At 69.6% G+C, this 57,283-nt stretch carries 50 protein-coding genes and 5 pseudogenes (2 of these 55 cut by a window edge); 23 read left to right on the plus strand and 32 right to left on the minus strand.

The genetic code is table 11. The features are described 5' to 3' along the window. Positions 1 to 753: pseudogene (locus GBA65_RS26930) on the plus strand (MFS transporter) (it extends 600 nt beyond the left edge of the window). 7 nt (positions 754 to 760) lie between these two features. On the opposite strand, the gene GBA65_RS20855 reads toward GBA65_RS26930, so the two are convergent. The 4 genes from GBA65_RS20855 to GBA65_RS20870 are packed head-to-tail and all read right to left on the minus strand — an operon-like array spanning position 761 to position 4,603. Then, the gene (locus GBA65_RS20855; RefSeq protein WP_166398176.1) at positions 761 to 2,554 is read right to left on the minus strand and encodes a glycoside hydrolase family 15 protein; all 1,794 of its coding nucleotides are present in this window, start codon (positions 2,552 to 2,554) and stop codon (positions 761 to 763) included. Between the two features lie 9 nt (positions 2,555 to 2,563). Then, positions 2,564 to 3,064, minus strand: coding sequence for a vitamin K epoxide reductase family protein (locus GBA65_RS20860; protein WP_207955998.1), 501 nt, complete (start codon positions 3,062 to 3,064; stop codon positions 2,564 to 2,566). Then, positions 3,061 to 4,050: an SDR family oxidoreductase gene (locus tag GBA65_RS20865; protein ID WP_207955999.1), complete on the minus strand. Its 990-nt coding sequence runs from the start codon at positions 4,048 to 4,050 to the stop codon at positions 3,061 to 3,063. The genes GBA65_RS20860 and GBA65_RS20865 overlap by 4 nt, the downstream gene beginning before the upstream one ends. Before the next feature lie 10 nt (positions 4,051 to 4,060). Further along, complete coding sequence (locus GBA65_RS20870; RefSeq protein WP_166398177.1) at positions 4,061 to 4,603, minus strand: DUF1360 domain-containing protein; 543 nt, start codon at positions 4,601 to 4,603, stop codon at positions 4,061 to 4,063. Between the two features lie 273 nt (positions 4,604 to 4,876). On the opposite strand from GBA65_RS20870, the pseudogene GBA65_RS20875 reads away from it, so the two are divergent. Further along, a pseudogene (locus GBA65_RS20875) lies at positions 4,877 to 5,772 on the plus strand (SDR family oxidoreductase). 162 nt (positions 5,773 to 5,934) lie between these two features. On the opposite strand, the gene ald reads toward GBA65_RS20875, so the two are convergent. The 8 genes from ald to GBA65_RS20910 form a co-directional block, all read right to left on the minus strand. Continuing rightward, a complete protein-coding gene (gene ald / locus GBA65_RS20880; protein ID WP_166398178.1) occupies positions 5,935 to 7,056 on the minus strand; it encodes an alanine dehydrogenase in 1,122 nt (373 codons plus the stop codon). 36 nt (positions 7,057 to 7,092) lie between these two features. Beyond that, positions 7,093 to 8,532: a gamma-aminobutyraldehyde dehydrogenase gene (locus tag GBA65_RS20885; protein WP_166398179.1), complete on the minus strand. Its 1,440-nt coding sequence runs from the start codon at positions 8,530 to 8,532 to the stop codon at positions 7,093 to 7,095. A 16-nt stretch (positions 8,533 to 8,548) separates the two neighbouring features. Then, positions 8,549 to 9,256: an MBL fold metallo-hydrolase gene (locus GBA65_RS20890; RefSeq protein WP_166398180.1), complete on the minus strand. Its 708-nt coding sequence runs from the start codon at positions 9,254 to 9,256 to the stop codon at positions 8,549 to 8,551. A gap of 1 nt (position 9,257) precedes the next feature. After that, complete coding sequence (locus GBA65_RS20895) at positions 9,258 to 10,706, minus strand: aldehyde dehydrogenase family protein (RefSeq protein ID WP_166398181.1); 1,449 nt, start codon at positions 10,704 to 10,706, stop codon at positions 9,258 to 9,260. A gap of 6 nt (positions 10,707 to 10,712) precedes the next feature. After that, on the minus strand, positions 10,713 to 11,591 hold the full coding sequence (locus GBA65_RS25645) for an APC family permease (protein ID WP_207956394.1): 879 nt from the start codon (positions 11,589 to 11,591) through the stop codon (positions 10,713 to 10,715). Between the two features lie 11 nt (positions 11,592 to 11,602). Further along, positions 11,603 to 12,238: an amino acid permease gene (locus GBA65_RS25650; protein WP_266096616.1), complete on the minus strand. Its 636-nt coding sequence runs from the start codon at positions 12,236 to 12,238 to the stop codon at positions 11,603 to 11,605. Positions 12,239 to 12,381: 143 nt separating this feature from the next. Then, complete coding sequence (locus GBA65_RS20905; protein WP_166398182.1) at positions 12,382 to 13,617, minus strand: flavin monoamine oxidase family protein; 1,236 nt, start codon at positions 13,615 to 13,617, stop codon at positions 12,382 to 12,384. Positions 13,618 to 13,621: 4 nt separating this feature from the next. Then, complete coding sequence (locus tag GBA65_RS20910) at positions 13,622 to 14,917, minus strand: aspartate aminotransferase family protein (RefSeq protein WP_407691029.1); 1,296 nt, start codon at positions 14,915 to 14,917, stop codon at positions 13,622 to 13,624. Positions 14,918 to 15,111: 194 nt separating this feature from the next. Between GBA65_RS20910 and GBA65_RS20915 the strand changes: the two genes are divergently transcribed. Then, the gene (locus tag GBA65_RS20915) at positions 15,112 to 15,870 is read left to right on the plus strand and encodes a GntR family transcriptional regulator (RefSeq protein ID WP_228282021.1); all 759 of its coding nucleotides are present in this window, start codon (positions 15,112 to 15,114) and stop codon (positions 15,868 to 15,870) included. Between the two features lie 116 nt (positions 15,871 to 15,986). Here the strand turns inward: GBA65_RS20915 and GBA65_RS20920 are convergent, their stop codons facing one another. Continuing rightward, positions 15,987 to 16,805 carry a hypothetical protein gene (locus tag GBA65_RS20920; RefSeq protein ID WP_166398185.1) on the minus strand — a complete coding sequence of 273 codons (819 nt, stop codon included), beginning with the start codon at positions 16,803 to 16,805 and terminating at the stop codon, positions 15,987 to 15,989. 281 nt (positions 16,806 to 17,086) lie between these two features. On the opposite strand from GBA65_RS20920, the gene GBA65_RS20925 reads away from it, so the two are divergent. The 6 genes and pseudogenes from GBA65_RS20925 to GBA65_RS20940 all read left to right on the plus strand — a co-directional run bounded on the left by GBA65_RS20925 (position 17,087) and on the right by GBA65_RS20940 (position 21,982). After that, complete coding sequence (locus GBA65_RS20925) at positions 17,087 to 18,325, plus strand: aspartate kinase (protein ID WP_166398186.1); 1,239 nt, start codon at positions 17,087 to 17,089, stop codon at positions 18,323 to 18,325. Next, positions 18,318 to 19,172: pseudogene (dapA, locus tag GBA65_RS20930) on the plus strand (4-hydroxy-tetrahydrodipicolinate synthase); the annotation flags it as partial. The gene GBA65_RS20925 and the pseudogene dapA, both read left to right, overlap by 8 nt. A 90-nt stretch (positions 19,173 to 19,262) precedes the next feature. Continuing rightward, positions 19,263 to 20,002: pseudogene (gene dapB, locus GBA65_RS20935) on the plus strand (4-hydroxy-tetrahydrodipicolinate reductase). A gap of 118 nt (positions 20,003 to 20,120) precedes the next feature. Further along, positions 20,121 to 20,243: a hypothetical protein gene (locus GBA65_RS25655; protein ID WP_266096529.1), complete on the plus strand. Its 123-nt coding sequence runs from the start codon at positions 20,121 to 20,123 to the stop codon at positions 20,241 to 20,243. Positions 20,244 to 20,307: 64 nt separating this feature from the next. Then, positions 20,308 to 20,451, plus strand: a complete 144-nt coding sequence (locus GBA65_RS23800) for a hypothetical protein (protein ID WP_207956002.1) — start codon at positions 20,308 to 20,310, stop codon at positions 20,449 to 20,451. A gap of 13 nt (positions 20,452 to 20,464) precedes the next feature. After that, entirely contained in the window at positions 20,465 to 21,982 is a 1,518-nt protein-coding gene (locus GBA65_RS20940; protein ID WP_207956003.1) for an alpha/beta hydrolase family protein, read from the plus strand. A gap of 35 nt (positions 21,983 to 22,017) precedes the next feature. Here GBA65_RS20940 and GBA65_RS20945 read toward each other — a convergent pair whose 3' ends face one another. Both GBA65_RS20945 and GBA65_RS25660 read right to left on the minus strand, forming a co-directional pair. Next, positions 22,018 to 22,299, minus strand: a complete 282-nt coding sequence (locus tag GBA65_RS20945) for a LysM peptidoglycan-binding domain-containing protein (RefSeq protein ID WP_166398187.1) — start codon at positions 22,297 to 22,299, stop codon at positions 22,018 to 22,020. Between the two features lie 107 nt (positions 22,300 to 22,406). After that, the gene (locus GBA65_RS25660) at positions 22,407 to 22,529 is read right to left on the minus strand and encodes a hypothetical protein (protein ID WP_266096530.1); all 123 of its coding nucleotides are present in this window, start codon (positions 22,527 to 22,529) and stop codon (positions 22,407 to 22,409) included. A 606-nt stretch (positions 22,530 to 23,135) separates the two neighbouring features. Here GBA65_RS25660 and dapF point away from each other — a divergent pair. Both dapF and GBA65_RS23810 read left to right on the plus strand, forming a co-directional pair. Next, positions 23,136 to 23,603: a diaminopimelate epimerase gene (dapF, locus tag GBA65_RS23805; RefSeq protein ID WP_207956004.1), complete on the plus strand. Its 468-nt coding sequence runs from the start codon at positions 23,136 to 23,138 to the stop codon at positions 23,601 to 23,603. Positions 23,604 to 23,699: 96 nt separating this feature from the next. Next, the gene (locus GBA65_RS23810) at positions 23,700 to 23,915 is read left to right on the plus strand and encodes a diaminopimelate epimerase (protein WP_407691030.1); all 216 of its coding nucleotides are present in this window, start codon (positions 23,700 to 23,702) and stop codon (positions 23,913 to 23,915) included. Here the strand turns inward: GBA65_RS23810 and GBA65_RS20955 are convergent. Further along, entirely contained in the window at positions 23,912 to 24,748 is an 837-nt protein-coding gene (locus GBA65_RS20955) for an ATP-binding protein (protein WP_166398188.1), read from the minus strand. The genes GBA65_RS23810 and GBA65_RS20955 overlap by 4 nt on opposite strands. A gap of 224 nt (positions 24,749 to 24,972) precedes the next feature. Here GBA65_RS20955 and GBA65_RS20960 point away from each other — a divergent pair, with 224 nt between their 5' ends. Continuing rightward, positions 24,973 to 25,173, plus strand: coding sequence for a hypothetical protein (locus GBA65_RS20960; RefSeq protein ID WP_166398189.1), 201 nt, complete (start codon positions 24,973 to 24,975; stop codon positions 25,171 to 25,173). 82 nt (positions 25,174 to 25,255) lie between these two features. Here the strand turns inward: GBA65_RS20960 and GBA65_RS20965 are convergent, their stop codons facing one another. Both GBA65_RS20965 and GBA65_RS20970 read right to left on the minus strand, forming a co-directional pair. Beyond that, positions 25,256 to 25,912, minus strand: coding sequence for a MerR family transcriptional regulator (locus GBA65_RS20965; RefSeq protein ID WP_166398190.1), 657 nt, complete (start codon positions 25,910 to 25,912; stop codon positions 25,256 to 25,258). Positions 25,913 to 26,050: 138 nt separating this feature from the next. Continuing rightward, positions 26,051 to 26,587, minus strand: a complete 537-nt coding sequence (locus GBA65_RS20970; RefSeq protein WP_207956005.1) for a QcrA and Rieske domain-containing protein — start codon at positions 26,585 to 26,587, stop codon at positions 26,051 to 26,053. Positions 26,588 to 26,764: 177 nt separating this feature from the next. Here GBA65_RS20970 and GBA65_RS20975 point away from each other — a divergent pair, with 177 nt between their 5' ends. Further along, positions 26,765 to 27,277 (plus strand): DoxX family membrane protein, encoded by a 513-nt coding sequence (locus GBA65_RS20975; RefSeq protein WP_228282022.1) that lies wholly within the window; start codon positions 26,765 to 26,767, stop codon positions 27,275 to 27,277. Between the two features lie 43 nt (positions 27,278 to 27,320). Here the strand turns inward: GBA65_RS20975 and GBA65_RS20980 are convergent, their stop codons facing one another. The 3 genes and pseudogenes from GBA65_RS20980 to GBA65_RS21015 form a co-directional block, all read right to left on the minus strand. Then, positions 27,321 to 28,640: a putative bifunctional diguanylate cyclase/phosphodiesterase gene (locus tag GBA65_RS20980; RefSeq protein WP_323127106.1), complete on the minus strand. Its 1,320-nt coding sequence runs from the start codon at positions 28,638 to 28,640 to the stop codon at positions 27,321 to 27,323. A gap of 70 nt (positions 28,641 to 28,710) precedes the next feature. Continuing rightward, positions 28,711 to 31,506: pseudogene (locus GBA65_RS26935) on the minus strand (PAS domain S-box protein); the annotation flags it as partial. A 1-nt stretch (position 31,507) separates the two neighbouring features. Continuing rightward, positions 31,508 to 32,872 carry an HD-GYP domain-containing protein gene (locus GBA65_RS21015; RefSeq protein WP_166398195.1) on the minus strand — a complete coding sequence of 455 codons (1,365 nt, stop codon included), beginning with the start codon at positions 32,870 to 32,872 and terminating at the stop codon, positions 31,508 to 31,510. Between the two features lie 225 nt (positions 32,873 to 33,097). Between GBA65_RS21015 and GBA65_RS21020 the strand changes: the two genes are divergently transcribed. Continuing rightward, the gene (locus tag GBA65_RS21020; RefSeq protein ID WP_166398196.1) at positions 33,098 to 33,370 is read left to right on the plus strand and encodes a hypothetical protein; all 273 of its coding nucleotides are present in this window, start codon (positions 33,098 to 33,100) and stop codon (positions 33,368 to 33,370) included. Positions 33,371 to 33,454: 84 nt separating this feature from the next. Here GBA65_RS21020 and lysA read toward each other — a convergent pair whose 3' ends face one another. Then, positions 33,455 to 34,708: a diaminopimelate decarboxylase gene (gene lysA / locus GBA65_RS21025; protein ID WP_166398197.1), complete on the minus strand. Its 1,254-nt coding sequence runs from the start codon at positions 34,706 to 34,708 to the stop codon at positions 33,455 to 33,457. A 360-nt stretch (positions 34,709 to 35,068) separates the two neighbouring features. Between lysA and dapC the strand changes: the two genes are divergently transcribed. From dapC to GBA65_RS21055, 6 genes are all read left to right on the plus strand, one after another. Continuing rightward, complete coding sequence (dapC, locus tag GBA65_RS21030; RefSeq protein WP_407691124.1) at positions 35,069 to 36,058, plus strand: succinyldiaminopimelate transaminase; 990 nt, start codon at positions 35,069 to 35,071, stop codon at positions 36,056 to 36,058. A 128-nt stretch (positions 36,059 to 36,186) separates the two neighbouring features. Further along, positions 36,187 to 37,140 carry a hypothetical protein gene (locus GBA65_RS21035; protein ID WP_166398198.1) on the plus strand — a complete coding sequence of 318 codons (954 nt, stop codon included), beginning with the start codon at positions 36,187 to 36,189 and terminating at the stop codon, positions 37,138 to 37,140. A 255-nt stretch (positions 37,141 to 37,395) separates the two neighbouring features. Continuing rightward, positions 37,396 to 38,166, plus strand: coding sequence for a sulfotransferase (locus GBA65_RS21040; RefSeq protein ID WP_166398199.1), 771 nt, complete (start codon positions 37,396 to 37,398; stop codon positions 38,164 to 38,166). Positions 38,167 to 38,238: 72 nt separating this feature from the next. Next, complete coding sequence (locus GBA65_RS21045; RefSeq protein WP_166398200.1) at positions 38,239 to 39,048, plus strand: 2,3,4,5-tetrahydropyridine-2,6-dicarboxylate N-succinyltransferase; 810 nt, start codon at positions 38,239 to 38,241, stop codon at positions 39,046 to 39,048. Continuing rightward, positions 39,045 to 40,145 (plus strand): succinyl-diaminopimelate desuccinylase, encoded by a 1,101-nt coding sequence (gene dapE, locus GBA65_RS21050; RefSeq protein ID WP_166398201.1) that lies wholly within the window; start codon positions 39,045 to 39,047, stop codon positions 40,143 to 40,145. The genes GBA65_RS21045 and dapE overlap by 4 nt, the downstream gene beginning before the upstream one ends. Before the next feature lie 47 nt (positions 40,146 to 40,192). Next, positions 40,193 to 41,539 (plus strand): ABC transporter substrate-binding protein, encoded by a 1,347-nt coding sequence (locus GBA65_RS21055; protein WP_166398647.1) that lies wholly within the window; start codon positions 40,193 to 40,195, stop codon positions 41,537 to 41,539. Between the two features lie 111 nt (positions 41,540 to 41,650). Here the strand turns inward: GBA65_RS21055 and GBA65_RS24805 are convergent, their stop codons facing one another. Next, the gene (locus tag GBA65_RS24805) at positions 41,651 to 42,667 is read right to left on the minus strand and encodes a hypothetical protein (RefSeq protein ID WP_228281542.1); all 1,017 of its coding nucleotides are present in this window, start codon (positions 42,665 to 42,667) and stop codon (positions 41,651 to 41,653) included. 438 nt (positions 42,668 to 43,105) lie between these two features. Here GBA65_RS24805 and GBA65_RS21070 point away from each other — a divergent pair, with 438 nt between their 5' ends. After that, the gene (locus GBA65_RS21070) at positions 43,106 to 43,687 is read left to right on the plus strand and encodes a LuxR family transcriptional regulator (protein ID WP_207956008.1); all 582 of its coding nucleotides are present in this window, start codon (positions 43,106 to 43,108) and stop codon (positions 43,685 to 43,687) included. A gap of 10 nt (positions 43,688 to 43,697) precedes the next feature. On the opposite strand, the gene GBA65_RS21075 is transcribed toward GBA65_RS21070, so the two are convergent. From GBA65_RS21075 to GBA65_RS21095, 5 genes are all read right to left on the minus strand, one after another. Beyond that, positions 43,698 to 45,083 carry a putative bifunctional diguanylate cyclase/phosphodiesterase gene (locus tag GBA65_RS21075; RefSeq protein WP_166398204.1) on the minus strand — a complete coding sequence of 462 codons (1,386 nt, stop codon included), beginning with the start codon at positions 45,081 to 45,083 and terminating at the stop codon, positions 43,698 to 43,700. Continuing rightward, positions 45,080 to 45,877: a PAS domain-containing protein gene (locus GBA65_RS21080; RefSeq protein ID WP_166398205.1), complete on the minus strand. Its 798-nt coding sequence runs from the start codon at positions 45,875 to 45,877 to the stop codon at positions 45,080 to 45,082. The genes GBA65_RS21075 and GBA65_RS21080 overlap by 4 nt, the downstream gene beginning before the upstream one ends. Before the next feature lie 208 nt (positions 45,878 to 46,085). Further along, positions 46,086 to 48,488, minus strand: coding sequence for a DUF2334 domain-containing protein (locus tag GBA65_RS21085; protein WP_166398206.1), 2,403 nt, complete (start codon positions 48,486 to 48,488; stop codon positions 46,086 to 46,088). Beyond that, complete coding sequence (wecB, locus tag GBA65_RS21090) at positions 48,485 to 49,687, minus strand: non-hydrolyzing UDP-N-acetylglucosamine 2-epimerase (RefSeq protein ID WP_166398207.1); 1,203 nt, start codon at positions 49,685 to 49,687, stop codon at positions 48,485 to 48,487. The genes GBA65_RS21085 and wecB overlap by 4 nt, the downstream gene beginning before the upstream one ends. Positions 49,688 to 49,692: 5 nt before the next feature. Continuing rightward, positions 49,693 to 50,961 carry a glycosyltransferase gene (locus GBA65_RS21095; protein WP_166398208.1) on the minus strand — a complete coding sequence of 423 codons (1,269 nt, stop codon included), beginning with the start codon at positions 50,959 to 50,961 and terminating at the stop codon, positions 49,693 to 49,695. A gap of 625 nt (positions 50,962 to 51,586) precedes the next feature. Here GBA65_RS21095 and GBA65_RS21100 point away from each other — a divergent pair. Together GBA65_RS21100 and GBA65_RS21105 are read left to right on the plus strand one after the other, a co-directional pair. Continuing rightward, positions 51,587 to 52,144 (plus strand): LuxR C-terminal-related transcriptional regulator, encoded by a 558-nt coding sequence (locus tag GBA65_RS21100; RefSeq protein ID WP_166398209.1) that lies wholly within the window; start codon positions 51,587 to 51,589, stop codon positions 52,142 to 52,144. Positions 52,145 to 52,245: 101 nt separating this feature from the next. Continuing rightward, the gene (locus tag GBA65_RS21105; protein WP_166398210.1) at positions 52,246 to 53,289 is read left to right on the plus strand and encodes an NAD-dependent epimerase/dehydratase family protein; all 1,044 of its coding nucleotides are present in this window, start codon (positions 52,246 to 52,248) and stop codon (positions 53,287 to 53,289) included. Between the two features lie 283 nt (positions 53,290 to 53,572). On the opposite strand, the gene GBA65_RS21110 is transcribed toward GBA65_RS21105, so the two are convergent. From GBA65_RS21110 to GBA65_RS21125, 4 genes are all read right to left on the minus strand, one after another. Further along, the gene (locus tag GBA65_RS21110; protein WP_166398211.1) at positions 53,573 to 54,841 is read right to left on the minus strand and encodes a zinc metalloprotease; all 1,269 of its coding nucleotides are present in this window, start codon (positions 54,839 to 54,841) and stop codon (positions 53,573 to 53,575) included. 211 nt (positions 54,842 to 55,052) lie between these two features. Then, positions 55,053 to 55,310, minus strand: coding sequence for a hypothetical protein (locus GBA65_RS21115; protein WP_166398212.1), 258 nt, complete (start codon positions 55,308 to 55,310; stop codon positions 55,053 to 55,055). Positions 55,311 to 55,557: 247 nt separating this feature from the next. After that, the gene (pgl, locus tag GBA65_RS21120; protein ID WP_166398213.1) at positions 55,558 to 56,280 is read right to left on the minus strand and encodes a 6-phosphogluconolactonase; all 723 of its coding nucleotides are present in this window, start codon (positions 56,278 to 56,280) and stop codon (positions 55,558 to 55,560) included. Beyond that, a protein-coding gene (locus GBA65_RS21125; RefSeq protein WP_166398214.1) for a glucose-6-phosphate dehydrogenase assembly protein OpcA crosses the window boundary here: on the minus strand, positions 56,277 to 57,283 show its 3' portion. 79 nt of this gene lie beyond the right edge of the window; 1,007 of the gene's 1,086 nt are visible here — the last part of the coding sequence; the start codon falls outside the window, past its right edge — the gene reads right to left on this strand; it ends in the stop codon at positions 56,277 to 56,279. Before GBA65_RS21125 ends, pgl begins: the two co-directional genes overlap by 4 nt.

Raw genomic sequence — 57,283 nt, forward strand, 5'->3', positions numbered from 1 at the left:
GCAAGGGCCGCCACGCCGAGGCGCGGGAGGCCGCGGCGTCCTTGGGCGTCGAGTACGACGGGACGGACGAGGACCGGCGCGACGTCGCGCCCTCCGGGGGCGGCACGGGGCTCGGGCTCCTGTGGTCGGCGCCTTACGCCCGGCGGACGGCGATGCTGTGGGTCTTGTGGTTCGGGATGGTCTTCTCGTACTACGGCATCTTCACCTGGCTGCCGCAGATTCTCGCCACCTCCGCCGGCTACGGGCTCGTGCGGTCCTTCGAGTTCGTGCTGCTCATAACGCTCGCCCAGATCCCCGGCTACTTTAGTGCCGCGTACTTCGTCGAGCGGTGGGGCCGCAAGGCCACGCTGGTTACCTACCTGCTCGGGAGCGCCGCGGCGGCCCTCGCCTTCGGCCTCCGGGGCCTCGGGGCGGACGCGGCGCCCGTCGAGCTCGTGCTGTGGGGCTCGCTCGTCTCGTTCTTCAACCTCGGGGCGTGGGGGTGCTCTACGGGTACACCCCGAGCTCTACCCTACGGCCGCGCGCGGCTCGGGGGCGGGCTGGGCGGCCGGGGTCGGCCGTATCGGCGGGATCGTAGGTCCGTACCTCGTCGGCCTCATGCTAGGCGGCGGGACGTTCGGGCCCGGGGCCGTCTTCGTCGTCTTCGCCGCCGTCCTGCTCGTCATCGCCCTCGACGTGCTGGTCCTCGGCGAGGAGACGATGGGGCGGACCCTCGACGAGATCTCCGGGGAGGCGAGAGCCGGGGCTTCTTAGGCGAGGGTCACTCGACCCCGGCCTGGGAGAGGCGCCAAGCGGCGTTTACGAGGCCGACGTGCGAGAAGGCCTGGGGGAAGTTGCCCCGCAGCTCTCCGGTCCGCGCGTCGGCCTGCTCGGCGAGGAGCCCGAGGTCGTTGGCGCGGGCGCCGGTCCTCTCGAAGAGCTCGACGGCGTCTTCGATCCTCCCGGAGCGGGCGAGGCACTCGACGAGCCAGTACGTGCAGAGGAGGAAGCCGTTCGGGTCCCCGGCCCAGCGGTGGACGAGGCCGTCGGGGGCGAGCTCGTCCTGTATCTTGCGGATCGTGGCCTCCATGCGCTCGTCCTCGGCGGGCAGGAAGCCGACCAGCGGCATCAGGAGGACGGAGGCGTCGAGCCGCTCGGAGCCGAAGGCGCCCGTGTAGGCGCCCGCCCCCTCGTTCCAGCCCTCCTCCAGGATGGCCCGGCGGACCTCCTCGCGGGCCCCCTTCCAGCGGCTCACATCCGCCTCTTCCCCGAGGCGCGGGGCGAGTTTTACGGCCCGGTCCAGGGCCACCCAGCACATGAGCTTCGAGGAGAGGTAGTGGCGCTGTGCGTCCCGCGCCTCCCACATCCCCGAGTCCGGCTCCCGCCAGCCCCCGGCGGCCCCGTCGGCGAGGACGCGGAGCAGGCGGGCCGTCGCGGGGTCGAACTCCTCGCCGAGCCCGTCCCGCAGGAGGTAGGCGGCGTCTAGTACCTCCCCGTAGACGTCGAGCTGGCTCTGGGACCAGGCATCGTTGCCGACCCGCACGGGCCCACTGCCCCGGAAGCCCTCCAGATGCCCGAGGAGGTGCTCGGTCAGGTCGCGCTCCCCCTCGACGCCGTACATGATCTGGAGCTGCCCGCTCGGGCAGCCGCCGCCGGCGCGGTCTATCCAGTAGAAGAACCACTCGGCCTCGTCAGGGCACGCCGCGACCCACAGCGCCCTCAGGACGAGGCTCAGGTCGCGCAGCCAGGCGTAGCGGTAGTCCCAGTTGTCCTCGCCGCCCTCCACCGCCGGCAGCGAGGTGGTCGGGGCGGCGACGATGCCCCCGCTCGGGACGTACGTCAGCGCCTGAAGGACGAGGGCGCTCCGGTGTACCTCGCTTTTGTACGGCCCCTCGTAGCCCTTGTGCATCCCGGACCACGAGGCCCATCCCTCCCGGGCGTTCTCGAGCGCGGCCCCGACGTCGGGCGCGGGCGGCTCCCCGATCCGTCCGGCCGCCCTCCCGTACGCGAGGGCGAAGTCCACGCTCTCCCCGGCCCGCACGACGAAGCGTCCCCCGGCCTCCGTCCCGGCGACGTCGAGCGGACGCCCGGCGAAGAGGTGCAGCTCCGTCGGTCCGGCGCGGGCTACGATCCTCGTACCCCCATCCGGAGCCCGCAGGAGCGGCCGCGTCAGGCCGTACTCCAGGCGCGGCACGAACTCGACCTCCACCTCGACCTCGCCCTCCAGGCCCTCGATCCGGCGCAGGAGGACGTGCGGGGAACGACGCCCGATCTCGTGCCCCCGCGCCCCCTCCTCCAGCGCCAGCGCGTCGGTGAGGGCGGCCCTCCCTCCCCCGGCGCTGAACTCGGTGCGCAGCACCATCCCGTCTTCGAGGTAGGCGCGCTCGGACTCGAAGGCCCCCGTGGGACGGATGGACCAGTGTCCGCCCCCCTCGTCGAGGAGGCGGGCGAAGACGGAGGGGGCGTCGAAGCGGGGCGGGCAGTACCAGTCCACCGAGCCGTCCCTGCCGACGAGCGCCGCCGTCTGGCAGTCGGAGAGGAGGCCGTAATCCCCTACGGAACGGTCGCGGTCCAACCGTCCCGCCTAGCCGCTTCTGAGGGCGCGGAGGGCGGCGCGGGCCTCGGGGAGGACGAGCGGGACCGTCGCGAAGGTCGCGCCTGCGGCGACCAGGCAGTAGGAGCAGAGGGCGCGGTGTTTGGTGATCTGGTCGACCGTCAGCTTGCCGGCCTGCAGCGCGTCGAAGGCGACCTTGGCGGCGAGGGCGAGCGGGATGAGGGGGTGCTCCTCCGCCCGGTCCCGGCCGCCCATCGCGGCGAGGCCTAGAGTTGCCGCGTAGCTGCCGAGCCCGATGGGGCCGTCGGGCGTCTGGAACAGGGCGTAGGCCTCCTCCGAGGCATCGACCTTGTCGGAGTCGAAGACGGAGAGGGGCGGGTCGGGCAGGTGCTTTATCACGCCGAGCTGGTACAGCGAGATCACGCCCATCGATCCCGCCGCCACGAGCGCGAGGCGCGCTATCTTCCGCCGGCGCTCCAGATATTCCCCGGAGCCCCTGCGCAACTGCTCGCTGAGCTCCTCCGGTCTCAAGCCTTCCTCCTCGCCGCGGCGAGCGCCGCGCCCGCGAGGCCGGCACCGGCAAGGGCCAGCCACCGGCGGTTCTTTGTGGCCCAGAGCTGCGGGCTGCTGCCGTACGCCTCGTCGTCGAAGACACCGTGTGCGCCGTGGTCGCCGGGGACCGGCTCGTAGAGGTTGTCGGGGCGGTCGGGGCCGACGGGGTCTCCGGTCTGCTGCCCGTCGTAGCCCGTGAGGGCGAGGTAGAGGTCCGCCGCCCACGGCGCCACCTTGTTGCCGAGGATCGTCATGACGGAGGACGCGCCCACGTAGACCTCGCGCCGGCGCTGGTGCGCGGCCCAGAAGATCGCCTCGGCGGCGACCTCGGGCTGGTAGATCGGGGGTACCGGCTGCGGATGGTAGGGGAGCTTCGTCCTCGACCACCCGAACTGCGGGGTGTTCAGCGCCGGAAGCTGCACCATGGTGACGTGCACCCCGCTCCCGTCGTGCTTGAGCTCGGCGCGCAGGGAGTCCGTGAAGCCCCTGATGGCGAACTTCGCCCCGCAGTACGAGGACTGCAGCGGGATGGCCCGGTACGAGAGGGCCGAGCCGACCTGGACGATCGTGCCGCGGTCGCGCGGCAGCATCCTCTTGAGGGCCGCCATCGTCCCGTATGCGTAGCCGAGGTACGTCACCTCCGTGGCCCTTCGGAACTCCTCGGCCGTGAGGTCCTTGAAGGGAGCGAAGACCACCGTCATCGCGTTGTTGACCCAGACGTCTATGGGCCCGAGCTCCTCCTCGACGCGCGCCGCCGCTCTCTCCACGGCCCCGGCGTCGGCGACGTCCACGGGCAGGACGAGGGCCCGTCCGCCCAGGGACTCCACCTCCTCCCTGGCGCCCTCCAGACCGTCCGTGCCGCGCGCGAGCAGGGCGACGCTCGCGCCGCGCTCGGCGAAGGCCCGCACGGTCGCGCGCCCGACCCCGGCCGAGGCCCCGGTGACGACGACTACCTCGCTGGGCACGGTCGGTCCCCTACGCCCTGTTCTTGAGGGCTTTGTACGACTGGTGGAGGTGATCCGAGAGGGTCACGACGGCGAAGATGCTCGCGATGAGGCGCGTAACGGCCGGGGAGAAGACCAGGCCGTAGGTGAAGAAGGAGGCGATCCACTGCCCCATGCAGAACTTGCAGGTGACGAGCTCGCCGATCGAGCGCCGGAAGCCCGTGCCCCGGGGCTCCTCGTCGACGCTCTTCGGGCTCTCCTTCTCCTGGAGCTCGGTGAACGGGGCGCGGATAAAGCTGGTCACGGCGTCGTTGGCGATCAGGTCGCTCAGCTTGTGCGTCGCGACCCCGAGCAGCACGATGTCTCTCGTCCCCACGCCCCGTTCCGGCAACCGCCGCCCCGTGCCCTTCGTAAGCAGCACGAAGACCGCGAAGATCAGGTTGAAGACGCCCGCGAGGACGGTGTAGGACTGCAGGGGCTGCTCCCCGTTGTCGTAGCCCTCGAAGACACCGTGCCGCGCCTGCCCGTCGCGCGTGCCGTCGGTGACCCCCTGCTGCGTCTGCTCGTCGCTCATCTAAGCACCTTCCTACCCATTACGAAGCGGGCTCGTGGGCCCGAACCGGATTCTTCAGGAAACAGCAAAATACCCTCAGCAGGCCATTCTAATCTCGCGGGCGTGGACGGAATGCTCTCGCCGAGTCCCGGCGCGCACGGGGCCACGCCGCGTGCATATTTCGGGCCAGTTTGCGGGCGTGGAGCACCGGGCAAGTGCTGCATACGCCGGGCAGCCCGACGAGAGAGGGCCCGCGAACACCGGTGGATCTTCGCAGACGAAAGGGAGAGGAAGATGTCAGACCAGTTTACGCAGCAGGACCCGAGGACGCAGTACCAGCAGCCGCAGTACCCCGAGCAGGACCAGATGGACAGGCACCCCGGCACCGAGGGGGAGATGCAGCCCAGGCCCGACCACGGCGAGGAGACCTACCGCGGCACCGGCAGGCTCACCGGCAAGAAGGCGATCATCACCGGCGGCGACTCCGGGATCGGCAAGGCCGTGGCGCTCGCGTTCGCCCGCGAGGGGGCGGACGTCCTGATCTCCTACCTCTCTGAGGAGGAGGTGGACGCCCAGGAGACGGTCGAGATCGTCGAGGCGGCGGGCAGAAAAGCCGTGAAGATGCCCGGCGACATCCAGGACGAGGCCCAGTGCCAGGCCATAATCCAGAAGGCCGTCGACGAGTTCGGGGGATCGACGTCCTCGTCAACAACGCCGCCCACCAGATGACCGTCAGCGGCATCTCCGACATCTCCACCGAGCTTCTGGACCGCACCTTCAAGACCAACATCTACGCCATGTTCTGGCTCACGAAGGCGGCGATTCCGCACATGAGGCCGGGCGGCAGCATAATCAACACGTGCTCCATCCAGGCCTACCAGCCCTCGCCGACCCTCCTCCCATACGCCTCGACGAAGGGCGCGATCATCTCGTTCACCAAGGGTCTGGCGATGGAGGTCGCGCAGTACGGGCTCAGGGCCAACTCCGTCGCCCCCGGCCCGGTGTGGACCCCGATCATCCCGGCCTCCATGCCCGGCGAGACGGTCTCCCAATTCGGCGGCACGAACCCCATGGGCCGCCCCGCACAGCCCGCCGAGCTCGCACCCCCCTTCGTCTTCCTCGCCTCCCAGGAGTCCAGCTACGTCAACGGCGAGACCCTGGGCGTCACGGGCGGTCAGCCGCTCCCGTAGAGCAACCTCGACCTGGATCAGCACGGACCGGGCCCCGCGTCGAAGTACGACGCGGGGCCCGGTCCGTACCGCCGCTTGCGGCGGAGATCGTGCGTGTTCCCTTCTGTGCAACGCGCGGCTAGGCCCACTCCACGAGCAAGCTTCGCCGCGCTCGTTCGTCGCTTAATTCAGGAGCGCGGCGGGGTCGGTGTAGGAGAAGCCAAAGGCTTCCGCGACCGGCCTGGAGACCAGGTCTCCGCGAAGGGTGGAGAGTCCCCTGGCCAGCGCCTCGTCGCTCCTCGCGGCCCCCTCGATCCCGTGGTCGGCGATCTTCAGGAGGTACGGCAGCGTCGCGCTCGTCAGGGCGAGCGTAGACGTCCTCGCCACCGCCCCGGGGATGTTCGCCACGCAGTAGTGCACCACCCCCTCCTCCACGTACGTGGGCTCCGAGTGCGTCGTCGGCCTGCTCGTCTCGATGCACCCTCCCTGGTCGATGGCGATGTCCGCCACCACGCTCCCCGGCTTCATGCTCGCCACCATCTCGCGCGAGACGAGCTTGGGGGCCTTCGCCCCGGCGACGAGGACGGCGCCGATCACGACGTCGGACTCTGCGACGTAGGAGGCCGTCCTCGCCCTGTTGGGGATCACCAGGTCCACGCGGCCTTCGAAGATGTCCGAGAGGTACGCCAGCCTCTTCGGGTTTATGTCCAGGACGCGCACGATCGCCCTCATCCCCACCGCGATCTTCGCCGCCTCGGTACCCGAGATCCCGCCGCCGATGATGGTGACCTTCGCCGCGGGCGTCCCCGGCACCCCGCCCAGGAGCAGCCCCGCCCCGCCCTGAGGGCTCTCGAGGTGATGGGCTGCGGCCTGCACCGCCATCCTGCCGGCGACCTCGCTCATGGGGGTCAGGAGCGGCAGCGAGCCGTCGGGCGTCTCGACCGTCTCGTAGGCTATGGAGTTCACCCCACGCTCCAGGAGGAACTCGGTGAGCCCCTTGTCGGCGGCGAGGTGCAGGTACGTGAAGAGCTCCTGCCCCTCGCGGAAGCGGTCGTACTCCTCGGGGACGGGTTCCTTGACCTTGACTATGAGGTCGGCCGAGGAGAAGACCTCGTCGGGGCCGTCGACGAGGCGCGCCCCGGCGGCCTCGTACTCCTCGTCGGGGAAGCCGGCGTTTCGGCCCGCGCCCCGCTCGACGAGGACCTCGTGGCCGTGGTGGACGAGCTCGGCCGCGCCGTCGGGCTGCATCGAGACGCGTCCCTCCATGTTCTTGATCTCTTTCGGTACGCCTACCACTCTGCTCATTTCGGTTCCTCCTCCGTACCGGTGACCGGTACCTTCTCAGGCCTCCAGGTTGGTCATGATGTGCTTGATGCGAGTGTAGTCCTCCAGGCCGTACATCGAGAGGTCCTTGCCGTGGCCGGAGTGCTTGAAGCCGCCGTGGGGCATCTCGGCGACGAGGGGGATGTGCGTGTTGATCCAGACGCACCCGAAGTCGAGGCGGCGGCTGACGCGCATCGCGCGGCCGTGGTCGCGGGTGAAGACCGATGAGGCGAGACCGTACTGCACGCCGTTCGCCCACCTCACCGCCTCGTCCTCGTCGGAGAAGCGCTGGACGGTAATGACGGGGCCGAAGATCTCGTTCTGCGACGCCTCGTCGTCCTGCTCCAGGCCCGAGACGATGGTCGGCTCGTAGAAGTAGCCACGTTCCCCGACCCTGTGCCCGCCGGCGACCACCTCGGCGTGGTCCGGGAGCCGCTCGACCATGCCGGAGACGTGGCGCATCTGGTTGGCGTTGTTCAGGGGGCCGTAGAGGGCGTCCTCGTCGTCGGGAGCGCCAGTCTTCGTCCCCCTCGCCTGCTCGGCGAGCGCGGCGACGAAGTCGTCGTGCAGGCGCGGCGCCACGAGCACGCGGGTGGCGGCGGTGCAGTCCTGACCGGCGTTGAAGAACCCGCCGACGGAGATCGCCTCGGCCGCAAGCTCCAGGTCGGCGTCGTCGAAGACGATCACCGGCGCCTTGCCGCCGAGCTCGAGGTGGGTCCTCTTGAGGTCCCTGGCGGCGGCGCTCGCGACCTCCATCCCGGCGCGGACGGAGCCCGTGATCGAGACCATCTGCGGCGTCGGGTGCTCGACGAGGGCGCGCCCGGTCTCCCGGTCGCCGCAGACCACGTTGAAGACCCCGGCCGGCAGGAACTCCGAGGCGATCTCCGCGAGCATCACGGTCGAGACCGGCGTGGTGTCCGAGGGCTTGAGGACCACGGTGTTGCCGGCGGCGATGGCGGGGGCGAACTTCCAGACGGCCATCATCATCGGGTAGTTCCACGGCGTCACCTGGGCGCACACCCCGACGGGCTCGCGGCGGATAAACGAGGTCATCCCGGCCATGTACTCCGCGGCGGAGCGGCCCTCGAGGACGCGGGCGGCCCCGGCGAAGAACCGGATCTGGTCGACCATCGCCGGGATTTCTTCTTCCATCGTCAGCCCGATGGGCTTGCCGGTGTTCTCGGACTCCAGCTTCACGAGCTCCTCGCCCCGCTCCTCGATCGCGTCGGCGATCCGGAGCAGCGCGAGCTGCCTCTCGGCCGGCGTCGAGTCGCGCCACCCCTCGAACGCCTCCTCGGCCGCCTCGAACGCCCGATCCACGTCGGCCTTGCCGGAGGCCGGCGCCTCGGCGAACCTCTCGCCCGTCGACGGGTTCTCCAGACCGTAGAAACCACCATCGACGGGGTCGACGCTCTCCCCGCCCACGAAGTTCTTCAGCCGCCTCACCTTCGTCTCCATGCTCTCCTCCTTCTCCTTAGTACTTGCAGCGGTCCACGGCGGCGCGCAGCGTCGCCCTGGCGCCCGAGCGCATAACGGAACCGTGGGCCAGGATCACGGTCGCGAACTCCTCCCCGAGCAGCTTCGCCGCCGAGGATCTCGCGAGCGGCGGGTCCGCGCAGAACGCCTTGCGCACGCCGACTCGGAGCTTGAGCGGCAGGCGTCCGAAGGCGTCGGCGGTGAACAGCAGGCCGTCGGCGTCGCGCAGGAGCGAGACGTGCCCGAGCGTGTGTCCGGGCGTCGAGATCAGACGAAAACCGGAGACCAGGTCGCCCTCTCGCAGCACCTTGCCGACCGGCACCGAAGGCGGCTCCGCGCCACGCGACATGTAGCGCAGAAAGGCGTTGCTCTGAGGATCCAGGGCTCTCCGGCCCGAGATCACCTCCGCCTCGTGCGGCGTAGCTCCGACCTCGGCCCGAGGCGCCCACTCCAAAATCCCCTTCAGCCCGCCGGTGTGGTCGTCGTGATGGTGGGTGATGAAGATGCGCTTGAGGTCCTCCGGCCCGGAACCGAGCGCCTCCAGGGCGCCCCGGACGCGCCCGGCGCTCGAACCGACGCCGGTATCCACGAGCGTCCAGCCGTCGTCGTTCTCCAAGAGCAGCATGTTGATGGCGTTCGAGAGCCCGATGGCATCCACGCGGTAGACGCCCTCCGCCACGAGCTCCGGCCTCTTGTCTTCGGCCATGCTAGATCGTCCTCCTCCCGGGCTCGTCGTCGCGCCCGTAGGGATACCACCACTCCTTCTTCTCTACCCTGGGGTCGATGTGTACGTGCTTCGTCTCCTGGAAGGCTTCGAGGCCCTCGCGGCCGAGCTCGCGCCCGATGCCGCTCCCGCCGTAGCCGCCGAACGGGGCGGCGTCGTTGTCGGTGAGGGGGTCGTTGATCCAGACGGTGCCCGCCCGGATGCCGCGCATGCACCGGAGCATCTTCTCGAAGTCCCTCGTATAAACGTTCGCCCCGAGCCCGTACGGCACGGAGTTCGCCGCCTCGATGGCCTCGTCCAGGCTCCCGACCTCGACGACGGGCACCACCGGCCCGAACGTCTCGTCGCGCATCACCCTCATCGAGGGCCCGACGCCGGAGAGCACGGTCGGCTTGTAGAAGAAGCCCCGCTCGCCCCAGCGCTCGCCGCCCGCGACGATCCTCGCGCCATCCCTCACCGCCTCGCCGACGTGACGCTCGACCTTGCCGCGCCCCCCCTCGTTTATGAGCGGGCCGACGTCGGTCGTGGGGTCCATAGGGTCCCCGATCTTCAGCCCCTCGACGAAGCTCCTCGCGGCCTCGACGAAGTCGTCGGCTATAGGCTTCATCACGTAGAACCGCTCGGCCGAGGTGCAGACCTGGCCCGCGTTCAGGCACGCGGCCCACACCGCCCCCTGGGCAGCGACCTCCACGTCCACGTCGTCGCAGACGATAAACGGGTCCTTCCCCCCGAGCTCCAGGTTCGCGCGCATCAGGCGCTCCGCCGCGATCATCCCGACCTTCCGTCCCGTCTCCTGGCTCCCGGTGAACGCGACCATGTCCACGCCGGGGTGGCGAACCAGCGCCTCCCCCACCTCCCCGGCCCCGTAGACCGCGCCCAGGAGCCCTTCGGGGAGGAGGCCGGAGATCAGGGCGTGCATCCGGCGCGTTGCGAGCGGCGTCTCCTCGGAGGGCTTGAGGACGACGGCGTTCCCGGCGGCGAGGGCGGGCGCGAGCTTCCAGGCCGCGAGCAGCAGCGGGTAGTTCCACGGCACGATGCACGCGACGACCCCCACCGGCTCCCTGACGACGAGGGCAAGCTGCTGAGGCTCTATCGGGGCGGGCAGGTAACCGACGGAGTCGCGCGCGAGCTCGCCGTAGTAGTCGAAGCAGGCCGTCGTCCACCCCACCTCGTCGTGATTCTCGACGTAGGGCTTGCCGCCCTCGTGCGTCATCAGCGTCGCGAGCTCGTCGGCGGCCTCCCGCAGGGTCCGCGAGACCTCGTGGAAGATCTCGGCCCGTTCCAGACCCGAGACCCCCCTCCACTCCCCGAAGCCGTGCCGCGCCGCGGCGACGGCGGTGTCGAGCTCGGCGGCGGAGGAGACGGGGACCTCCTCGATGGTCTCCCCCGTCGCCGGGTTGATGACGTCCATGCGCCCGTTGTTCCCGCTCATCCCCGCCTAGCCCTTCTCCGGCGGGGCGCCGACGGTCTCGGGGACCCGGGTCCTGCCGGCCGCGACCTCCGGGTCGACGGTCTCCGGTCGGCGGCCGAAGAACCGCTCGTTGCCCATCACGCGCCACACGACCATGAGGACGGCGCCGAGAAGCAGGAACCCGAGGCCCACGACGAGCGGGAGGCCGAGGCCGAAGATGGAGCCGCCGGTGTAGGAGGCGCCGGGGTCGGAAAGGTCCACCAGGGACCGGAAGAACAGGTAGGCGAGCAGGGTGGCCCCGAGCAGCGGAGCGACCCCGATAAACAAGAAGTTCTTCGCGCTCTTGAAGAGCTCCTTGCGGAAGTAGAGGACGCACGCGAACCCCGTGAGGGAGTAGTAGAAGGCGATCATGAGGCTCAGGGCGGCGACCGTGTCGTAGAGGAAGTTCTCCGAGAAGATGTTGAGCGGCACGTACCAGGCCGTCGCGAGCACGGCGATCGCGATCGTCGCGACGTGCGGCGTCAGGTAGCGCGGGTGGACGTTGGCGAGGGACCGCGGCATTGCCCCGGCGAACGCCATCGAGAGCGAGGTGCGCGAGGCCGGCAGGATGGTCGTCTGCGTCGAAGCGAGGGCGGAGGTGAGGACGGCGAGCACCACGATCTTGTCCCAGGGAGAACCCAGGACGCCGGTGGCGACGGTCGAGAGGATGGCATCGTCGTCGGCGAACTCCTCCACCGTCCCGAGGCCCGCGAAGGCGACCACGGCGGTCGCGACGGCGACGTAGGTGACGAGCAGGATGACCGTGCTGGCGACGGCGGCCTTGCCGGAGCTCGTCGCCCCGTCCTGCGTCTCCTCCGTGAGGTTCACCGAGCTCTCCCAGCCCCAGTAGATGAACACCCCGATCAAGAGCCCCCCGATCAGGGCCGTCGAGTCCGTGATGGCGAACGGCGAGAACCAGGAGGCTTCGGGCGAGATCGAGGTCTCCGGCGCACCCCCGAGAAGACCCTGTAGAGCGCCACGACGGCGAAGAGCAGCAGCGCCCCGACCTGCGCGACGATCAGGACGTCCTGCAACCTCGCCGAGAGCTCTATCCCGAGCACGCACACGAGCGTCATCAGCGCGATGTAGACCACGGCGAGCGCGGTCACGGCCCCCTTGGACTCCGCCGCCCCGTCCAACCCGAAGAGCAGGAACGTGTAGCGGCTCGCGACGTCGGCGAGGGAGCCGATCACGAGGATGCCGGTCACGCTGACGGCCCAGCCGCCCATCCAGCCCACGTACGGCCCCATCGCCCTCGTCACCCACGAGAACGTCGTGCCGGCGTCCTGATCCACGCGGTTCATGTAGTAGAACGCCGCCGCGATAAAGAACATCGGCACGAACGACGCCAGCAGCACCGCCGGCGTCTGCGCCCCCACGGTGACGACGACGAGCCCTATCACCGCGGCCAGGGAATACGCCGGCGCGGTCGAGGCGATCCCGATGATCAGGGCCTCACCGAAACCTATGGCGTTGCTCTTGAGTCCCTTCTCCCCCGTCTCCGGGGCCCTCACGCTCTCCAATTTGCCACTCTCCTCTCCCAAGAAAACCCGCAAAAGAGTCCCACCCGCATGACGCCTACGACACGGGAGCCCCCTTCCGGACAGCTCCGCCGCCACCTCCCGGGCAGCCCTCAGCCCGCCCTTCACGGCGCTGTTCATGAAGCTCGGCGCCGCCGCCACGGCCTCCGCCCCGCGAGGTGCAAGAGCCCGAAGGACCTCCCCGCGGCGCCGAGGCGCACCGCGTCCCCGGGCCCGGCTATAAAGTAGCTGCCCCGGGACCATGCGTCCTCGGACCAGGCCGCCTCCGTCACCGTCCCCGGCTCGGGGAGACCGAACATCCCCCGCAACAACGCCACGGCCCTCCGCTCGCGCTCCTCCCCCGGGAGACGTAGCTCGGCCTCCAGCGGGCGTCCCCCGGCGAAGGAGACGACGCCGGTCTCCCCCCCGGGGCCGCGGACCGTCCACAGGTAACCCAGGGGCGTGTCGGTGACCGCCAGCGCCGGTGCCTCGACCGGTCCGTCGTAGACGAAGGCCATCTTGCGCACCACGCCGTAGCACTCCCCGGAGGCGAGCTCCCGCAGTGGGGGCGGCAGGGGCGGGTCGAACCGGATGCCCCCGTAGAGCGTGAACGGGAGCGCGAGCACCGCCCTCCCCGCCCGGAGCGTCCGGAGCGCGTCGGCGACCCCGTACCGTACCTCGACCCCGCCGTCCTGACGGAGCCCCACGACCGGCGAGGAGTAGCGCACCCGCTCGCCGAGACCCTCCGCGAGCCCCTCGGCGACCCGCCCGGCCCCGCCCTCGACCCGGTACTCGTTCCCCTTGCCGGGGCCGCCGCGCGTCGCCACCTTCACGGCGTACGAGTAGAACGACATCCGGGCAAGCGGCACGGTGGACCCACACGTAGAAAGGAGCGTCTCGACGGCGTGCAGGCCGCCCTCGCTCATCCCATCGGCCCTGAGCCACGCCTCGACGCTGGGGTCATGATCCCCCGGGGCACCCTTCCAGGGCGCCTCCGGGTCCACGCCATCTGCCGCCTCCCCGAGGGCCTCGTGCATCCTGCGGTACACGGCGCGGTCGCGGTCCGAGAGCGGCATCTCCCCCGTCGTGCGTCCCCCGATGCTCCACAGGGACTCCTCCTTGCGCCGCGCGGCGGGGACGAGCCCCAGCCCCAGCTCAGCGACGAGGCGCTTCATCTCCCCGTGCGCGTCGTCCACCCACTCGCCGCCGAGGTCGACGGTGACGCCCCCGACCGCCGTCGTGTGCGTCCGGCCGCCGGGGCGGCTCCGGGCTTCGAGCACCACGACGTCGAGGCCCTTACCCGCGAGCTCGCGGGCGGCGACGAGGCCGGAGAGGCCCGCCCCGATCACGACCACGTCATGGGTGGCGCTCAACGGCTCAGCTCCGGTAGCCCAGCTCCCGTTCCAGCTCGGTGAGCGCCTTGTCCGTGATCTCCGCGATCCTGCTGAGAATCTCCCTGTCGGCCACGAGCGCCGGGGAGTACTGGATGACCGGGTCCTCCTTGTCGTCGAAGCGGCACACGAGCCCGTTCTCCAGGAGCGCCTTGCTGAGGACGCCCTTGAAGTACCGCTGGTACTCGTCGCCCGTGAGGGGCGTCCCGTCCGCCCTCTCGGGGTTGACCTCGACCGCCCAGAAGAAGCCCATCCCCCTGACGTCCTTGACGATGGGGTGAGACTCCGCCATCCGCTTCAGCTCGTCCCCGAAGTGGCCCTCGAGGGCGTGGACGTTCTGCAAGAGCCCCTCGCGCTCTATGATCCTCATGTTCTCCAGAGCGACCGCGCTGGAGACCGGATGTCCCCCGAAGGTCGAGCCGTGCGAGAACATCGGGGCGTTGCGCCTCAGGACGTCGACCATCCTGTCGCTCACCATGACGCCGCCCATCGGCGAGTAGCCGCTCGTGACGCCCTTGGCGAAGGAGGTCATGTCCGGCACGACGCCGAAGCGCTCGATGCCGAACCACTCGCCGAGGCGCCCGAAGGCGCAGATCACGGCGTCCGAGACGAGCAGGACCCCATGCCGGTCGCAGATCTCGCGCACCCGCCGCCAGTAGTCCGGCGGCGGCACGAGGCATCCGCCCGCGTTCTGCACCGGCTCCAGGATGACGGCTGCTATCTGGTCCGAGCCCTCCGTCTCGATCATCGCCTCGATCGCGTCCGCGGCACCCTCCGGGTCCTGCTGCGTGTTCCTGACGTGAAAGAAACCCGCCGGCAGCGGCTCGAACGGGGCCTTGAAGCTCGGCAGCCCCGTCACCGAGAGCGCGCCCATCGTCGTCCCGTGGTACGCCACGTCCCGCGAGATGATCTTGTACCGCCCCGGCTCGCCGTTGGCCTTGTGAAACTGGCGCGCGAGCTTTATGACGGTCTCGACGGCCTCCGAGCCGCTCGATACGAAGAACGCGCTGTTCAGGTCCCCCGGCGCGACCTCCGCGAGCTTCTGGGCCAGCTCCAGCGACCGCGGGTGCTGGAAGCTCCAATTAGGAAAGAACCCGAGCTCCTTCATCTGCCTGGCGGCGACCTCCGCAAGCTCCGAACGCCCGTGCCCGACCTGCGTCGTGAACAGACCCGCGAGCCCGTCCACGTACGAACGCCCCCTGTCGTCCGTCACGTAGCAACCCTCGCCGGAGACGATCACCGGCAGCTTCGCCCAGTCCTCGGCGAAGGGCGTGAAGTGCAAGAGCAGGTTCTCCGCCCCGCGAGCCCCTCCCTGCCCCGCTCCCCTCGAGACCGTGCATGACGTCCATAAGCTTCTCCCGACTCGCTTTCCCGGCCCAGCCGCAATAATATACAGTCGATCGTCGACGATCAAGGGGAGGGCGACGGGGTAGAGATGGGGCATACTGGGGCGGTCGAGGAAGGGCAGGAGGCGTGATGCGGAACGATGTCGCCGACGGGGGCGCGGGCGGGAGGCCCCGGTTGGGGCGGCTGAAGCTCGGTTCTCTGGCGGATGGGGCGTACGAAGCGGTTCGCGGTTCGATCATCCGGGGCGAGTTCGGGCCGGGCGACCGGCTCGTGGAGACGCGGCTCGCCGAGGAGATGGGCGTCAGCCGGGCGCCCGTGAGGGAGGCGCTCAAGCGGCTCGTGGAGGAGCAGCTCGTCGTCGAGAAGCCGCGCTACGGCACCTTCGTCCGCGAGTTCACCGCCCGCGACTTCGCCGACATCTACAACCTGCTCGGCGCCATAGAGAGCCTCGCCGCGCGCCTCATCGTGCGAGAGAACGCCTCCCTCGAGCCCCTGCAAGCCCTCGTCGGGGAGATGGAGCGCGCCGCGCGGGAGGGCGACCTCGTGGGCGTCGTCGACGCCGAGGTCCGCTTCCACGAGGAGCTGTGCGCCGCGGCGGGGAACCGCTACCTCTCCTCCGTCTTCCACTCCCTGAGCGGGCTCGTCCGGATGGCCCTCTCCCTCGACGATGCCACCTACGGCGACCTCGCCGACGTCGCCTCGGAGCACCTGCCGCTCCTCGAAGCATTGGGCAGCGGCGTCGAGGATCGGGCCGTCTTCGCCGTGCAGTCGCACCTGCACGGGATCGTCGGGGGCGAGGGGATCACACGCTTGGGCGGTGACCCCGACGCCGTCCTCCCCCCGCTCGTCTACCCCATCGAGCCCGACGGCCCCGCGTCCAGGGGTTGAAAAGTTCTCCTCAAAGCTCCGCCAGAAGCGAAGCGGGCGGTCGCCCGGCTTCTGGAGCGCAAAAGGCGAGGGGGCCGGTCGGACCGGCCCCCTCGCCTTGACGCGTGTGATCGTCCTTAGCGGTTGAGAATGCCGCGGGTCACGAGGCCGCCGGCGAGGATCAGGAGCCCGGCCAGGCCCGCGATCGGGAGGATGCCGCCCGTGGAGGGGAGGATCTTCGCCGCGGAGGAGACGATGCCCTCTCCGCTACCGGTAGCGGGCAGCGTATCCTGCTCGGAGGCAGCGACTTCGGCGGCGTCGGTGGCCTGGTCGACGCCCTGACCGCCCGCCGGGACGATCTCCTGCTCGGAGGAACCGGTCTCCTCGACGAGCTCGATGGAGGAGAACGCGAGGGTGCAGCCGTACGCGGGGCCGTCGGTGAAGCACTGGGTCACCCCGGTCGCCTCGACCCTTTCGCCGGCGAGGCCCTCCGCCTCTTCGACGCTGTCGAAGCTGCCCACGAGGTAGTACTCGGTGCCCGTCGCGTCGTCGACGAGGTGCTGCCAGCCCCCGATCTCCACGACCTCGCCGACGATCGTGGCCTCCTCCTCGAGCCCCCTGACCCCCTCCACCTCGAGCGAGCAGATCGCGACGGTGCAATCGGCCGTGCCGTAGACCGTTGCGACCTCGCCCTCGAACGGGGCGAACAGGCCCTCGGCACCGTTGAGCACGTACTCCTTGCTCGTTGCGCCATCCACGACGTAAAAATATCCGCCCCGCTCGACCACCTCGCCGGTCACCGAGGCCGCCCCGGTGGAGGGCTGCTCGATCTGGTACTGGGCCTCACCCGCGCCCTGCGCCGCCTGCGACGGGGCCCCCTCCTGCGCATAGGCGGGGACCGCTATCGCCATCATCGCTGCTGCCGCCGCCGTCAGAACCGCAAGCCTGTTCGCCACGACCGTTCTCCTCTCGTCCCCGGAAGCCCCGTCGGCCCCAATGACGAGCATGATGCGGATGTGACATTACGTCCCGGTAACAGAAAGGTGCGTTTTTCGGTAACAGTTTGTCTGAGCTGGCTTTCTTGCTTTCCAGACCCCCTTGCGGCGACGTTCTGCTGTGGAGTAGATCCACTCTGCGTGGGGCGTTGCGGCCGGGTTACGCTCTTGAACCTGCGGGAGAGGTGCTGACAGTCCTTGCCCCGTTGCGTTAGGCTATGGCGAGATCGGAGGTGGCGTCCTTGGGCATCGTTGTCCAGAAGTACGGCGGCAGCTCGGTCGCGACGGCCGAGCACATAAAGGCGGTAGCGGAGCGGGTCAGAAAAGCCCGCGAGGCGGGGCATGGTCTCGTCGTGGTCGTCTCCGCCATGGGCAAGACCACGGACAGGCTCTTAGCACTCGCGAACGAGGTCTCCAGCGAGCCCTCGCCGCGCGAGATCGACCAGCTCCTCTCGACCGGCGAGCGCCAGTCCGTCGCGCTCCTTGCGATGGCGCTGCACGACCGTGGGGTGGCCGCCACCTCGCTCACCGGCCCCCAGGCCGGGATGGAGACGAGCGGCCGCTACGGCTCCGGCGTCATCTCGACCATAAGGACCGAGAGGATGAAGAAGCTCCTCGACGAGGGGCAGGTCGTCATCGTCGCGGGTTTTCAGGGGATGAACGCCGTCGGCGACGTCGTTACCCTAGGACGCGGCGGCTCGGACACGACGGCCGTCGCGCTCGCCGCGGCCCTGTACGCCGAGCGGTGCGAGATCTACACGGACGTCACCGGCGTCTTTACCGCCGACCCGCGCATCGTCCCGAGCGCCCGGCGCATCCCGCTCATCTCCCCGGCGGAGATGGCCGAGATGGCGTGGCGCGGGGCGAAGGTCATGCATCCCAGGGCCGTCGAGCTCGGGGCGCTGTACGGCGTCGAGATACACGTCAGGAGCTCCTTCTCCGAGGAGCCGGGTACCGTCATCAGGGAGGGCAGCAACTTGGAGCGTCTGGAGACCCGCGAGACCCTGGCAGGCATCGTCCACGACCTCGACGTCTCCCGCATAACCCTCACCGGCATCAGGACCGGCCCCGGCACGATGAGCCGCGTCTTCACGCCCCTGGCCGAGAGCGGGGTCTCCGTCGACGTCATCGTGGAGAGCGCCCCCAAAGAAGGGGCCTCGGACATCGCCTTCACCGTCGGCCGCGGGGACTACCGCGACGCCCTCAGGCTCGCCGGCGAGGTCGCGGGCTCTCTGGGCGGCGAGGTCGAGGGCGAGGAGGAGCTCGGCAAGGTCAGCGTCGTGGGGACGGGGATGCTCAACCGGCCCGGCTACGCGGCGAGGATGTTCGCTTCCCTGGGGAAGGCGGGGATACCCATAAGGATGGTCTCGACCTCGGAGATACAGGTAACCTGCGTGTTGCCCGCCGAGAGGGTGGAAGAGGCCGTTCGGATCCTGCACGAGGACTTCGAGCTCGAAGGAATGGAGGAGAGAGATGTTTAGCGGCGCGTTCACGGCCCTCATCACCCCGTTCAGGAACGGGGAGGTCGACGTCGAGGCCCTCGAGGGGCTGGTCGAGTTCCAGATCAAGGGAGGAGTCTCGGGCCTCGTCCCCTGCGGCACCACCGCCGAGACCCCAGCCCTCTCCGAGGCGGAGGACCGGCTCGTCATCGAGACCGTCGTGCGCGTCGCCGCCGGACGCGTCGCCGTGATCGCCGGCACCGGTTCCAACTCCACGGATATGGCGATTAAGTACACCAAGATGGCCGAGGAGGCCGGCGCCGACGGCTCGCTTCAGGTCGCCCCCTACTACAACAAGCCGACCCAGGAGGGCCTCTACCGCCACTTCGCCGCCATCGCCGAGAATACGAGCCTCCCCCTCGTCCTCTACAACATCCCCGGCCGCACCGGCGTGACGGTAAGCGCCGAGACCACGGCCCGCCTCGCCGAGGTGCCGAACATCGTGGGAACTAAAGAGGCGACCCACTCCATGGACATGGCGAGCGACGTACGCCGCCTCTGCGGCGAGGAGTTCGCCATCCTCTCCGGCGACGACTCCCTCACCCTGCCCATCATGTCCCTGGGTGGCAACGGCGTGATCTCCGTCGCCTCCAACGTCGCCCCCGCCGCCGTCTCGGAGATGGTGGCGGCGCTCCTGAACGGCGACTTCGAGCGCGGCCGCGAGCTCCACTACGAGCTTCTCCCCCTCTTCCGGGCGCTCTTCGTGGAGACGAACCCGATCCCCGTCAAGGCCGCCGCCTCCCTGCTCGGCCTCTGCTCCGACGAGATGCGCCTCCCCATGGTCCCGCTCGCCGACGATAATCTTGCGAAGCTACGCGAGGTCATGGAGACCGTCCCCCACCTCCTCCCCACCCCGAAGAGGTCCTCTAGGGCCGTGGCGGACGCCGTCCGCGTAGCCGTGATCGGGGCGGCGGGGCGCATGGGCCGCGAGCTCTGCCGCGCCGCCCTGGAGACCGAAGGGGTGGAGCTCGTCGGGGTACCGTCGAGCCCGAGGCACCCGAGCTCGGCGCCGACCTCGGCGAGCTCGCGGGCGCCGGCAGAATAGGCGTCACCGCCACCGAAGACCCGCCCGGGGAGGCCGACGTCCTCGTCGAGTTCACCACCCCGGAGGCGACCGTGGAGCACCTCTCCTACGGCAAGCCTCATGTCATCGGCACGACGGGGCTCTCCGCGCAGGACCACTCCCGCGTCGAGGAGGCGGCGGGGGCCGTCCCCATCGTCCTCGCCCCGAACATGAGCGTCGGGGTCAACCTCCTCCGCGAGGTCATCGAGGAGATGGCCGCCAAGCTTCGGGGCTACGACCTCGAGGTCGTCGAGACGCACCACCGCAACAAGAAGGACGCCCCCTCTGGGACGGCGCTCTTTCTGGCACGGGCCGCCGCCGAGGGTCGCGGGCAGGACCTCGACGAGGTCGCCGTGTACGGGCGTGAGGGGATGGCGCCTCGTTCCGAGGGCGAGATCGGCATCCACGCCCTCCGGGGCGGGGCCGTCGTCGGGGAGCACCGCCTGATCTTCTACTCCGGCGGCGAGGAGGTCGAGGTGGTCCACCGCGCCCTCTCCCGCCGCACCTTCGCCGACGGCGCCATGCGTGCGGCGAAGTTCGCCGCTACCGCCGGACCCGGCCTCTACTCCATGTCCGACGTCCTCGACGCCGGCTAGCACGCCTCCGCGCCAGTCCCCGTCCTCGGGGCAGTCCCTGCGTCCGTATCTTATCTACGCTTCCTGTTGGGAGAACTCGCGCTAAACTCCTGCGCGACGCCACGAGAGAGAGGAAGAGATGACCGATACCAGGACCTCCATGCCGCCCCTCATCCCGCGCGAGACGCTCTTCGGCAACCCCGAGAAGGCGCAGCCGCGCCTGAGCCCGGACGGGACCCGCCTCGCCTACCTTGCCCCCTGAACGGCGTCCTGAACGTCTACGTCGGGCCCGCCGATGCCCCGTCGGCGACGATGAGTTCGTCCCGGTGACGAGGGACGAGGTCCGCGGCATCCGCGTGTACTTCTGGGCGGAGGACAACCGCCACGTGCTCTACCTCCAGGACAGCGGGGGGACGAGAACTGGCGCCTGCACGCCGTCGACCCGACGAGCGGCGAGGACCGCGACCTGACCCCGTTCGAGGGGTGCAGGCCCAGCCCATCGAGAGGAGCCGGCGCTTCCCGGACGCGCTGCTCGTGGGCCTCAACAAGGAGAGCCCCGAGCTCCACGACGCGTACAAGCTGACCCTGAGCACGGGCGAGCTCGAGATGGTCGCGAAGAACCCCGGCAACGTCGTCGGCTGGGTCGCCGACCACGACTTCGAGGTGCGCGGCGCGGTGACGTCCACCCCCGAGGGCGGCTCCATCCTGCTCCTGCGCGACAGCGCGCAAGGAGACTGGCAGGAGGCCGTAAGCTGGGGGAAGGAGGACGCCCTGACGAGCGGCCCGGTCGGGTTCACGCCCGGCGGAGAGGGGATGTACCTCTTCGACTCGCGCGGGGCGAACGCCGCCCGGCTCGTCGTCCTCGACCCGGCGAGCGGCGAGACGGAGGTGCTCGTCGAGGACCCGCGCTACGACGTCGGCGACGTGATGATCCACCCCGAGACGCGCGAGGCCCAGGCCGCCGCCGTCGAGCGCGCCCGCACCGAGTGGGTGGTCCTCGACGACGCCATCCGGGAAGACTTCGAGGCGATAAAGGGCCTGAACCGCGGTGACTTCGCCGTGACGAGCCGCGACCGCGCCGACGAGCGCTGGATCGTCGCGTTCACCGCCGACGACGGCGGCGCCTCCTACTACTCCTACGACCGGAGCTCCCGTACGGGCACACACCTCCTCGACGCCCGCCCGGACCTCGCCGGGTATGTCCTCGCCCGCATGGAGCCCATCTCCTTCACCTCCCGCGACGGCCTGGTAATAGAGGGCTACCTCACCCTGCCGCCCGGGGACCCGGAGCGACCGATGCCGATGGTGCTCAACGTGCACGGGGGTCCGTGGGCGCGCGACGGGTGGGGCTACGACCCCGAGGCCCAGTGGCTCGCCAACCGGGGCTACGCCTGCCTCCAGGTCAACTTCCGCGGCTCGACCGGCTACGGCAAGGACTTCCTCAACGCCGGCAACAAGGAGTGGGCCGCCAAGATGCACGACGATCTCGTGGACGCGGTCCGTTGGGCCGTGGACGAGGGCGTCGCCGACGGGGAGCGCGTCGCGATCTACGGGGGCTCCTACGGCGGCTACGCAGCACTCGTTGGCGCCACGTTCACCCCGGAGATCTTCCGCTGCGCCGTGGACATCGTGGGTCCGAGCAACCTGATCACGCTCATCCAAAGCGTCCCGCCGTACTGGAAGCCGCTCCTCTCGATCTTCCACGAGCGGGTCGGCAACCCGGAGACGGAGGAGGAGTTCCTCAAGAGCCGCTCCCCGCTCTTCTTTGTCGATCGCATCCAGATCCCGATGCTCGTCGCCCAGGGCGCGAACGACCCGCGCGTCAAGCAGGCCGAGGCCGAGCAGGTCGTCGCCGCGATGCGCGAGAAGGGGATAGACCACGAGTACATGCTCTTCGAGGACGAGGGGCACGGCTTCGCGAGGCCCGAGAACCGCCTCGAGTTCTACGCCGCCGCCGAAAGGTTCCTCGCAAGGCACCTCGGCGGCCGTTACGAAGAGTAGCGAGGGGTAGAAGCGGGGCCCGGGACTCCGGGCCCCTACTCGACCGGGGGCAGCTCCAGGGTCATGCCCGGGTGGATCCTGGTCCCCGAAAGGTCGTTGGCCTCCTTGATGATCTCCACGACGGGCCTCGGGTCCTCGCGGGACGGGGTGTGGGCGACGGCGATGTCCCAGAGCGTGTCGCCGGGCGAGACGGTGTACCGGACGGGCTGCGTCCCGGCGCCGGCCCCGGTCCCCGTGTACAGGGCAAAGACCGCGGCGGTAGCGACGAACAGCGCCCCGAGACGTCTCCTACGATATGTCGAACGGGCAGATTTCACCCAAGAAACATACGGCTATCCAACCCGTTTCCCAACGGCATTTACCCGAGTACGTACATCTGGGGCCTCTTCCGAAGGGGTACAAGCCCGTCCGGAAACCCGTCTCTCTAGCCGTTCTCGCTCCCGCCGCGCGAGCCTTTGGGCGAGATCATCGCCACCACGCTCGACACCCAACCGGGGTCCACCTCCATCCTGCGGGCTATCTCGTCCTCGGGAGCCCGAGGTCCCACAGGCGACCGACCTCCTCCTGCAGACAAACCTCGCCGTGCTCCCCCATCGCTCCCTCTCCTCTCCCGGCACCCGGCAAACCAGGCCCGAACCGTACCGATCGGGATCTTCCCCGTGGCCCCGCTGGCCGATTATGCTCTCCTGCCGCGACCTCGCCAGATCGCGGCAGGAACGCTGTCTTACCCGAATCCTACATACCGCGACGCTTCTCACGCTTGCTCGATGGTATGTACCCCGCCTGCACACTTCGGTGCAATTCTTGCTCGAACCTCCCCGCGGCGTCTTACGACCCCCGGTATGGGGTAGGTTGACCACTGTGAAAACAAATACAGTTCAGATAGTTCATCCTGTCTCATGCGATCATTGGCCGACGATGCTGGCCATGATCCCCACCGACCGCGGCTACAGGGCCCGTTGTCTGACGTGCGGCCATACCGGGCCGCGACGCGAGAGCAAGGAGCTCGCGTGGGTGGCTCTGATGCGCTGACGTGTGAACGCCGGGAGGGGTCGAGGCTCCCTCATCGCTCGAGAGGAGGCGTAGAGGTAAGAGAGATCAAAGGCGGTAAACTGCGGGAGACATGGGAGCCCGAAGAGGACGTTAGCGAGACTTGCACTTCACAAAGATGCACGGCGCCGGCAACGACTTCATCATCCTCGACCCGGGCGAGGTCGAGGAAGTGGAGGACCTTGGCGCCCTCGCCCGCAAGGTCTGCGACCGCCACTTCGGCGTCGGCGCGGACGGGTTGCTGATCCCGGCGCCCTCGGACTCCGCGGACCTGAAGATGGTCTACCTCAACTCGGACGGCTCCCCCTCCGAGATGTGCGGCAACGGCCTCCGCTGCCTCGCCCGCTACGCCCGGGACTACGAGATCCTGGACGGCGACGCCCTCACGATGGACACCGGCGCCGGCGCGAAGAAGGTCATCCTCTTCGAGGACGGCTCCTCGCGGGTGGACATGGGCCCCCGTCCCTCGGGAGGACGCCGAGCTGCGCGGCTTCCGCTTCTCGCGCGTCTCGATGGGCAACCCGCACGCCGTCGCCTTCCTGGACAGCGAGGCCGAGGTAGACGCGCTTGACCTCCGAGACGTGGGACCAGGGATCGAGCGTGACCCCACCTTCCCGAAGGGACGAACGTCGAGTTCGCGTATCCACGGTCTCTGGAACAGCTCAGGATGAGGATCTGGGAGCGCGGCGCCGGCGAGACCCTCGCCTCGGGCTCCGGCTCGTGCGCGACGGCCGTAGCGGCGATCTCGCGCGGCTTGGTGACGAGCCCCGTGCGCCTGATCCTGGACGGCGGCTCGGTCGAGATAAGCTGGGAGGGCGCACAGCAGCCGGTCTACATGACGGGCCCCGCCGAGTACGTCTGCGAGGGAGAGCTGCTCCTCTAGCGGCCGAGCTCCGCCTCAAGCTCGTCCACGAACTGCCTCGCGGTGCGCCCGCTCCTTCCGGCGTGCCAGCGGTCCCAGAGGAGGGCGCGCTCCTGGAGCTCGTCTTCCGGCATCTTTATGCCCCGCTCCCCGGCCAGCCCCGCGACGATCTCCAGGTAGCGCCTCTGGTCGGGGGCGGCGAAGGTCAGGCGCAGGCCGAAGCGGGCGGAGAGGGAGAGCTTCTCTTGCATGGTGTCGCGGGCGTGGACGTCGTCGCCGAGCTCCCCGCGGTCGGAGAAGTTCTCCCGGATCAGGTTCCGGCGGTTCGAGGTGGCGTAGACGCGGACGTTGGGCGGCGGCTCCTCGATGCTCCCCTCCAGGAGCGCCTTCAGGGCCTTGTACTCGACCTCGTGCTCCTCGAAGGAGAGGTCGTCCACGAAGAGGACGAAGCGCGGCCCCCGGTTGCGCAACACGTCGAGCACCAGCGGCAGCTCGCGCAGATCCTCCTTGGCGACCTCGACGACCTTCAGCCCCCTGTCGGCGTACTCGTTCGCTATCGCCTTGACGGTCGAGGATTTGCCGGTGCCGGGCGGACCGTAGAGCAGGGCGTGGTGCGCCGGCAGCCCGGCGACGAACCGCTCGGTGTTCGAGATCAGGGGCCCCCGCTCCCGCTCGTAGCCCACGAGCCCAGCGAGCCGCGTGGGGTCCGGCCGCGGCACCGCCGAGAGCCCCCCGTCGCGCCAGCGAAACGCCGCGTGGCGCCCGAAGGCACCCGCCCCGTGGCGGGAGAAGAACTCCGCGAGACCCCCGGCCTGCCCGCCCCAGTCCCGAGCGTCGGCGAGGGACCGGGCCACCTCGCGCCGGGGCGAGGGACCGGGCGTCGGCTCGAACCCGGGCGCCGTCCACAGCCCCGCGAGCTCCGGCGCCGCCCCTCGACGGCGCCGAGCAGCGCCTCCGCCCCGAACCCGAAGAGCGCCCGCAACACCCCAAGCTCCCGGCGGGCCTGCTCCAGGAGCGTGGGTGCGAGCTCCCCCCGCTCGGCCCCCAGCGAGAAGGGGTTCTCGTCTTCGAGGATGCGATGGACGAGGTAGGACCGCCACGCGTCGGGGAGCAGGTGCTCGGGCGCCTCCGCGATCTCCCGCCACCACCGGCCGCAGACCTCCGCCACGACCGCCGGGTCCGGGCCGTCTTTCTGCAGCAGCTCGAGCAGGACCAGCCCCTCCCGGACCGCAGGGGAGTCGACGACGCCGCGCAGCAGCGCCAGCCCGTGAGCCCGTAAGAGCAGGGTTTTAGTGTCGGCAGGCTCCACGCGGACGGACTTTAGCAGCAAAGGGCCCCATCGGCCGGGGTCGACGGGAGAGTCAGCCGCCGAAGAGGCGGGCCCAGAAGCCGCGGTTCTTGAGAACCTGGATCTCGGCCTCCAGGCGGGTGCGCTCCTCGGAGATGGCGGACTTCTCCTCGACGATCTCCACGCGCTCCCTGATGAGGCGCTCGCGCTCCTCCTCGAGCCTCGCCTTCTCCTCCTCCAGCGTCGAGATCGTCTTCTCCTGGAGCTCGCGCTGGTACTCGATCAGGTTGAGCCGCTCGATCTCGGTCCACAAGCGATCGATCTCCGTGCGCGCGGCGTCCCGCTCTTTGCGGACCTCCTCGATCTGGCGGCTGCGCTCTTCGAGGCGCGTCTTGTAGTCCTGGCCCTGTTGCAAAAGCCGCTCGTACCGCTCGAACGGCACCGCCGGCAGGCGCGACGAGGTCTCCTCGCCGTAGGGGAAGTCGTCCCCGAGGACCTCGCCCTCGAAGACCTCCTCTTCCTCGACAGCCCCTTCGGCGCCGTTGCCGCCCAGGACGCGCGAGAGCTCCTCGACCTCGCGCAAGAGCAGGCTGTAGCCGCCCCGTACGCCGCGCTCGGCGTGCAGGCGGCCCTCCGCGACGTACCGGCGCACCGTGCTCGGCGACCGGCCGAGAATCGCCGCCGCCCCACCGAGCCCTATTCGCTCTTCTCTGCCCTCCATGGGGTCCATGCCCGCATTCTACTTTAGCCCGTAGCCGACAGCCATCGGTGGGGGCCCGCTCCCGCAGAGCGAGGCCCCCGGCACACCGGCCGGACCGCGCGTTCCGGCGGCTTCCTGCCGTGCACCGGGGGCGAAGAAGTGGTCCTTCTAGGCCGTGAAGACCTGTCCGTCGCGTACCTCGACCGGGATCTCCGGCAGGGGCGTGTTCGCGGGGCCGTTCACGACCGAGGCGCCGTTGGCCGGGTCGAAGACCGACCCGTGACAGGGGCAGGCGAGCTGGCCGTTGTTGTACGCGACCGTGCACTGGGCGTGGGTGCAGACGGCCGAGTAGGCGACGAAATCGCCGTTGTCCAGGTGAACAAGCACCGCCGGCTGCCCCGCGGAGTCCGTAAACTCCGTCGCCGCCCCGGTGGCGACCTCGCTCTCGCTGGCGATGGCGCCGGCCTGCGAACCCTGCTGCTGCGCCGTCGTCTCGGCGGCGGTCTCGCCGGAGGCCTGCGTCGCGCCCTCTACCCCCCCGGTGGCGCCCGAGTCGGTGGCCTGTTGCGAGGCCCCACCGCCGGAGCCGCCCTGTTCGCCCCCGCCGCCACCGCAGGCGGCGAGCACCGACGCACTCGCCGCACCCACGCCCAGCGCCGCACTCAGCCGCATAAACCTCGCCCGCGACAACTGCTCTTCGGCCAAAACGCGCTCCTCCCTCTCCGGACCTCGGTTTTCACGCAACAACGGGAGTCTATACACGATTCGACAAAATAGGTATGTATGTTGCGGACGTAATGTTTCGTGGGCCGAGTCTTGCGAGCATGCGTAGAATACGGGCCGAACCGTACCTTCTTCCGGGAGGCACACAAGGTGAACAGCATGGCGTGGGTGAGGATCCTGATCGGGGCCGTCTGGCTCAACGGGGCGCTGGAGAAGCTTCTGAGCCCGAGCTTCCCCCAGCAGTTCGCCGCGAGCCTCGACGCGGGGGGGTTCATCGCGGCGGCGCCCCCGTGGTTTCAGGAGATCATGCGCAGCTTCGTCGTCCCGAACGCCGAGCTCTTCGCGCAGCTCTCGCGCTTCGGGGAGCTGTTCCTCGGGCTCGCCCTCGTCCTCGGGCTCCTCACCAACCCCGCGGCCCTCGGCAGCATCTTCCTCAGCCTCGCGCTCCTCTTCTCCGCCGGCGGCCCCCGGCTGGGGACGGGGCTCGGCGCCCCCGAGTTTCTGAACATCAACCTGCTGGTCGCCCTGATCTCGCTGGTCATCCTCCTGAGCCCTGCCGCGAAGGCCTTCTCCCTGGACAACTCCCTGGCCCGCGGCCGTCCGAGGCTCACCCTCCTGCTCACGAACCGCCGCGGGGGCGCCCGCTCCAGCGCCCGCAACAGGCGCGCCTGAGCCCGAACGCTCTAGAGGAAGGGGTCCGGGGACCGGTAGGGGGCTAGGCGCCCCGTAGCGCCCGAAGCCACGGGACTTCCGGGACCGGGACCGGGGGGGAGAAGTGGTAGCCCTGTCCGAGCTTGCACCCCATCTCCCGGAGGCGCGAGATCTGCTCGGCGTTCTCGATGCCCTCCGCTATGACCGTGACGCCGAAGGCGTCGGCGAGGTCGATAAACGCGGAGGTGACGGCCGCGTCCTCCGGGTTCCGGCCCAGCCCGTCGATGACGGAGCGGTCTATCTTGAGAAAGTCGACCGGGAGACGCCTGGGGAGGGAGAGCGAGGCGTCCTGCCCCCCGAGGTCGTCGACCGTCAGCTTCACGCCCAGGGCCTTCAGCTCCCGCAGGCGGGAGGCGAGCGCGCCCCCGTCGCCGGCGAGCGCGTCGCCCGTGATCTCGAGGTCCAGGCACTCCGGGGGCAGGCCCGTCCTCGCGAGGATCCGGGAGACGTCTTCGACGAGGTCGGGGGCCTGCATCTGCTTCGCCGAGAGGTTCACGCAGAGCATCGGCGGCGGTCCCTCCGGCCATTCCTTGCGCCAGGCGTTGGCCTGCTCGCAGGCCTCCTCCAGGACCCACATCCCGATGGGGAGGATGAGCCCCGTCTCCTCGGCCACCGGCAGAAACTGGGACGGCACGAGCAGCCCGCGGTCCGGGTGCTCCCAGCGGAGCAGCGCCTCCATTCCCGCGACCCGCCTCTCCCCGTCCAGCACCACGAGGGGCTGGTAGTAGATCCTGAACTCGTCCCCGTCGATCGCCCGCCGGAGATCGCCCGCCAGCTTCAGGCGGTCGCGGGCCTCCGCCCCCATGTTCTCCTCGAAGACCCTGTGGTGCGCCTTGCCGGTCTCCTTGGCCCGATACATGGCGAGGTCCGCCTCGCGCATCAGGTCCTCCGGCCGGTCGTGGGCGGTGGCGCTGACGGAGATGCCGACGCTGCTCGTGACGAGCACCTCCTCCCCGGCGAGCTCGAACGGGCTGGAGAGCTTCGCCGCTATGCGATCCGCGACCCCGATCGCCTCCCCGACCCCCGTCACGTCCTCCAGCAGGACCGTGAACTCGTCGCCGCCGAGGCGCGCCACCGTGTCGCCGAGCCGCACGCTCGCCTCGATGCGCTCCGCCGCCGCCACGAGCAGCCCGTCCCCCACCTCGTGCCCGAGGGAGTCGTTGACGTTCTTGAAGCCGTCGAGGTCGAGGAAGAGCACCGCGACGGAGTCGTCGCGCCGGTCGGTGCGGGCGAGGGCGTGGGCGAGACGGTCGAGGAAGAGGGCGCGGTTGGGCAGGCCGGTCAGGGCGTCGTGGAAGGCCTGGTGCTCCAGGCGCTCCTCCAGGGCCTTGCGCGCGGACGTTGGCCGAGACCCGGATCTCGCCGCCGTCCTTGCGGTAGACCCGTACCTCGAAGTTCGCCACGGAGCCGTGCTCGCGCACCGATCGCTCCAGCTCGGCCCGCCTCTGCGGGTCGCCGAACAGCCTCCCCGCGTCTGAGAAACCCGAGATCATCTCCCCCGGCGAGCCGCAGCCGTAGATGCGCGCCATCGCCGGGTTCACGGTGAGGAGCCGCCAGTCCGTGGAGGCCTGGAAGATGCCCTCGACGGCGTTCTCGAAGATCCCGCGATACTTCTCCTCGGCCCGCCGCAGCGCGTCCTCCGTGAGCTTGCGCCCGGTGACGTCCTCGATGACGGAGATAAAGTACTCGGGCTCCCCGGAGGGCCCCCGCAGGAGCGAGACGGTCAGGTTGACCCAGGCGGCGGAGCCGTCTCCACGGAGGTAGCGCTTCTCCCTAACGTAGGTCTCCGCCTCGCCCGAGAGCAGGCGCCCGAGCCCGTCCAGGTCCTGCCCGAGGTCGTCGGGGTGGGTCAGGCTCCCGAAGTCCCTCCCCAGAAGCTCCTCGCGCCCGTAGCCGAGGATCTCGCAGAGCTTCTGGTTGACCCTAAGCCACCGGCCGTCCGTGCCGACGTGCGCGACCCCCACGGCGGCCTGCTCGAAGGTCCCCCGGAACCGCTCCTCGCTGGAGCGCAGGGTCTCCTCGGCCTCCCTGCGCTCCATAAATTGTCCCGTCTGTATCCCTATGGCGCCCAGCGTCTCGAGCAAGGCCCCGTCCGCCTCCCGGGCCTCGCGGCCGAAAAACTCCATCACCCCACGACCTCTCCCCGCAACAGGATGGGGATCGCGACCGCCTCGCGCAGCCCCGCCCTCCCGCCAGGCGTGCCCGAGGGGAGCTAGCGCCCTCTCCGGCGTCGGACGTGCAGGCCGGCTCGCCGCTCGCCCACACGCGGCCGGGCAGATCCTCGCCGCGGCGGAGGACGGCATCCCGCGAACCCCGGACGAAGCCCTCCAACCCGTCGTCCGCCCCCCGGCCAGCGGCACATGCCACGTCTGCGCGTAGCGCAGCCCGTCGGCCCGCCCGTCGACCTCCCAGAGTCCGCCGACCGTCCAGCCGAGGTTCTCGCAGACCGCCCGCAGGATCTCGGGGGACGCCTCCTCCAGCGTCGCGGCCTCCTCCAGCGCACAGGTCACGGCGAACTGAGCCTGCAGGCGCCGCTCCGCCTCCTTGCGCTCGCTTATGTCGCGGGCCACCACGATCAGGCGGGGCGCGTCTTCGCGCAGCAGCTTGGCCCCCACCTCAAGGTCGACCCGCCGGCCGCTCTTGTGGAGCAGGACGGTCTCCAGGTGGCTCTCGTACCTCTCGCCGATCAGGCGCCGTTGGAGCCTCTCCTGGGCGTCCCGCCGGCGCTCCTCCGGGATCAGCTCGAAGAGCGAGGGGAGCTCCCGGAGCTCCCCGGGGGCGTAGCCGCTGATGCGGCAGAAGGCGTCGTTCGCGTAGACGATCCTGCGGCCCTCCAGGATCACGAGCCCCTCGCCCACGGCGCTCTGGGCCTCGAGCAGGGTCTCGTACAGGTCCATCTGGCGCCGGAGCTCGTCCTCGGCACGCCTGCGCTCGGTATCGTCGCTGAACGCGACGACCGCGCCCCCTACCTCCCCGTCCCTCTCGATGGGCGAGGACGTGTAGGAGACCGGGAACGACGTCCCGTCCCTCCGCACAAACGAATCCCCGTCGCCGCGACGGACCTCGCCCGAACGGAGCACCTCCAGCAGCGGGCACTCCTCGGCGGGCAGGGGGCTCCCGTCGGCGCGCCGGTAGTGGACGGTCTCGTGCATGTCCCTGCCGAGAAGCTCCGCCTCCGACCAGCCGAGCATGCGCTCCGCCGCGGGGTTGAGGGAGGTGATGCGCCCGTCCCCGTCCACCGTGTACACCCCCTCGCCGAGGGAGCTCATGGTCGCGGCCAGAAGCTCCAGCCCGTGGCGCAGCTCCTCCTCGGCCCTCTTGCGCTCGCTCACGTCGCGGGCCACGCAGTAGAAGACGCCCTCCTCGGGGATCGCCGTCGCGTTCCACTCGACCCAGGCCACCCCACCGTCCTTGCGGAGGTAGCGGCCCTGGAACCCGACGACGGGCTCTCCGCGGGAGAGCACCCCGGTGGCCTCCCGGACGCGCGCGAGGTCCGTCGGGTGCACGAGGTCGGTGTGGAGCCTCCCGACGAGCTCCTCCGGCTCGTAACCGACGACCGTGCGGCAGGCCCGGTTCACCGCGCGGAAGACCCCGTCCAGCCCCACGGTCGTTATGATGTCCGTCGAGGAGTCCAGCACCCGCCGGAGCTCCCGGCCGCGCCGCGCCTCCTCCTCCCCCAGCGCCCGCTCGCGCCCGAGGGCCCCGAGCGTCTCGAGCCTCCCGGCCACCGCCCTGCCGAACGCCTGCAAGGTCTCGAGCCCGTCCTCGGTAAAGCCCTTGGGCTCGTGGTCCATGAGGCAGAGGGTGCCGATGGCGGTCCCCGCTGAGGTCAAGAGCGGCGTGCCGGCGTAGAAGCGCATCCCGCCGACCTTGCAGACGAAGTGGTCCCTGTACCCCTCCGACTCCGAGAGGTCCTCGACGACGAGCGGGGAGGCCCCCTCGACCACCGGCGGGCACATGCTCATCTCCCTGGGGATGATCTTGGACTGCGCGAGCTCCTCCGGCAGCGGGCCCGACCAGGCCCGAAAGTACATGCCGTCCCGCAGCATGAGGTGGACGATGCAGAGGTCCGCCCCGAAGATGCCCCGCACGTCGTCGACCAGCTCCTGCAAGACGCCGTCTGCGTCGTAGCCCGTCGCGTGCCTCAGGTACTCCAGGGTCTCCGACCGGGCCGGCTCCGCCCCGCTCACCCTAGAGCTCCCCCTTCGAGACGAGCTCCCCGAGCGCCTTCACGCTCTCCGGGGAGAGCTTCTCCCCGCTCTCCCGGCCTATGATCTCCAGAACCCTCTCCATCGGCATGGCCTCCCGGTAGGGCCTGTCCTGAGAGAGCGCGTCGAAGATGTCCGCGACGGCCAGGATGCGGTCGCACCGCGAGAGGTGCTCGCCGGCGAACCCCCGGTGGTAGCCCGAGCCGTCCAGCTTCTCGTGGTGGTTGGCCGCCGTGTCGGCGATGTCCCGAAACGGGGCGACCCGCGTCAAAACCTCGTAGGTGAGGCCCGGGTGCCTCTTCACCCTCGCGAACTCGTCGCTCGTGAGCCGCCCGGGCTTGTCCAGGATCCTGTTCGAGACCCCGAGCTTGCCGATGTCGTGCAGGAGACCGGCCCTCTTCAGGTCGCGCACCTTCCCTTCGGAGAGGCCCACGTGCCCCCCGATCTTCGCCGCCGCGCGGGCGACGCCCTCGGAGTGGCGGTAGGTGAACGGGGACTTGGCGTCTATGATCCTCGCGAAAGCGTGGGCCGTCAGGTCCAGCCACTCGGGCGTCGCCGCGATGACGCGGTCGGCCGGCTCCATGAGGGAGATCGAGCGCGCCAGATCGGGCTCGCCCAGAGCCCCCCACAGCCCGCCGGCCCGGGCCTCGGCCAGAAAGACGTCCACGAGGGCGGGGTCGAACCACTCCCCGCGGCGCGTGCGGGCCATCTCCTCGGCGCTCGTCGGCCCGTACGCGGTGTAGAAGACCTCGACGGTCTGGGCGAGGCCGCAGATGCGCGCCAGCAGCGGTATCTCCTCGCCCTTCAGGCCGTCCGGGTGGCCGGCGCCGTTCCAGTGCTCGTCGAGGGCGCGGATGGCCCGGGCCGTCTCCTCGGGGAAGCCCATGGAGCGCGAGATGTCCGCCCCCCTCTCGCACCGTATCTCCACGAGGTTCCGCGCCGCCTTCGGACCCTCCATGCCGACCGCGAGGAAGCGCCGCGCCTTGGACCACACCGACCCCTCAGGGCTCACGGTCCGCGCCACGTACACGACCGCCCTGGGCAACCGGCTCCAGTTGGACGTCTTCAGCGCCTTCTTCGCCCGGAAATCGTCCGACTCGAAGAGGGCGGCGACCTTAGAGGAGTTCGAGGAACACCCCGCGTCCTTGAGCAGCAGGGCGTAGAACAGCGCCGAGCGCTCCTCCTCGGTGAGCTGCAGCCTCTCGGCGACCTTCATCCCGATAAAGCAGGACCTCAGGACGTGCCCGGCGGGCTGCCCCTCGACCATGTCCAGCACGTAAGAGAGCGCCGACAGCACCTCGGAGAGCTTGACGGTCCCGTCTTCTACCGCCCCGTGCCCCGTCTCCAAAGAGTCAGCTCCCTCCAACAAGATCCTTGCCGCGTACCCGAGATTATCGTCTCACGGACGCGAAAGCTTTAGCTCCTTAGCGACGAGCAACGCGGTTCTCCGGCCGTACGGGGAGACTACAACAGGGCTCGGCCCGTCGGCGGGCCGGCGGGGGCGAGCGTTTCGGGAGCCCGCGCGGGGGTAAGGGTTTCGTTGAGGTAGTCCCTCTATGCAGGAAGGACGGGCGTGAGAAGAAAACTCCTCGTCCTCTTCGTGGTCGCCCTCGTCCCGTTGTCGGGCGCGGCGGCTTGCGGAGGGGTGGAAGAAGAGATCCGCCAGCGGGCGCAAGAAGAGGTGGACAGAGGCAGGCAGCGCGTCGAGCAGGAGGTCGACAAGGGCCGAACGCAGTTGGAGCAGGAGGTTACGCGGCGCGTGGGCGAAGGGGCCCGCGAGGCCGAACAGCGGGCGAGGGAAGGCGTACAGCAGGGCAGGGAGCAGCTGGAAGGAGGAGGGCAGTAGCACCGGCGCTGGTCGGGGCATCCGAGGTCTTCGGATGCCCCGACCAGCCGGCGTCTCTGCACCTCGGGGGCGAGGCCCGGGACGTTACAGGAATGCCGGGACGACCTCGCCCTTGATCAGGTCCGCGTTGTGCTCGCGCTCGCGGATGACGGCCCAGCGGTCGCCCTTGACCATCACCTCGGCGGCGCGCGGCCTGGAGTTATAGTTCGAGGCCATGGAGAAGCCGTAGGCCCCCGTCCCCATCAGGGCGAGCAGGTCCCCCTCGGCGGCGTCGGGGAGCTCGCGGTCGCGGGCCAGGTAGTCGCCGGACTCGCAGACCGGCCCGACCAGGTCCGCCTTCAGGGAACTCGAACCGTTCTCCTTCACGCTGCGCACCTCGTGGTGGGCGTCGTAGAGGGAGGGGCGCAGCAGGTCGTTCATGCCGGCGTCGGCGACGAGGAAGCTCTTGGCGCCGCTCTTCTTGCGGTAGACCACGCGGGTCAGCAGCACGCCCGCGTTACCGGCGATGTAGCGGCCCATCTCGCACAGTATCTTCGCGCCCGTCGCCTCCAGGGAGGGCCGGATGGCGTCGATGTACTCCTTCGGGGACGGGACCTCCTCGTCCCTGTAGCGTATCCCCAACCCCCCGCCGATGTTGAAGTACCTGATGTCGAAGCCGCGGCGCTTGAGCTCCTCGACGAGGCCCGCGCTCTTCTCGATGGCCTCGGCGTGCGGCGCGATCTTGGTGATCTGGGACCCTATGTGCTGGTGCACCCCTATAAGGTCCACGCACCTGTACCGCCCGATCTTCTCGGCGAGGACGAGCGCCTCGTCGATGGGGATGCCGAACTTGCTCTCGCCCTGCCCGGTGGAGATGTGCGCGTGCGTCCCCGGGTCGACGTCCGGGTTGACCCTCAAAGAGACCCGCGCCCGCTTGCCGAAGCGCCCCGCGATCTCCTCGAGCCGCTCCAGCTCGGAGGCCGACTCCACGTTGAAGAGCAGGATGCGCTCCCCGAGGGCCGCCATGATCTCGGCCTCCGTCTTCCCGACCCCGGCGAAGACCACCTTCTTCGGGTCGAACCCGGCCTTCATCGCCCGGTACAGCTCGCCGCCGGAGACGATGTCCGCCCCCGCCCCGAGGGAGGCCAGGGTCCTCAGAACCGAGAGGTTCCCGTTCGCCTTTACCGCGTAGCAGACCAGGTGGTCGAGGCCCGAGAACGCCTCCTCGAGCTCCCGGTAGGCCCTCTCCAGGGCCGCGAAGCTGTAGACGTAAGTCGGGGAGCCGATGCTCTCCGAGATCTCCGCGAGGGCGACGCCTTCGCAACGGAGGCCGCCCTCCCCGTAGTAGAAGTCGTCCAAGACCTACCTCCTCCTGCTCGGCGTACCGTAGAAGGGCGCTGGAGCGCCCCTCTTATGCTATGTATCCCGCCCCCGGGGTCCGAAACCCGGCGACCGCACTCGGGAAGCACCCCGGGCTCCTGGAATATACTCCGTGGGGTAATCCGCCGCGACGTAAGGGAGAGATGAAGAGCCGCAAGAGAGGCCCCGAGGCCGAGAGAGCCCCCTGGTCCTGAACCCCGTGCTCGAGTCTTTGGGCGCCTACCCGCTGGTGCGCCTCGAAGAGCGCAGGGCCGAGCTCGAAGGGAAGGGCGTAAAGCTCTTCGACTTCGGCGCCGGCGACCCCGAGAGCCGACGGACGACGGGATACGCCGCGCCCTTATCGAAGGCGTCCCCGAGGTCAGCCAGTACCCGAGCGCCGGGGGCACGAAGGCCCTGCGCGAGGCCTTTGTCGGCTACATGGAGCGCCGCTTCGGCGTCGGGCTCGACCCGGACAGGGAGGTCATCCCGGCCTCGGGCTCGAAGGAGGCGGTCTTCCACGCGCCCCTCGCCTTCCTGCACCCGTCGCACGAGAGGCGCGGCGTCGCATACGGCACGCCCGGCTACCCCGTCTACGAGCGCGGGACGCTCTTCGCCGGGGGCGAGACGCTCCCGGTGGAGCTCGAGGAGAAGGACGGGTTCCTGCTGCCCATCCGCGAGATCGACCCGGGGAAGACTCGGGCGGTCTGGATCAACTACCCCCACAACCCGACCGGCGCCGTGGCGAGCCTCTCGTACCTGGAGGAGCTCGCCGCCTTCTGCCGCGAGCACGACATCCTGCTCTTCTCGGACGAGTGCTACAACGACGTCTACTCCGGCGAGGCGCCGCCCTCCATCCTCGAGGTCACGAAGGAGCGGACCCTCGCCTTCGTCTCCCTCAGCAAGCGCAGCGGCATGACGGGCTACCGCTCGGCGATGATGGCCGGGGACGAGGAGCTCGTAGCCGCCCTGAAGAGGATGCGCCCCTCCATCGGGACCGCGAGCCCGGGCTTCGTGTACGCCGCCGCGACCGCCGCGTGGGGCGACGACGCCCACGTCGAGGCGCGCAACCGAGTCTTCACCGAGAAGCGGAACCTCTTCACGGGCTTCTTCGAACGGGCGGGCCTGCGATGGATGCAGACCAACGCGAGCCTCTACCTGTGGGCCAGGGTGCCGGACGAGTACGGCGGGGACGACGAGGCCTACGCCCTCAGGCTCCTCGAAGAAGGGATACTCGTCGCGCCCGGCTCCTCGTTCGGGCCCGGCGGCGGGGGCTACTTCCGCGTCGCCCTCGTCCCCAGGCTGGAGGCGTGCAGGGAGGCGATCGAGCGCTGGGAGGGGCTGCTCCGCTGAAGCGCCCCGAGATTACACAAACCGTTACCGAAAAACCGCACGAGCTGTAACCGGGATGTAATCCGTTCCTCTCATGATGCCCATCATGGGCGCCGCGGGGCGCCGTAGACCGGAGAAGGTGGGCGGGTATGGCGAAGAGGTTCTTTGTTCTGGCGGCGCTGGTGGCGATGGTACTCGCGGTAGCGGCGCCGATGGCGCTCGCGCACGGCGGTCAGGAGGGCGTAGTCGGCCCGCAGCCGGTTCAGTGGACGGGCGAGGGCGCCACGATCACGGGCCTGCTCGAGCCCGGCGTCGAGAAACTGGACGGCACCCCCACGTGGCAGATGGAGGACGAGACGGCGGGCGGCTTCTACCACGTCGAGGAGGGCGAGGGGGTCGACCTCGCCTCGTTCGAGGGCCAGAAGGTCTCCCTGCACGGAGAGCTCGGCCACCTCGAGGGCGCCGTAATCCTCGTCGACTCGGTCGAGCCCCTCGCGGAGGAGACGGCCGCGGAGGCGCAGTACGAGCCGCAGGAGGCCTTCGGGGAAGAGTTCGCCGGTACCGGCGTGGTCGAGTACCTGGACGACAAGGCCGACGGTACTCCGGTCTACGGGCTCTCCGTCTCCCCCGAGGAGGGCCACTACATGGAGGGAGACTTCGACTTCGCCGCCTTCGAGGGGGAGACGGTAAGCGTCACCGGCCAGTTCGTGCTCGTCCCCGGGGGCGGAAGCTACCTGCAGGTGCAGAGCATCGAGCGGGCCGGGGTCGAGAGCGGCGAGGAAGTCAGCGCCGGCGAGGAGGCCGTGCCCACCGGCTCCCCGAGCCCGGTCGAGGTTACGGTGGACGGAGGCGAGGAAGTCGCGCCCGTGGAGGCCCCCGAGACGACCACCATCCAGGACGAGGTAGCGGAAGAGACCGTCGCCATCGAGCTCGCCTCCGAGGAGACGCCCGCCGGCCCGTCCGGCGACGCGGCCGAAGAGCCCGGCATCCTCTCCGTCGCGGCGAAGGCACTCCCCACCACGGGTGGCCTCGCGCTCCTTCTCCCCCTCGCCGGGCTGGTGCTGGCAGCCGCCGGTCTCGCGGCCTTCCGCATGACCCGCTAGCGCGGCCCCGCTCGAAGAGGTGCTGGTAGGAGGGGGCCCGACTTCATGTCGGGCCCCCTCCTTTTGTCGTGTTTCCGAAGCCTGGTTTTCAGAGGACGTAGTCCTTCTACCGAGGGAACGGGGGACGCGCCGGGTATAACGGACGGCATGACTGCCAAGCTTGAGAAGGTATCGAGAGTATTTGTGTCTGCGAGTGGTTTTTGCTTCGGATCTCCGGTGGGCAACCCTGCGCTCGTCGTAGGGCGTGTTCGGTAGGTGGAGCAGGGCAGCGCCCGTACGACCGCCGGGGTCGTGCGCGAGCAGGGGCGGCTCGTGCTCGCCTGCGGGGGCTACCGTTCGGGCTCGACGCTTCAATACAACCTTATCGGCGAGTACGTCGAGCGCGTCAACGGGGGGCGCAGGATCGGCCTGCTCGACCCGCCGGAGGCGGCTCGCCTCTGGCGCGGGCTCTGGGGCATCGTGGGCGCGATGGGGCTGGCCGTCGCCAAGAGCCATCACGCGGTGGGCGGCTTTCAGGACTTCGGCGGGGCCGAGCGCGTCTGGTCCGAGCTGGCCGAGCGCGGTCTGATCGCTCCGGTCTACTCCGTGCGCGACTGGCGCGACGTCGCCTACTCGATGTCCCGAAAGTTCGGCCGTCCTCTCGCGGAGCTTTTCGAGAGCTCGCAATGGCGGGAGAACCTGGCGCACATGGAGGTCTGGCTAGCCCTCGGCGCTCTGGTGCAGCGCTACGAGGATCTGGTGGGGGATGCCGCAGGCTCTCTGGAAGATATGTCCCACGGTCTCGGCCTGCCGTGGGCCCCCGAGGCGGCGGGAGAGGCGGCGGAGGCGGCGGGGTTAGCCGCCCAGCGCGCCGTCACCGGAAGGCTGGCCGCGGGCGGCACCGACCCCCGCCATCTCGTGCACTGGGACCACATCGCGGACCCCGGCGGCGGGGCCTGGCGGGTGGCCTGGGACGAGGAAGAGCGGGAGCTTGCAAGGGAGGAGCTTGCGCCGCTCATGGAGCGTTTCGGCTACGAGTGGGACTGAGGGGACAGGCGGGTCGTCCTGCTAAACTGGCGCGGTTCGACACGTAGCTCTCTTCGAATCGGGGGGTATGGCATGAAGGATCTCATAGAGAAGGCGTTCGAGAACCGTGGGCTGCTCGACGGCGAGGAGTACGAGCGAGCGGTCCTCGACACCATCGCCGCGCTCGACTCGGGGGAGCTCCGGGTGGCGGAGAAGGGCGAGGACGGCGAGTGGCGCTCCAACGCGTGGGTGATGAAGGCGATCTCGCTCTACTTCACCGTCGCGAAGATGGAGACGATCGAGGCCGGCCCGTTCGAGTACCACGACAAGATCCCGACGAAGAAGAACCTCGCCGCGGCGGGCGTGCGCGTGGTCCCGCCCGGGACCGTCCGCTACGGGGCCTTTGTCGAGCCGGGCGTCGTGGTCATGCCGGGGTACGTGAACATCGGGGCGCGCGTCGGCAGCGGGACGATGGTCGACACCTGGGCCACGGTCGGCTCGGGGGCCCAGATCGGGCGGAACGTCCACCTCGCCGGCGGTGTGGGGATCGGCGGCGTCCTGGAGCCGCCGGGGGCGATGCCGGTCGTAATCGAGGACGGGGCGTTCGTCGGCTCGCGCGCCATCGTCGTCGAGGGGGTACGGGTCGAGGAGGAGGCGGTCCTCGGGGCGAACGTGGTCCTCACGGCCTCGACCCAGATCGTCGACGTCACCGGCGACGAGGAGGTCGTCTACAGGGGCCGCGTCCCCGCCCGCTCCGTCGTCGTCGCCGGCACCCGCACGAAGGAGTTCCCGGCCGGCTCCTACAATCTCCAGACCGCCCTGATCATCGGTCAGCGCAAGGCGTCTACGGACCAGAAGACCTCGCTGAACGAGGCGCTCAGGCAGTTCGGGGTGAGCGTGTGAGGGAGGGTTCCATCGAGGAGAGGATGCTCGAAGCCCTCCTGTTCTTCCTTGAGCGCCCCAGCGTGATCGGGAACGAGAAGACGCTCTGCGACGACCTGGAGGCGCGCGTCGGGGGGCTGCCCGGCTGGCGGGCCGAGAGGGTCGAGAACAACTTGATCCTGAGCCGCACGAGCCCGGACGTCTCGCGCGAACGGCTGGTCTTCGCCGGGCACCTGGACACGGTGCCGGAGCCCGAGGGGGGCATCGAGGTGCGCGAGGAAGGGGAACTCGTCTACGGCCGGGGGGCTTCGGACATGAAGGCCGGTGACGCGGTGATGCTCGCGCTGCTCGAGGGTTTCGACTGGGGCGCCTCCTGGGCGGAGCCGGTCTTCGTGTTCTACGAGCACGAGGAGGGTCCTTACGCCGAGAACGGCCTCGAGGCCGTCTTCGAGGAATGCCCGTGGGTGACGGACGCGGAGCTCGCCATCATTCTGGAGCCCACGGAGAACGCCCTGGAGGCCGGCTGCATCGGCACGGCCCAGATCGAGGTGACCTTCCACGGGACGCCCTCGCACTCGGCGCGGCCGTGGCAGGGGGAGAACGCGCTCACGGCGGCCGGCGCGTTTCTCGCGGCGCTCCACGAGCGCCCGGCCGAAGAGGTCGTGGTCGACGGGCTTGCGTTCTACGAGGTGGTCGTCCCGACGATGGCGCGGGGCGGGAGCGCCAAGAACGTCGTCCCCGACGAGCTCTGGATCAACGTCAACCACCGCTTCGCCCCCGGGCGGGGTAGGGACCACGTGGAGGCCGTCTTCGAGGGGCTCCTGAGGGGCTCGAACGCCTCGTTCGAGGTCGTGGACTTCGCGCCGAGCGGCTCGGCGGAGCTGGGGCACCCCCTGCTGCAAGCCTTTATCGCGGGGGGCGGCGACTTGCCCGCCCTGGAGGTGCGGCCGAAGCAGGCCTGGACGGACGTCGCCCGTTTCGGCCGGGAGGGGGTGGCCGCCGCCAACTTCGGCCCCGGCAGCCCATCCCAGGCGCACCAGAGGGCCGAGCACGTAAAGCTGCCGCTGCTGGCGGAATGCTTCGAGCGCCTGAGAGCTTACCTGACGTATACTCCCTGACGGGGAAGATGCACGACAGGAGCAGAGGGGGACGAATCGTGTGCGCGATGCACTCCGGTCGGGGTAACGGGCGTCTTGGGCCACACGCAGGAAAGAAGATAGGCCGTCGTGAGTTCATCAAGCTCGGCGGCGCGGGCCTCGCGGGCGCGGCCCTCCTCGGGGTCGCGGGCTGCGGCGGGGGCGGTGGCGGCGCGGGGGGAGACGAGATCGTCTTCTCGTTCTTCCCGGACCCGACCGGCAGCGTCCAGGGGCTCATAGACCGGTTCAACGAGGAGAACGAGGGCGGCATCCGGGTAAGCTGGCGGGAGATGCCCGCCGACTCCGGGCAGCACTTCGACCAGCTCAACACCGAGTTCCAGTCCGGGGAGACGAGCATAGACGTGATCGGGGGGGACGTGATCTGGCCGGCCCAGTTTGCGGCCAACGGCTACATCGCCGACCTCTCCGACCGCTTCCCCGAGTCGGAGCGCGCGGCCTTCCTCCCCGCCACCATCGAGGCGAACACCTACAAGGGCAAGGTCTTCGGCGTCCCCTGGTACACGGATGCAGGCATGCTGTACTACCGCCAGGACCTCCTCGAAGCGAGCGGCTTCTCGGAGCCCCCGAGGACGTGGGACGAGCTCAAGGAGATGTCCGAGCGGGTCAGGCAGGACTCCGGGACGAGGTACGGCTACGTCTTCCAGGGGGCGGACTACGAGGGCGGGGTCGTGAACGCGCTGGAGTACATATGGACCTCCGGCGGGGACGTCCTCGACGGAGAGACGGTCATAATAGACAGCCCCGAGGCGCGCAGGGGGCTTCAGATAGAGCGGAGCATGCTCGCCGACGGCGTCGCCCCGCAGGGGGTCTCGCAGTACAAGGAGCAGGAGTCGGCGACGATCTTTCTGAGCGGCGACGCGGTCTTTATGAGGAACGTACCCCGGATGTACGCCCTCGCCTCCGACCCGGCGGAGTCGAACATAGACCCGGGTCAGATCGGCATCGCGGCGCTTCCCGTGGCCGCAGAGGGCCTCCAGAGCTACAGCTCGCTGGGCGGCTGGAACTTCTTCCTCAACGCCAACTCAGAGAAGGCCGACGCCGCCTACGAGTTCATAACATTCATGAGCGCCCCCGAGCAGCAGAAGACCCGCTCGATAGAAGGCTCGGTGCTCCCGACGCGCGAGGAGCTCTACGAGGACGGGGAGGTCCTGGAGGGGGTCCGGGTGGCCGAGCTCGGCCGGGAGGCGATCCAGAACACCCGGCCGCGCCCGATCTCGCCCTACTACTCGGACATGTCCCTGAAGATGGGCACGCAGTTTGTCCGGTCGCTGAAGGGCGAGGTGGCGCCGGAGGAGGCGCTCGGTGCCTTGCAGGGCGAGCTGGAGGAGATCGTCCGCCAGGGCCAGCAACAGTAGCGCCGGCCTACCCACAAGGGCCGATCGTCCTCGGTCTCCGCCACGGGCACGCGAGAAGGCCCCTCCTCGCGGAGGGGCCTTCGGAGGTCGATCGGACCACGGGGCAGCCGCCTAGGAGTAGATCCTCCTGGAGAGCAACCCGAGGGCGCCGGAGACAACCAGGAACAGACCGGTGATGGGCGCCAGGAGCGCGGGGCCTCCGGTGCTCGGGAGCACCGTGACGGGAGCTTCGCCGTCGGAAGGCGTAGCTCCGCCACCGGAAGGAGCAGCAGCAGCGCCGGCAGGCGCACCGGCCGACTGCGCCGCCGCGGGCGCCGCCGCAGCCGGGGTCTGAGCCGCGGCCTCCGTGAGGGCGGCCTCGCCCAGGCTCACGACCGCTGGCGTGCTGATCGCGGCGGCCGGCGTGCCGAACACGACGTCGGGATCATCCTCGAACACGACGTCGGGATCGTCGTCGAACACTACACCCGGCGGACGGTCGACGATGTCCGGCGGGTTGTTCGGGTCGTTGGGATCCACCGGGTTGTTCGGGTCGACGGGATTGTTGGGGTTGTTCGGATCCACGGGGTCTACCGGATCGACGGGATCCACCGGGTCGACGGGATCCACCGGATCGACGGGGTCTACCGGGTCCACCGGGTCGACGGGTGCCTGGTTGCAGGCCGCGACGTTGGGGTTGGGGCAGAAGTGATCCCGGTGCTCGTTGAAGTCTCCTATGCCGTCTTCGGTGGGCGCGGGCTGTCCGTTGACGCACTCCACGTCGCGGTAGGAGCCGCTGTTGTCCCCGTCGCAGGGGAGCTGAACGTTGTTTCCGCCGCCGGAGCCGCCGTTGTCGGCTCCGCCACCGCCTGAGCCGCCCGAACCGCCGCTACCGGAGCCGGATCCACCGCTGCTCAAGCTGCCTGCGGGGCCGCTATCGTCTCCGCCGCTCCCGCCGGAGCCGGAACCGCTGTTGTCCATCGCGCTTCCGTCCGAGCCGCTACCGCCGGGGCCGCTCTGGGCCTGGGCCGTTCCTCCCCAGATCAGGAAGCTCATCATCGCCGCGAGCGCCAGCGCCAGCGCGAGGGCGTGCGCCTGCCTCGGTCCTACGCCACTCATGCCGAAACCTCGCTCGGTGCTTCTCGACATGCTGCGTACCTCCTTACGAATGGACATCTCGACGTAACGCTCCTCGTAGCCTTTGCAAGCTTCTCGCTCCTCGTTCGCTCAGGCCGCACCTCCATCGCTTGTATCTTTCGTCATATTGTTAGCATTCGTGCGATAAGGCCGGAAGACGCCGAAGCGCTGCGTGGCGCGTTTGGGTACTTTTTTGTTACGGAAGTTCTAATACCGGGGGAGGCGTGATCGGGGCGACGGCTAGGGCTTGGTGTAAAAGATAGTACATTTGAGTGATGTGGCGGGGCGGCTAGCACCACAGTATTAGGAGGACGGTGGGAACCGGTGGTGCACTGCGCGTTGCGACGGGCTGGCGCGCGGAGCAGGGAGTAAGCGAGGGAGAGGAAGATGAGGTTAGAGACAGGAGCCGCCGCTACGCGGGCTCGTGGGGTATGCGAGGGCACGGGACCGGTGTGGGTCTGCGATCCCGCCGAGACCGTGATGGGGGTGGGTCTGGCGCGCAACCTCTCGGAGGAGGTTCCGGTCTACTTCGGGTGGGGCGGTCCCCCGCCCGAGCCCCGTCCCACGTCGGTGGTCTTGTGCTGCGCGGACGCGGAGCAGCTCCCGGAGAGCATCGGGCACGTGCGTCTGCACGAGCGGGAGGCCGGCATCCTCGTCTTCAACCCGTACATGGACCTGCCGCTGGCCTGGAACGCCCTACGGCTCGGGGCCCGCGGCTACCTGCACGCCGGCATGCAGCCCGACCAGATCCTCCGCGCCATCCTCGCGGCCGAAGGGGGCGAGGTCGTGGCCCCGAGGAAGTTGCTCGAGTACGTGGTCGAGAACGCCGTGCACCACTGTCCCGACACCCTCTCCGCCCGCCGGCGCGAGATCCTGGGCCTCGTCGCCGATGGGCTGACCAACGCCCAGATCGCCCACAAGCTGTTCCTCTCGGAGTCCACCGTCAAGCAGCACCTCTACGCCGCCTACAGGCTCCTCGGCGTCCGGAACAGGACCGAGGCCGCGGGGCTCGTCCGCAACGGCGGCATGTAAGGGCTCGGCCCTACTGCCTCACGGCATCCGACTTGCCGAGCTCGACGTCGAGGAGCGTCGTCGCCACGTCGGCCGGGAGCGGCTTTGAGAAGTAGGTACCCTGGGCGAGGTCGCAGCCGAGGTTTTTGAGGTGGGCGAACTGCTCGGCCGTCTCGACGCCGCAGGCGATGGTCGTGCGTCCCAGGGCGCGACCCAGGGCTACGACCGCCGCCACGATCGCCCTGTCCTGCGGGTTCTCGTCGATGCCGGAGATCAGGGCGCGGTCGATCTTCAAGGTGTCGGCCGGGAAGCGCCTGAGCTGCGAGAGCGAGGAGCTGCCCACCCCGAAGTTGTCCACGGCGACGTGCACCCCGAGCTCCCTGAGGGCGAGCAGCCTGCCCGAGATCTCCTCGTCCTCCGTCACGATCCCCTCGGCGACGTCGAACCACAGGTTGCCCGGCCGCAGACCGGTCTCACGCAGGATCTCCGCGACGGTCGCGGTGATCTGCCCGTTGGCGAGCTGCCTGCGAGAGACGTTCACGCTTATCTTCGGGGCTACGCGCTCGGGGTAGCGCCCCTGCCACTCGGCGCCCTGGCGGCAGGCCTCGCGCAGCACCCCCTCCCCGAGGGGGATTATCAGGTTGGTCTCCTCGGCCACCGCGAGAAACTCCTTCGCCTCCAGGGTCCCCCGCTCCGGGTGCTCCCAGCGCGCGTAGGCCTCCATCAAGACGATCTTCTCCGTCTCGACGGAGACGTTCGGCTGGTAGTGGACCTGCAGCTCCTCGCGCGCGATGGCCCTCCGAAGGTTGTCCTCGGTCTCCAGCCGCGCGAAGGCCCCGGCGTCCATGCTCTCCTCGAAGACCCGGTAGCGTGCCCCGCCCTCGCTCGTCTTCGCCCCGCGCAGGGCGAGGTCCGCCGCGCGCAAGAGCTCGACGGAGGACTCGCCCCCCGTAGCGCCCACGGCCACGCCGATGCTCAACGACACGAACAGCTCGCGCCCGCCGACGGGGAACGGCGCCTCCAGAGCCTCGGTCACCCTCTCGGCCACGCGCACGGCGCCCTTGAGGTCCTGCACGTCCTCCAGCAGCACCGCGAACTCGTCCCCGCCCATGCGGGCGACCGTATCCTGGGGACGGACGCAGTCCTTGACCCTGGCCGCGACCTCCGCGAGCAGCGTGTCGCCGGCCTCGGGGCCCATCGAGTCGTTGACGACCTTGAAGTTGTCCAGGTCCATCAGGAGCACCGCGAGCGGCTCGACGTTGCGCGTGAGGCGGGCGAGGGCGTGCCCCAGGCGGTCCAGGAAGAGGGCGCGGTTGGGGAGGCCGGTCAGCCCGTCGTGGAAGGCCTGGTGGAAGATCTGCTCCTCCAGGGTCTTGCGCTCGCTGAGGTCGCGGGAGTTGACGACGATCCCGTTCACCCCGGGGGAGTCGAGCAGGTTGGTCGAGATCCCTCGAGGTGTCGCCAGGAGCCGTCCTTGTGCCTCAGACGGTACTCGAGGCGGCCGCTGACGGCGCCGGGGCTGTCGAACCCGCCCGAGAACGTCGCCCCGACGAAGCCGAGGTCCTCCGGGTGCACGTAGTCGAAGATGTCCTTGCCGAGCAGTTCGTCGGCCCCGTAGCCCAGGATGCGCTCGACCGCGGGGCTCTGGTAGCGGATGGTGCCGTCGCCGTCGAGGACGGTGATGATGTCCGGCGCGTTGCGCACCAGCGAGCGCAGGCGTTCCTCGCTCTTCTCCAGCTCGTCCTGGACCTCCCGGCGCTCGGTGATGTCCTCGAGGAGGAGGACCACCTCGAGCACCCGCCCGTCGTCGTCCTTCACCGGGTAGATCGAGGCCTCGAACCAGCGCTTCCTGCCCTCGCGTCCCACGGCCTCCGGGTCGTACAGGAGCGGCGGCGTCGTCACGGCTTCGCCGCCCATCCCCTCCTCCACGTAAGGGACGAGCCCCGACGCCCGGACGTGCTCGTCCCGGAACACGTTGGCGTCGGCCTCCTCGCCCCCCGGGAGCCCCCACAGCTCCGACCAGGCGGCGTTGCTCAAGAGCGGCCGTCCGTCCGGCGCGAAAACGTGGATGCCCATCGGGCTGCGCTCGATCGCCGTCCGAAAACGCGCCTCCGAGACGCGCTGGCCGCGCCTCGCCAGTAGTTTAAGACCGCGCTTCAAGGACTCGAACGGACCTAACCTCGCCGGCTTCCCTGTCTGCTTTATGCTCACGCCCCAAACCGCCCCGCTCGCTCTGTTGACAACAAAGGACCCGCGCCGTGACCGGCATCGATCGTGCTCGTCTCGACAACTCGAAACCCCCTCGCCGGCACGCCCCGGCGGGCCGGAATCACGTTCCTTGCCCACACTTATCGGCACTTCCGACGATTTGCTTTAACCCCGTCCGCGAGGTGGCCGCGCTCGCTCGCCGGGACATGTCTCAGGGCGCGGGCGGCAGCCCGGTCACGGTGGGATCGCGGTACAAGACGCGAGCATCCTCGGTGTACAGACCCACGCGTCCGCTTCGTATGGGGTAGGGATCGGTGAAGGTGATCTGCAGCTCGTCGTCCACGTAGACCCGGATGGTCGGGCCGCGGACCTCGATGCGGTAGTCGTACCAACGCCCCGGCTCCGCGCGTGGCCTGCCTTTGGTTGCGAGGAAGACCTGCCCGGTCCCCTTGGGCGGGACCAGCTTCCCGAGCTCCAGGCCGTTGGTCTTGTGGACGAGGTAGTAGCTGCGGTCCTCGGCCTTGTAGCGGAAGAACACCCAGCCCGTCTCCCAGGTGTTCGGCGGGGAGTTGCGGCGGAGTTGATCTTCGAACTTCATCCGCACCTCGAAGCTGTAGTCGCGCAGGGCCGGGTCCCCGGCGAGCGCGAGCGCCGCGTGGGTCTCGACGGGCCTGCGCGCAGCCTTAGGGGCGAGGACCGCAGCCCCGTTCTCGACGCCCACCTTCCCGTAGCCGTCGTACTTGACGGTCCAGTCCATGCCGCTCCACCCGGCGAGAGGGCCGTCCTCGGGGCTGGCGGAGACGGTGTTCTCTCGCCCGCCCGAGGCCCAGAAGCCGACCGCTACGGCGGCCGTCAGGGCCGCGAGCAGGATGGGAGGGCGGAGGGATCTCCCGCGGGCTCCGGCCTCGAGCGGGACCTCGACGAGGCTGCTTGCGGCGGATCCGGAGCGCCACTGTGCGGGCAGGCGCAGAAGGAAAGCCGCCATCATGACCGCGATGACCGCGGTGAGCCAGGGCAAGGCCCGCAGGGTCGGCCACCAGGCCGAGCGGCGTTCGAGGCTCAGGTTCAACGCCGACAGGTACAGGCCCACGTCGATCTTCAGCCAGGTCGTCGCGCGGGCGAGGGGTCCCGGCCGGTAGTCGTAGCGGACCTCGGTCTGCATGGCCCGCAGGTCGGCGAAGGCGTAGCCCTGCTCCTGCAAGCCCTCGACCAACGCTTCGAGCTCGGAGACCGGGATGTTCGCCGGATGGTAGAAGCCTACGGCCCAGCCGTCGCGCACCACGCGCAGGGCCTCGGCGCGGCGGAGCTGGGCTTCCACGGTGAACCCCTGCTCGGGGTTGATATAGCCCAGGTTCTCCGGGATCAGGGTCTGGCCGTAAGGGTCGGGACCCGCGGGATAGGGCAGCCAACCGAGGGGCGCGCGATTCTCGATGGCATGCGAGAAGTAGCGGGAGAAGACCTCGTAGGCGAGCGGAGATCCGGCGTAGTGCGGGGTCTCCCAGAACCGCGGCTCGAGGCCTTGATCCCTGAGGATGCGGATGCCGTCTTCCGTCTTGGCGGCGTACTTCTCCCAGGTCTCGCCCCTCAGGGGCGCGTTCCTGACCTCGTCCCAGTACTCGTAGTCCTCGCCGGAGCCGAAGGTGTGGTGGTACCCGTGCAGGATTATCGTCCCGCCGCGGTCCTGGGCGTAGCGCAGGGCGCGGACGAACTCGGGTTTCTTGCTCAACGCCACCACCGACCCGTCCTTGAAGCGCTGCGCGGGGATCACGCCGAGCGAGAACGGGATGCGCCGGGAGTGGAGGTAGTCCGTGGCCTCGATGATGCGCCGCGGGTCCACGTGCACGGAGACGTCCTCGAGCCGTATCAGCGCCTGCCGCGCCTCCTTGACGGGGGTGTCGAAGAACTCGTGCAGCACGTCGGCGAGCACGAGCGGCAGCCCGTCGAGCTCGGGCTCCGGGTGGTCGGTGCTCGTGGCCGGAAGCCCGTTGACGTAGAAGAGGTTGCCCCCCCTGACCACGTACGGGATGGGCGAGGGGGAGGAGCCCGCGTAAGACGCGAGCACCCGCGCGGAGGGCTCATCGATCACGACCCCGACGGGCTCGTAGCCATCGAGCACGGCCCCGTAACGCTCCCCGCGGTACTCGACCCAGCGTGGGGCGTCGCCGGCGCCGGGGGGCTTGAGGTGGAAGCCGTAGGCGGGGGACCTGGGGAGCCGGTCGAGACCGTACCCCAGCCAGAGCACCGGGCGGTCGGCGCGTGCGAGATCCTCTAGCAGAGGGGCGGGCAGCGGCGACGTGGGATCGTTGCCGACGACCGCCACCCGATCGTAGGAGCGGAGCTGCCCCTCCGAGTACTCCGCCGCGTCGACGACCGTGGTGCGCGGCGTGAAGTGGCGCAGCAGCATCTCCAGCTGCGGCCCGATCTGGTCGTCCGCCTGCGGCCACTCGGGCCACTCCTGGTTTACGATCAGGACGCTCGGGCCACCAGGGGCCGGACCCTCCTCGCCCCCTCGCTCGGGCGAGCCCTCGGCGCCTTCCGCTGCCCGGGGGTAGGGCAGGCCGGCGACGAGCAGCAGCAAGCCCACCAGCAGGACCCGAAGCCGACCGGCGCTCATGCGACCTCCTCCACGGGCCCGTCCGCCACGAGCGCGCCCGACGCGACGCGCGGCAGGAAGGACCCCGGTAGCTCTGCGGAGAGCCCGAAGCGGTGGCGCAGGGCGGCGACGATGCGGGCGGTTGCCCGGCCGTCGCCGTACGGGTTCGCGGCGCGTGCCATCGCCCCGTAGGCGTGCCCGTCGCGGAGCAGCGTCTCGGCCGCGCGAAGCACGTCCCGCTCGTCGGTGCCCACGAGGCGTGAGGTACCGGCCTCCACGGACTCGGAGCGCTCCGTCTTGTCGCGCAAGACCAGCACCGGCTTGCCCAGGGCGGGGGCCTCCTCCTGGAGACCGCCGGAGTCTGTCAGGACGAGGTGGCAGGAGTCGAGCAGGCGGACGAAGTCCCGGTAGCCCACGGGCTCTTCCAGGCGGATCCTGGCGTTCCCCCCCAAGATGCGACCGACGGGCTCGCGCACGTAGGGCGAGGCGTGGACGGGGAAGACCACCTCAGCCCCGGGGTTGCGCTCGACGAGCCGCAGGACCGCGGAGCACACGGCTTCCAGCGGCGCGCCGCGGTTCTCGCGACGGTGCATCGTCAGCAGGACGCGGCGGCGCCTGTGGCGGCGACGCTCGCGCGGGGGCTTCGAGACCGGGGGGCGCCGGTCCTTCTCGCGCACGTGGAGCAGGGCGTCGATGACGGTGTTGCCCGTCACCAGAACCCGCCGTTCCGGGACCCCCGCGTCCGCCAGGCAGCGGGCGGCGTGCGGCGTCGGGGCGAAGTGCAGGTCGGCCAGGACGCCGATAAGACGGCGGTTTCCTTCTTCGGGGAACGGCTCGTAGAGGTCGTCCGTGCGCAGCCCCGCCTCGACGTGCGCCACCGGGGTGAGGCGGTAGTAGGCGGCCAGCGCCCCCACCATGGCCGAGGTCGTGTCCCCCTGGACCACCACGAGGTCCGGGCGGAAGCGCCCTATCACCGCGTCCATCGCCGCGAGGGCGCGCGTGGTCAGGTCGGGGAGCGTCTGGCGGTGGGACATGAGGTCCATGTCGACGTCGGGCTCGAGGCCGAAGACCTCCAGGGCGCCGTCGAGCATCCCCCGGTGCTGGCCCGTGCTGCACAACACCGTCTCGAACTCGTCGCCGCGGGCGCGCAGGGCGAGTACGACCGGCGCCAGCTTGATCGCCTCGGGGCGGGTGCCTACTACGACAAGGATTCTGGGCATGGCGTCTACCTCGGAAGCTCGACGATGGGCGTCTGGGGGCACGGCTCGGCGGGGGGCAAGAGGCGGGGCGAGACGCGGCTGGTCTTGGCCCAGCCCCGGCGACCGAGCAGCACGTGCCAATAAACCACCACGCCGGCCGCGAACCACACGAAGGAGTAGAAGGTGAAGAGGTGCCCGTGCAGGAGCAGGCGCCACAGCGGCGGGCGGGCGCTCCGCCCCCAGGACACCATCACCAGCGGGGCCATCGGGAAGGCCAGCAGGTACCACGCGACTAGGTGCGGTGCGTCCCCTTTGTAAGAGCCGAACGAGAAGGAGAGCCACGAGACGATGCTGGCGAGGCCGATCGGCAGGAACGCCACGGGGAGCAGCAGGAAGATCAGGAGGTCCAACCGCGTGTGGAAGGGTTGGCGGCTGCCGAGCAGCGTGGGCAGGTACTGCCAGCAGGCCAGATGCCCCTGCAACCAGCGGCCGCGCTGGCGAACGAGCGAGCGCAGCTTCGGAACGGCTTCCTGCAAGACCGCGGCCGACGCACAGAACCTCAACCGCCGCCTCTTCGCCAGCAGCCGCAGGCTGAGGTCCAGGTCCTCGGTGAGCGAGGAAGGCCTCCAGGGGACGTCCTCGAGGGCGTAGAGGTCGGCGAGCCGCACGCACTGGCCGTTCCCGCCCAGCGTGGCGCTGCCGAGCAGGTCCTTGGCCCCGCAGATAATCCTGCCCCAGACCGCGAACTCCAGGTGCTGCCACAACGTCAACAGGTTATGATCGGCGTTGTACATCCGGACGGCGGACTGCACGCCCGCGACCTCGTCGTCGGCGAAGTACGGGGCGACCTTCTCCAGAAAGTCCGGCTCCACCCGCGCGTCGGAGTCGAAGACGACCACTACGACGTCCTCGGGGGCGCGCCCCCGAAGAAGGTCCATCCGCCGCACGGCGGCGCAGCCGGCGTTCAGGGCGTGGCCCTTGCCGCGCCTGGCCTGCTCCCGCGGCTGCCGTACGAGCCGGACCCTGGGGTCGGCGGTGAACGGGACGACGGCGTCGACCGTGCCGTCGTCGGAGGCATCGTCGATCACCAGGACCACGAAATCCCCGCGGAGGCCGAGCAGGCTGGAGAGCGTCCGCCCGATCACCCCCTCCTCGTTGAGCGCGGGCACCAGCAGGACGAAGAATGGTTCCGCGCAAGAGCCCCCTCGGCCTGCCGCCACCGACCGCGTCGAAAGCACGGCCATCGCGTACACGTACAACACGGTGAGCACTACCAACACGGTTACGGCCTGCATCTCGGTCCCCCGCCCCCGGTACTCCCGGTCCGGCTCGTGCTCCCCCGGCCGGCGCTCGATCCGACCGGTGGACGCACCGTCAAGGTCTCAACCATGATTTGCTCGCACCTCTCCCACTTCTGCCACCCACCGATCCCGATTCCTCTAACAACGTTATGCATGGATGAAGGTCCGTATCTACCTTCTCGACGCGACACTAACAGCAATAGGACCCGAACGGGCCCCGCGGCCCGAGAAAGAGCCCTAACGCTAGCCACGGGTGCTTCCGAGGGTGCTACGCATGCCCCCGAGGGGGCTTAGTCCGACACGACGCCCGCCGACGTGCGCCCGAGGATGCGCCCGGGTACTACCGAGAACGTCCTGGGCGATACGCCCCAAGGATACGGCCGCGGGGACCGAAACTCCCCGCCGCGACGTTCCGCCGGCGGCGGGCGTCGCGGGGTCGGATCGTCAAAAGTGTTGCTAGTTACGATATCTCCGGGTATGTTCGGGGTGAATAGGGTGGATAGAAAGGGTGCGCATGAACGGTCTGGGGCTCGCGAGGCTAGGTATGTATGAGGCCGTCGAGGACGAACAATAGAGATACGAGGCGGCATCCGCGGCTCGCGCTGACGCGCTTCCCCCGGTGTTGGCGGCGGGTCTGGCGAGGATACTATCGGGCAGGGCGAAGGTGTACATCGGGGAGGAAGCCCCCGAGCAGGAGTTCACCGCGCTGGTGGTCTACGCCGAGGATGCGCAACGCCTCGCCGAGGAGCTCGACCAGGCCCGCAAGAAGCTCGGCGCCGACGCCCCGGTACTGGTGATGAGCTTGGGCCTGGATCTGCCCCTCGCCTGGTCCGCGCTCAAGGCCGGGGCGCGCGGCTACATCCACGCCGCGATGCGCCCCGAGCAGATCGTGCGGGCCGTCGACGTCGCCGAGGAGGGGAAGATGGCGGCGCCGAGGAGCTTGCTCGAGCACCTCATCCTCGGCAATGGCGCCTCGCCCGCCGACTCGCTCTCCCCCCGCCAGCGCGAGATCCTCTCGTTCGTGTGCGAGGGCGCCGGCAACGCCCGCATAGCCCGGGAGCTTTACCTCTCGGAATCCACCGTGAAGCAGCACCTGCGCGCCGCCTACAAGACCCTCGGCGTCCGCAGCCGCGCGGAGGCGGCGCGGCTCCTCAAAGACTGCGGCTGCGGCGTCTGATCTTCGCCCAGACCGCGAGCAAGGCTTAACGAGCGTCGTGTTTTGCATGCTACAATTGCGCGCTTGCGACGGCTTGTTACGCTTAAGGAGATTCCTCTCATATGGACCGACAGAAAGTTCTCGTAACCGGCGGCGCCGGGTTTCTGGGGATCAACCTCATACGCCACCTCATGGCGCGGGGGTTCGCCTGCGCCTCGTTCGACGTCGAGGAGTTCGACTACCCGGAACGGGACCGGGTGGAGATCACGAAGGGCGACATCCGCGACAAGGCGGCCCTCGACCGGGCGATGGAGGGGGTGGACTTCGTCGTGCACACCGCGGCGGCCCTGCCGCTCTACTCCGCCGAGGACATCCACACCACGGACGTCGAGGGGACGAGGAACGTGCTGGACACGGCCCGGAGGCACGGGGTGAAGCGCGTCGCACACATCTCGTCGACCGCCGTCTACGGCATCCCCGACCACCACCCGCTCTACGAGGACGACAAGCTCGAGGGCGTGGGGCCTTACGGGCAGGCCAAGATCCAGGCCGAGATGGTCTGCCTGGAGTACCGCGCCCGCGGCATGGTCGTCCCGATCATCCGTCCGAAGTCGTTTATCGGGCCGGAGAGGCTCGGGGTCTTCGCGCTGCTCTACGACTGGGCGTACACCGGGCACAACTTCCCGATGATCGGGAGCGGCAACAACCGCTACCAGCTTCTCGACGTCGAGGACCTGTGCGACGCCATCCACCTCACCCTCACCCTCCCCGAGGACCGGGTCAACGACACCTTCAACATCGGGGCGGAGGAGTTCACGACGATGAAGGAGGACTACGGGGTCGTCCTCGACCACGCCGGCCACGGCAAGAAGGTCGTCGGCTTCCCGGCCGCTCCGGCGATCGTGGGCCTCAGGGTGCTCGACCGGCTCGGGGTCTCCCCGCTCTACAAGTGGGTCTACGAGACGGCCTCCAAGGACTCCTTCGTCTCCATCGAGAAGGCGAAGAAGCAGTTGGGGTACGCGCCGAAGTTCTCGAACAAGGACGCCCTCCTCAGAAACTTCCGCTGGTACCTGGAGAACCGGAAGCGCTTCGAGAACGCCTCCGGCGTCTCCCACCGGGTGCCGTGGAAGCAGGGCGCTATCGGCCTCTTGAAGCGCTTCTTCTAGGGGCGGCGACTCTACAAAAACACATAGCCGCACCTACAGAGAATTCTGTATTTTCGATAGACGCGCCGAAAAAGGTGCGCCAGGGGTGATCCGGGGCGCACCTTTTGCCGTAGAATTAACCGAAGACGGGTCGGACATAGCTGCGCGCTTTGTCGCTCTTCAGCTGCTTTCACGTCAATTTAAGCGCCCGACCCGTCTCCTCTCTCTTACGACCCACGCCTGGACGTATGAGTTACAGTCCCGTGGTCTCCTTCGCGTAGCCTCGCTACGACGGAACACGCGATCACTCGGCCCGAGCCCCGACCGCGGTCCCGTCGCGTAGCCTCCCCAATCGCCGAAGCAACACCACGGTCAGCGTACGGCCCAGGGCGTACAGCAGGTACACGATACCCAGCAACTGGAGCGAGAGGATAAGGGCTTGTAGACCGGAAGACGCCATGCCCACGAGGTCGCCGACGCCGAGCGCCAGCGAGAACTCCCCCGCCAGGAGCGTCAGAGAGTGCCAAGCGACGGCCACGGTGACGGGGAGGCGCGTGATCAGGAAGTACAGGAGCAGGGCGAGGACCGGGATGGTCGTCGCGACGTACAGGACGAAGACCGCCTTGACCCATGGCTTGAGCTCCGGCAGCCTGGCGCCCCTCCAGCGCTTCAGGGGTATCACGCTCCTCAAGAACGCGCCCATCTGGGAGAAGAAGTCCGGGATGCCCGTGAGGTCGGCCAGCGCCCAGTAGCCGTCGAAGCGGACGAAGGGGAGGCACTGGTACAGGATGCCCATGTCTATCATCAGGACCGCGAGGAGCAGAAACTCCCCGCCCGTGGCCCAGTAGAGGCACACGAGGCCGAGGGCGAAGATCAGGTGGAAGTAGAAGCCGCCGAGGTCGGTGCGAACCTTGGCCCAGCGCCCGAGCCGGTAGGCGTCCGTCGTATCCGTGTACAGCACGGGGTAGACCAGGTAGAGGCCCGCCCCCATCCCGCGCACCTTGCCGCCCCCGTATCTGAGCGCGGCCGCGTGCCCGAACTCGTGGACGACGCCGGAGACGAGCAGGATGCCGAGCACGACGAGGATAAGACCGGGGGCGTAGATCACCTCTCGCAACGCGCCCCCGACGCCGTGCGCGAGAAACGCCCACGCCTGCGCGAGCGCCGCGACCGCGAGGATCGGCACCAGGGCGAAAGGGTGAAAGAGGCCCTGGAGCGCCCCCATGATGGGATCTATGACTCCCGGCCCCAAAAGCTCCTTGCGCGCGTTGACCCCGAGCGGGGAGGCGCCCTTGCCGCCGGATCGCACGCCCTGCGCCTCGCCGTCCTCGGGAGCGAGAATCCCGAGCGGCACGAGCTTGCTCTGCGCGATCTGGCGCACGTTCTCGGCGGTGAAGGCCCAGTCCGTCGAACGCGTCAGCCGCTCGGCCATCTCCTCGTGCGTGCTCCCGCCGTCGACCTCTTCGGCGACGCGGTAGAGCAGCTCGGAGAGCTGGACGAAGCGGTCCCCACGCCTGGCGAGCCACTGACGATCCCGGAAGCCGGACTCCTCCATCTCGCCTATAAGCTCCACGCCGTCGGCGAGGACGGGATGCTCGGGGGCCGCGGAAGCGACCTCCTGAGGCCTCCGACGTTCCCGCGCAGTATTCGATTCTGATTCCGGTCGAGCCAAGATCGGTCCGACGCCCAGACGCCAAAGTGGCGGGCCGGGTGACCCCGGCCCGCCAACCCTCGCCGCTTACTCGAAGCTCAGCGAAGGGCTACGGAGAGCGTCGAGCCCCCGATTACTGGAAAGCCCGCGGCAGCTGCTGGACGGTCGCGTCGCAATCGACGGGCGCGTCCGCGTTCTGCTGCGCGAGGACGTTGGCGTCCACGCCACAGACGTTGGCCGCGACGCCGATCGGCACCTGCACCACGACCTCGTTGTTGTTGAGGACGTCGAAGACCTGGATGTTGACCAGAGCCATCATCTCGCGGTCGGGCAACTCGAAACCGGCCTGCTCCTCAATCTGGGCAGCGCTAAGCTGCTGCTTCTCCAACATAATTACCTCCAGGGAGGTAGCTTTCACGTCGAAATAAGACCTACCCCGGGTCGCCGGAGCCCTAAACATAACTTTCATAATCTTCATCTCTACTCGGGGCAGGTTCATGGTTTCGGACGCGATGCCGGCGGCGGGTGCGCTCCAAGCTCGGGCTCGCGCCCGGTGAAGCCAGCACCGAGGTACGGCTACATACGCGCGAGGAGGTCTAGCGGTAAGCTTTGGCGGTAAGAGACCAGGCCGGCTGGCATCAGCTCAGCAGGCCCGCCGCGGCCCTATCTACCATCCAGACGGGACCGCTCGCGGGGCGCACGAGCTTCGCCGGGTAGTCGCGCGGGTCCGCGTCTCCCTCCAGGATCTCCCTCAGGGCCTCTGCCTTGCCCTCGCCCGCGACGAGGAAGACGACGTTCTTTGCGGCGTTGATCGCGGGTGCGGTGAGCGTGAGGCGGGTGGTCCCGAGCTTCCGGACCGGGTTCTCGACGGCCCAGCGATCGTCCACGTCGAGGGCCGGGGTGCGGGGGAAGAGGCTCGCGGTGTGCCCGTCGTCGCCTATGCCGAGCATCACGAGGTCGAGGCGGGGCGGCCCGCCGAAGAAGGTCGTCAACTCCTCCTCGTAGAGCGAGGCGGCCTCGGGGGGCGGGAGCTCGCCCCGCATGCGGCGCACGGAGCCCACGGGCACGCGCGAGAGGAGCGCCTCGTGCGCCATGCGGTAGTTCGAGTCCTCGTGGTCCGGCCCGACCGCGCGCTCGTCGCCGAAGAAGACGTGCGCCTTGCTCCAGTCGAGGTCGGACGGGGAGGCGTAGCGCGAGGCGAGGATCTCGTAGGTCGCCTTCGGGGTCGAGCCGCCGGCGAGGGCGACGGCGAAGCGGCCGGACCCTCCAATGGCCTCGTTCGCCTCCCGCACGAAGAGCCGGGCTGCGGCCTCCGCGAGCCCCTCGATGTCCTCGTGGACTCGTACTTCGGGGTTCGTCACCGGCCCAGGATCTCCACGGCGCGCCTGAGGGCCGCCTCGTAGACCTCGTCCCGGCCGACGAGCCGGAGCTCCTCGCCGAGCAGGGCGCCGGTATCCGAGGGGCCGAGGTGGACCGTGCGCTCGCCGACCACCTCGTCGCCGCGCAGGACGGCCGAGCGGGCGTCCGTGGACTCCCTGCTGCGCGAGACCTCGAAGGTGTACTCGTCGTCGCAGAAGATCCGCACCCGGCGAAGCGCCGCGTCGGACTCGTTCGGGGTGAGCCGGACGGTGACGGGGCCCGACGGACCGGAGAAGACGAGCTCGCGCCCGCCGTTCTCCGCGCGGGACGCCGACTCCGGGCGCCAGCCGAGGCAGGAGGAGAGCCAGCCGGAGAAGAGCAGCGCGCGGCTCCTCGCATCCGGGGCGTACTGGACCTCGACCCGCCGGATCTTCCCCAGCTCGCAGGCCCTCTCGGGGGGGGCGAAGAGGTCCGCGACGAGGGAGCGCCACGTGGAGAGGGCGGCCCACTGCAAGTCCCCCACCGCCGGGGTCTCCTCGTAGCTTACGAGCTCGGCCACGGCCCTCAAGGAGCCCTCCGTGTCCTCGACGGCGCCGGTGTCGAGGACGATGCGGCCGGCCAGCGCCGCCATGCCGTCGCACCTCGGCGAGGCCGGGATGTCGCCGTTCGGGTACCAGAGGAAGACGGGCAGGTCGGGGATGAGGAGGGGCCCGGCGAGGCTCTCGAGGTGCTCCGCGGGCGGGCCCTCGACGTGGATCGTCACCACCTCGGCGCAGACGTTCGTGCCCGCGCCGCCCCGCGTGTTGCAGAAGACGGAGAGCCCGATCTCCAGGTTCGTCCGCCCCTCTTCGGGGTCGGCGATCATGACGAGCGCACGGGACGGGTAGCGCCCCGATAGCTCGTTTATGATGCGGGCCACGCCCTCCGCCGACTCCTCGTCCGTCACCACGATGAGGTTCAAGACGCTCGCCCGGGCCCCCAGGGTGCCGTCGTCGTTCGCCCTGA

Source organism: Rubrobacter marinus (genome assembly GCF_011492965.1).
GTDB lineage: Bacteria > Actinomycetota > Rubrobacteria > Rubrobacterales > Rubrobacteraceae > Rubrobacter_F > Rubrobacter_F marinus.

Coding starts and splice junctions, on each gene's coding strand:
- GBA65_RS20895 (WP_166398181.1), bottom strand. CDS start 10,706: ATGAGCGGGAACAACGGGCGCATGGACGTCATCAACCCGGCGACGGGG.
- GBA65_RS21045 (WP_166398200.1), top strand. CDS start 38,239: ATGAAGGATCTCATAGAGAAGGCGTTCGAGAACCGTGGGCTGCTCGAC.
- GBA65_RS20885 (WP_166398179.1), bottom strand. CDS start 8,532: ATGGAGACGAAGGTGAGGCGGCTGAAGAACTTCGTGGGCGGGGAGAGC.
- GBA65_RS24805 (WP_228281542.1), bottom strand. CDS start 42,667: ATGTCGAGAAGCACCGAGCGAGGTTTCGGCATGAGTGGCGTAGGACCG.
- GBA65_RS25655 (WP_266096529.1), top strand. CDS start 20,121: ATGACCGATACCAGGACCTCCATGCCGCCCCTCATCCCGCGCGAGACG.
- GBA65_RS21095 (WP_166398208.1), bottom strand. CDS start 50,961: ATGCAGGCCGTAACCGTGTTGGTAGTGCTCACCGTGTTGTACGTGTAC.
- GBA65_RS21055 (WP_166398647.1), top strand. CDS start 40,193: ATGCACTCCGGTCGGGGTAACGGGCGTCTTGGGCCACACGCAGGAAAG.
- GBA65_RS21105 (WP_166398210.1), top strand. CDS start 52,246: ATGGACCGACAGAAAGTTCTCGTAACCGGCGGCGCCGGGTTTCTGGGG.
- GBA65_RS20890 (WP_166398180.1), bottom strand. CDS start 9,256: ATGGCCGAAGACAAGAGGCCGGAGCTCGTGGCGGAGGGCGTCTACCGC.
- GBA65_RS21035 (WP_166398198.1), top strand. CDS start 36,187: ATGGCGAAGAGGTTCTTTGTTCTGGCGGCGCTGGTGGCGATGGTACTC.
- wecB (WP_166398207.1), bottom strand. CDS start 49,687: ATGCCCAGAATCCTTGTCGTAGTAGGCACCCGCCCCGAGGCGATCAAG.
- ald (WP_166398178.1), bottom strand. CDS start 7,056: ATGAGCAGAGTGGTAGGCGTACCGAAAGAGATCAAGAACATGGAGGGA.
- GBA65_RS20960 (WP_166398189.1), top strand. CDS start 24,973: ATGGACGAGGTAGGACCGCCACGCGTCGGGGAGCAGGTGCTCGGGCGC.
- GBA65_RS20870 (WP_166398177.1), bottom strand. CDS start 4,603: ATGAGCGACGAGCAGACGCAGCAGGGGGTCACCGACGGCACGCGCGAC.
- GBA65_RS20915 (WP_228282021.1), top strand. CDS start 15,112: ATGCGGAACGATGTCGCCGACGGGGGCGCGGGCGGGAGGCCCCGGTTG.
- GBA65_RS21115 (WP_166398212.1), bottom strand. CDS start 55,310: ATGTTGGAGAAGCAGCAGCTTAGCGCTGCCCAGATTGAGGAGCAGGCC.
- GBA65_RS23810 (WP_407691030.1), top strand. CDS start 23,700: ATGAGGATCTGGGAGCGCGGCGCCGGCGAGACCCTCGCCTCGGGCTCC.
- GBA65_RS21085 (WP_166398206.1), bottom strand. CDS start 48,488: ATGAGCGCCGGTCGGCTTCGGGTCCTGCTGGTGGGCTTGCTGCTGCTC.
- GBA65_RS20975 (WP_228282022.1), top strand. CDS start 26,765: ATGGCGTGGGTGAGGATCCTGATCGGGGCCGTCTGGCTCAACGGGGCG.
- GBA65_RS20965 (WP_166398190.1), bottom strand. CDS start 25,912: ATGGACCCCATGGAGGGCAGAGAAGAGCGAATAGGGCTCGGTGGGGCG.